Annotated in this window: 43 protein-coding genes and 2 tRNA genes (2 of these 45 only partly in view); 19 read left to right on the top strand and 26 right to left on the bottom strand. The window is 42.8% G+C overall.

Features of this window, described 5'->3' with window-relative positions; translation table 11 throughout:
* The 6 genes from ACQY73_RS32830 to ACQY73_RS32805 form a co-directional block, all read right to left on the bottom strand.
* Nucleotides 1-1,069 carry the 5' portion of a glycoside hydrolase family 95 protein gene (locus ACQY73_RS32830; RefSeq protein ID WP_428658633.1) on the bottom strand. 1,391 nt of this gene lie to the left of the window's left edge, so 1,069 of the gene's 2,460 nt are visible here — the first part of the coding sequence; the start codon lies at nt 1,067-1,069; its stop codon lies beyond the left edge, outside the window.
* 68 nt (nt 1,070-1,137) lie between these two features.
* Complete coding sequence (locus ACQY73_RS32825) at nt 1,138-2,166, bottom strand: zinc-binding alcohol dehydrogenase family protein (protein WP_428658630.1); 1,029 nt, start codon at nt 2,164-2,166, stop codon at nt 1,138-1,140.
* A 412-nt stretch (nt 2,167-2,578) separates the two neighbouring features.
* Nucleotides 2,579-4,390, bottom strand: coding sequence for a RagB/SusD family nutrient uptake outer membrane protein (locus ACQY73_RS32820; protein WP_428658627.1), 1,812 nt, complete (start codon nt 4,388-4,390; stop codon nt 2,579-2,581).
* A gap of 6 nt (nt 4,391-4,396) precedes the next feature.
* Nucleotides 4,397-7,870 carry a TonB-dependent receptor gene (locus ACQY73_RS32815; protein ID WP_428658624.1) on the bottom strand — a complete coding sequence of 1,158 codons (3,474 nt, stop codon included), beginning with the start codon at nt 7,868-7,870 and terminating at the stop codon, nt 4,397-4,399.
* 198 nt (nt 7,871-8,068) lie between these two features.
* On the bottom strand, nt 8,069-9,151 hold the full coding sequence (locus tag ACQY73_RS32810) for a FecR family protein (protein WP_428658622.1): 1,083 nt from the start codon (nt 9,149-9,151) through the stop codon (nt 8,069-8,071).
* Between the two features lie 73 nt (nt 9,152-9,224).
* Nucleotides 9,225-9,809 (bottom strand): RNA polymerase sigma factor, encoded by a 585-nt coding sequence (locus ACQY73_RS32805; protein WP_428658619.1) that lies wholly within the window; start codon nt 9,807-9,809, stop codon nt 9,225-9,227.
* Nucleotides 9,810-10,156: 347 nt separating this feature from the next.
* Between ACQY73_RS32805 and ACQY73_RS32800 the strand changes: the two genes are divergently transcribed.
* The 6 genes from ACQY73_RS32800 to ACQY73_RS32775 all read left to right on the top strand — a co-directional run bounded on the left by ACQY73_RS32800 (nt 10,157) and on the right by ACQY73_RS32775 (nt 16,587).
* Nucleotides 10,157-11,620, top strand: coding sequence for an MFS transporter (locus ACQY73_RS32800; protein ID WP_428658616.1), 1,464 nt, complete (start codon nt 10,157-10,159; stop codon nt 11,618-11,620).
* A gap of 25 nt (nt 11,621-11,645) precedes the next feature.
* The gene (locus ACQY73_RS32795) at nt 11,646-12,662 is read left to right on the top strand and encodes a glycoside hydrolase family 43 protein (protein ID WP_428658613.1); all 1,017 of its coding nucleotides are present in this window, start codon (nt 11,646-11,648) and stop codon (nt 12,660-12,662) included.
* Nucleotides 12,663-12,718: 56 nt separating this feature from the next.
* A complete protein-coding gene (gene fsa, locus ACQY73_RS32790; RefSeq protein ID WP_428658610.1) occupies nt 12,719-13,375 on the top strand; it encodes a fructose-6-phosphate aldolase in 657 nt (218 codons plus the stop codon).
* 48 nt (nt 13,376-13,423) lie between these two features.
* Entirely contained in the window at nt 13,424-14,512 is a 1,089-nt protein-coding gene (locus ACQY73_RS32785; RefSeq protein WP_428658607.1) for a Gfo/Idh/MocA family protein, read from the top strand.
* 47 nt (nt 14,513-14,559) lie between these two features.
* Nucleotides 14,560-15,711, top strand: coding sequence for an endo-1,4-beta-xylanase (locus ACQY73_RS32780; protein WP_428658604.1), 1,152 nt, complete (start codon nt 14,560-14,562; stop codon nt 15,709-15,711).
* A 189-nt stretch (nt 15,712-15,900) separates the two neighbouring features.
* Nucleotides 15,901-16,587, top strand: coding sequence for an NUDIX hydrolase (locus ACQY73_RS32775; RefSeq protein WP_428658601.1), 687 nt, complete (start codon nt 15,901-15,903; stop codon nt 16,585-16,587).
* 519 nt (nt 16,588-17,106) lie between these two features.
* Here ACQY73_RS32775 and ACQY73_RS32770 read toward each other — a convergent pair.
* The 7 genes from ACQY73_RS32770 to ACQY73_RS32740 form a co-directional block, all read right to left on the bottom strand.
* Nucleotides 17,107-17,182, bottom strand: a tRNA-Gly gene (locus ACQY73_RS32770).
* Nucleotides 17,183-17,326: 144 nt separating this feature from the next.
* On the bottom strand, nt 17,327-18,175 hold the full coding sequence (locus ACQY73_RS32765) for a UbiA family prenyltransferase (RefSeq protein ID WP_428658598.1): 849 nt from the start codon (nt 18,173-18,175) through the stop codon (nt 17,327-17,329).
* A gap of 31 nt (nt 18,176-18,206) precedes the next feature.
* The gene (locus tag ACQY73_RS32760; protein ID WP_428658595.1) at nt 18,207-18,956 is read right to left on the bottom strand and encodes a DUF6089 family protein; all 750 of its coding nucleotides are present in this window, start codon (nt 18,954-18,956) and stop codon (nt 18,207-18,209) included.
* Nucleotides 18,957-19,050: 94 nt separating this feature from the next.
* Entirely contained in the window at nt 19,051-20,868 is a 1,818-nt protein-coding gene (locus ACQY73_RS32755; protein ID WP_428658592.1) for a DUF6089 family protein, read from the bottom strand.
* Between the two features lie 171 nt (nt 20,869-21,039).
* Nucleotides 21,040-22,485, bottom strand: coding sequence for a leucyl aminopeptidase (locus tag ACQY73_RS32750; protein WP_428658589.1), 1,446 nt, complete (start codon nt 22,483-22,485; stop codon nt 21,040-21,042).
* A gap of 117 nt (nt 22,486-22,602) precedes the next feature.
* A complete protein-coding gene (locus tag ACQY73_RS32745; RefSeq protein ID WP_428658586.1) occupies nt 22,603-23,295 on the bottom strand; it encodes a sulfite oxidase-like oxidoreductase in 693 nt (230 codons plus the stop codon).
* 105 nt (nt 23,296-23,400) lie between these two features.
* The gene (locus tag ACQY73_RS32740; protein WP_428658583.1) at nt 23,401-24,510 is read right to left on the bottom strand and encodes an o-succinylbenzoate synthase; all 1,110 of its coding nucleotides are present in this window, start codon (nt 24,508-24,510) and stop codon (nt 23,401-23,403) included.
* Nucleotides 24,511-24,588: 78 nt separating this feature from the next.
* On the opposite strand from ACQY73_RS32740, the gene lpxK reads away from it, so the two are divergent.
* The gene (lpxK, locus tag ACQY73_RS32735; protein ID WP_428658580.1) at nt 24,589-25,644 is read left to right on the top strand and encodes a tetraacyldisaccharide 4'-kinase; all 1,056 of its coding nucleotides are present in this window, start codon (nt 24,589-24,591) and stop codon (nt 25,642-25,644) included.
* Here lpxK and ACQY73_RS32730 read toward each other — a convergent pair.
* From ACQY73_RS32730 to ACQY73_RS32720, 3 genes are all read right to left on the bottom strand, one after another.
* Complete coding sequence (locus ACQY73_RS32730; protein WP_428658577.1) at nt 25,613-27,085, bottom strand: gliding motility-associated C-terminal domain-containing protein; 1,473 nt, start codon at nt 27,083-27,085, stop codon at nt 25,613-25,615. The two genes, lpxK and ACQY73_RS32730, sit on opposite strands and share 32 nt — an antisense overlap.
* An 86-nt stretch (nt 27,086-27,171) precedes the next feature.
* Nucleotides 27,172-27,798, bottom strand: coding sequence for a gluconate 2-dehydrogenase subunit 3 family protein (locus ACQY73_RS32725; RefSeq protein WP_428658574.1), 627 nt, complete (start codon nt 27,796-27,798; stop codon nt 27,172-27,174).
* A 5-nt stretch (nt 27,799-27,803) separates the two neighbouring features.
* Nucleotides 27,804-29,543 carry a GMC family oxidoreductase gene (locus ACQY73_RS32720; RefSeq protein WP_428658571.1) on the bottom strand — a complete coding sequence of 580 codons (1,740 nt, stop codon included), beginning with the start codon at nt 29,541-29,543 and terminating at the stop codon, nt 27,804-27,806.
* Nucleotides 29,544-29,950: 407 nt separating this feature from the next.
* On the opposite strand from ACQY73_RS32720, the gene ACQY73_RS32715 reads away from it, so the two are divergent.
* The 10 genes from ACQY73_RS32715 (at nt 29,951) to ACQY73_RS32670 (ending at nt 43,489) form a co-directional block, all read left to right on the top strand.
* Nucleotides 29,951-31,717: a glycosyltransferase family 39 protein gene (locus ACQY73_RS32715; RefSeq protein WP_428658568.1), complete on the top strand. Its 1,767-nt coding sequence runs from the start codon at nt 29,951-29,953 to the stop codon at nt 31,715-31,717.
* Nucleotides 31,717-32,532, top strand: a complete 816-nt coding sequence (locus tag ACQY73_RS32710; protein ID WP_428658565.1) for a transketolase — start codon at nt 31,717-31,719, stop codon at nt 32,530-32,532. The genes ACQY73_RS32715 and ACQY73_RS32710 overlap by 1 nt, the downstream gene beginning before the upstream one ends.
* Nucleotides 32,533-32,576: 44 nt before the next feature.
* On the top strand, nt 32,577-32,990 hold the full coding sequence (locus ACQY73_RS32705; RefSeq protein ID WP_428658562.1) for a coiled-coil domain-containing protein: 414 nt from the start codon (nt 32,577-32,579) through the stop codon (nt 32,988-32,990).
* Nucleotides 32,991-33,034: 44 nt separating this feature from the next.
* Nucleotides 33,035-35,014 (top strand): NAD-dependent epimerase/dehydratase family protein, encoded by a 1,980-nt coding sequence (locus tag ACQY73_RS32700; RefSeq protein ID WP_428658559.1) that lies wholly within the window; start codon nt 33,035-33,037, stop codon nt 35,012-35,014.
* Between the two features lie 5 nt (nt 35,015-35,019).
* Nucleotides 35,020-35,964, top strand: a complete 945-nt coding sequence (locus tag ACQY73_RS32695) for a transketolase family protein (protein WP_428658556.1) — start codon at nt 35,020-35,022, stop codon at nt 35,962-35,964.
* Entirely contained in the window at nt 35,964-37,580 is a 1,617-nt protein-coding gene (locus tag ACQY73_RS32690) for a hypothetical protein (protein WP_428658553.1), read from the top strand. Before ACQY73_RS32695 ends, ACQY73_RS32690 begins: the two co-directional genes overlap by 1 nt.
* Nucleotides 37,581-37,637: 57 nt before the next feature.
* Nucleotides 37,638-38,762: an acyltransferase family protein gene (locus ACQY73_RS32685; RefSeq protein WP_428658550.1), complete on the top strand. Its 1,125-nt coding sequence runs from the start codon at nt 37,638-37,640 to the stop codon at nt 38,760-38,762.
* Nucleotides 38,763-38,906: 144 nt separating this feature from the next.
* The gene (locus ACQY73_RS32680; protein ID WP_428658547.1) at nt 38,907-39,653 is read left to right on the top strand and encodes a glycosyltransferase family 2 protein; all 747 of its coding nucleotides are present in this window, start codon (nt 38,907-38,909) and stop codon (nt 39,651-39,653) included.
* Between the two features lie 64 nt (nt 39,654-39,717).
* On the top strand, nt 39,718-42,444 hold the full coding sequence (locus ACQY73_RS32675; RefSeq protein ID WP_428658544.1) for a hypothetical protein: 2,727 nt from the start codon (nt 39,718-39,720) through the stop codon (nt 42,442-42,444).
* Between the two features lie 46 nt (nt 42,445-42,490).
* On the top strand, nt 42,491-43,489 hold the full coding sequence (locus ACQY73_RS32670; RefSeq protein ID WP_428658541.1) for a hypothetical protein: 999 nt from the start codon (nt 42,491-42,493) through the stop codon (nt 43,487-43,489).
* 62 nt (nt 43,490-43,551) lie between these two features.
* Here ACQY73_RS32670 and ACQY73_RS32665 read toward each other — a convergent pair whose 3' ends face one another.
* The 4 genes from ACQY73_RS32665 to ACQY73_RS32650 form a co-directional block, all read right to left on the bottom strand.
* The gene (locus tag ACQY73_RS32665) at nt 43,552-44,397 is read right to left on the bottom strand and encodes an alpha/beta fold hydrolase (protein ID WP_428658538.1); all 846 of its coding nucleotides are present in this window, start codon (nt 44,395-44,397) and stop codon (nt 43,552-43,554) included.
* A gap of 25 nt (nt 44,398-44,422) precedes the next feature.
* Nucleotides 44,423-46,240, bottom strand: a complete 1,818-nt coding sequence (locus ACQY73_RS32660) for a PQQ-binding-like beta-propeller repeat protein (RefSeq protein ID WP_428658535.1) — start codon at nt 46,238-46,240, stop codon at nt 44,423-44,425.
* Nucleotides 46,241-46,294: 54 nt separating this feature from the next.
* A complete protein-coding gene (locus ACQY73_RS32655) occupies nt 46,295-47,998 on the bottom strand; it encodes a serine hydrolase (RefSeq protein WP_428658532.1) in 1,704 nt (567 codons plus the stop codon).
* A 163-nt stretch (nt 47,999-48,161) separates the two neighbouring features.
* Nucleotides 48,162-48,677 carry a putative immunity protein gene (locus ACQY73_RS32650; protein ID WP_428658529.1) on the bottom strand — a complete coding sequence of 172 codons (516 nt, stop codon included), beginning with the start codon at nt 48,675-48,677 and terminating at the stop codon, nt 48,162-48,164.
* A gap of 186 nt (nt 48,678-48,863) precedes the next feature.
* Here ACQY73_RS32650 and ACQY73_RS32645 point away from each other — a divergent pair, with 186 nt between their 5' ends.
* Nucleotides 48,864-49,307 (top strand): hypothetical protein, encoded by a 444-nt coding sequence (locus ACQY73_RS32645; RefSeq protein WP_428658526.1) that lies wholly within the window; start codon nt 48,864-48,866, stop codon nt 49,305-49,307.
* Nucleotides 49,308-49,545: 238 nt separating this feature from the next.
* On the opposite strand, the gene ACQY73_RS32640 is transcribed toward ACQY73_RS32645, so the two are convergent.
* The 6 genes from ACQY73_RS32640 to ACQY73_RS32615 form a co-directional block, all read right to left on the bottom strand.
* Entirely contained in the window at nt 49,546-50,502 is a 957-nt protein-coding gene (locus ACQY73_RS32640) for an AlbA family DNA-binding domain-containing protein (RefSeq protein WP_428658523.1), read from the bottom strand.
* Between the two features lie 21 nt (nt 50,503-50,523).
* Complete coding sequence (locus ACQY73_RS32635) at nt 50,524-51,495, bottom strand: hypothetical protein (protein ID WP_428658520.1); 972 nt, start codon at nt 51,493-51,495, stop codon at nt 50,524-50,526.
* A gap of 40 nt (nt 51,496-51,535) precedes the next feature.
* Nucleotides 51,536-52,564, bottom strand: a complete 1,029-nt coding sequence (locus ACQY73_RS32630; RefSeq protein ID WP_428658517.1) for a hypothetical protein — start codon at nt 52,562-52,564, stop codon at nt 51,536-51,538.
* 159 nt (nt 52,565-52,723) lie between these two features.
* Nucleotides 52,724-52,798, bottom strand: a tRNA-Val gene (locus tag ACQY73_RS32625).
* A 58-nt stretch (nt 52,799-52,856) separates the two neighbouring features.
* A complete protein-coding gene (locus ACQY73_RS32620; RefSeq protein ID WP_428658514.1) occupies nt 52,857-54,164 on the bottom strand; it encodes an MFS transporter in 1,308 nt (435 codons plus the stop codon).
* 111 nt (nt 54,165-54,275) lie between these two features.
* Entirely contained in the window at nt 54,276-55,754 is a 1,479-nt protein-coding gene (locus ACQY73_RS32615; RefSeq protein ID WP_428658511.1) for an APC family permease, read from the bottom strand.
* A gap of 284 nt (nt 55,755-56,038) precedes the next feature.
* Here ACQY73_RS32615 and ACQY73_RS32610 point away from each other — a divergent pair, with 284 nt between their 5' ends.
* Nucleotides 56,039-57,671: the 5' portion of an SLBB domain-containing protein gene (locus ACQY73_RS32610; RefSeq protein ID WP_428658508.1), read on the top strand. 614 nt of this gene lie beyond the right edge of the window; 1,633 of the gene's 2,247 nt are visible here — the first part of the coding sequence; the start codon lies at nt 56,039-56,041; its stop codon lies beyond the right edge, outside the window.

Raw genomic sequence — 57,671 nt, 5'->3', positions numbered from 1 at the left:
GTTGACTTTCGGGCTGAGACGAAGAAATCAGCAAATAGCGCCCAAATTGGTAATAAAGCGTCACCATGTGCGGGTCGTTGGCAGTACGGAAGTTTTTCAGGCGCTCATCAGTGGGAAGTTTCGCCGCTTCGGTGGTTCCGAGGTCAAATTGAACGCGGTTGAAGTATTTCTTATAAGCAGTTATATGTGAGGGTAAAATGGCAGCAAAAGATTTCGGATACGCTTTGTTCAGGTACGCGGTTGCTCGTGCGTTTTCATCACCGCTGATATCTTTGTAATTATTGAAATTGGTGGCAATGGAAATATAAAGGGTTGCGGTTGTAGCTCCTTTTACCGTAATGGAAGTGTCGTTGGCAGCCACGGTTCCGCCTTCGATTTTAATACGGGCAATGCTCCTGAAATTGACCATTCCCTTTACCCCTTCGTGGTCAGAAGTAGTACCCGAAAGGGCGAGTTCGTTAGAAGCCGTTGTGTTGATGTTTCTTTTTTTATGCTGTGTGGCGTATGAAGCCACAAACGAAAGACTGTTGGGTTTGTCGGCCGTCAGATGCATCACAATCACCCGGTCGGGAAAAGACGCTAAAATCTCCCGCGTGTATTTTACTCCGTTGACGGTATAAGCGGTTTTGGCAACCGCCCGTTCAATATCCAATTCCCGGTAATACTCGCTGTATTTTTCGTGACCTTCAAAAGTAAGGTTCAGATTACCAACGGGTTGAAACATTTGCCCGTGTGATTTTTTGGTAATGATCGCTTTGTTGGCCAACCGCTCGGCGTCTTTTTGTTTTCCGTCAAAGATCAATTGGCGAATTTCGGGCAAGGCGGCCAACGCTTCCGGATTATCGTTGCGGTTAGGACTGCCGCTCCAAACAGTGTGTTCATTCAATTGAATCGTTTCTTTTTCTACATTCCCATACACCATGGCCCCCAGTCTTCCATTGCCAATGGGCAGGGCATTTTCCCAAGTATTGCCCGCAGGTTTAGTGTACCAAAGTTTCAGGTTTTTACTATCCTGAGAAAAGCTCAGGAATGAGGTAATCAATAAGCAGAATGTAAAAAACGATTTCATTAATGACAGGTTTAGCATCTATTGGATTAATGTTGACTACTTCTTTGTCAACGATAGGAATTTATTTTCTAAAAGCTTGAATAGGGAACTTCTACGATGGCTTTAATTACTCCATTTTCAGGGTTCAGCCAGTTTTCAAATTCATTTTTTACATCATCAAAATCTACCCTGTGCGTTATGTAGGCAGTCGGACGTATCTCTTTTCTTTTTATACAATTCACTACATGTTCAAAATCCTGCTTTGTGGCATTCCGACTGCTCATTAAGGTGCCTTCCCGTTTATGAAACTCAGGGTGATTAAACGAAATATCTCCTTTTTGCAGCCCGATCAATACATACCTCCCGCCGTGCGACATATAGCGAAACGCATTGTTGATCGCTTTCAAGCTACCGGTGGCATCTATTACCACCGAAGGCATATCTCCATTGGTCACTTCGCTGAGTTGTTCGACAACATTTGCCGAAAGTGCATTGATGGTATGTGGAATCCGTAGCTTCTCTCGGCAAAATCGGAGGCGTTGCTCATTGATATCCAAGGCAATGACAGCTCCACCGGCGATTCGGGCTAATTCCATCGTTCCTAAGCCAATTGGCCCGGCTCCGATGACCAGTACATATTCGCCCTTCATAATTGCCGCCCGACGAACTCCGTGCGCACCGATGGCTAATGGTTCTACCAAGGCCAATTCATCAAAACTTAACCCCATCCCGTGGATCAGGGAAGAAGAAGGTACCGATAAAAATTCAACCATTCCTCCATCCACATGGACACCGCACACTTGTAATTGGGTACAGCAATTGGTTTTCCCCATACGACACGCTACACAATTTCCGCAATGGAAATAAGGGATAAAGGTCACGGCCTCTCCTTCTACAAATCCCGGCGCAGCATCAAACTCGACTAATATCCCTGAAAGCTCGTGCCCTAAAATCCGTGGATAATTGAAAAAAGGCTGAGTTCCTTCATATGCGTGTAAATCCGTTCCGCAAATACCGATACGCTTAATTTTTATAATGGCCTGCCCTTCTCTCAGTTGAGGTTTTTCGCCCGTTGCATATTCAAACTTTCCGGGTTCAGTACACACCAATGTTCTCATCTTATTTATGTGCTTTTTTATATGCTTATATGCTTCAAAAAATGCAGAATCGGCCTAATAAGGCAGTCAGGAATGTGTACATATGACACATTTATTTACATTAAAAAAGACAGTGCTGACAACACTATCGCGTTTGTTGGTCTGGAAAAGAATAAATTCAAAAACAGATTTTTATTCGACAACGAGTGCAAAATACATTCACTCTGACCAAAGATAACAGTAAATGCTTCAATGGAAGCAAATAAATTATATTTATTTTATAAATTATACAAAAAAAAGAGTTGACACCAAAAATCATTAAAACACACAATATAGGAGAGTCGATTATTTTAGGGTATTGATACATTAAAAGATGTAAGAGGAAAAATACCTCTTACATCTCTGACAATCTATCTCACTATTATTTACCTTATCAATAACCGGGATTTTGCGGGAATTTAGGTCCTTCCACCGTACGGTCTATTTGTGTCTGAGGAATTGGTCTCAACATATGAAAATCTTTGATATAGGGAGCGGCCTCGTTATTCCAGGCTTTTATCCGTCTTACTAATGTTTTGGTACGAACTAAGTCGTGGTATCTCATCCACTCACCAAACAATTCTCTGCTTCGCTCATCCAGAATAAAATCAACGGTAACATCGTCGGCGCTGATCGTCATCGCAGTAGCGGCCGCCGCATTTTGTGCCGCGGTATTGGTCTTACGATAAGCAGCTCTTTGGCGAATGACGTTGAGAAGTTCGGCTGCTTTTGCCTTGTTTCCCGCCATCAGGTATGCTTCTGCCCCTACTAAGTACACTTCAGAAAAACGGGTGATCACTACAGGGCGAGTGGAAGGATCATTGAAATTGCTGCCACGACTCGGATCCATGTGTTTCTTAATGGCAGGATATAAGTTGGCATTCCACGTGCTTGGAGGCGCAACGATTCCTTTGAAAGGTCTCGTTCCAACGAACTGCGGAGCACCTACCACTTCATAATCGGTTATCCATACAGCAGTATCAACCCCAACCTGCGTCGTATATCCAATACCGCGTTTGTTATTGGCCGCCGTTGGCGTATTCGTTACGGCAGTATTGGAGATATATACTGTGTAGAACGTATTGGCAAATCGTGAATCTACATCTCTTTTCACAAAAGCCTGATCCAGAAAATAATTTTTGCCGGTACTTTCTCCGGATGTTTGTTTTACACTGTTGGGGCGAATACGGGCGTATGGGCGGCCATAGTATGAATCACGAATCATCCCTGACGTTCCGGAATTTACCAAAACACCCGAGGCGTTTACAAATGAGTTAATCCCGCTGTTGTTTGGGTAGTTCCAATTGGTAAACCAAGGCGTCAGGTTTTGAGCGTCACCGCCACTGGCTCCACCTCCTACGCTATAATACCCAAACTTAGCATCGTTTGAGTGATCGCTCACAAACATTGTTTCTTTTCCATTGTCGTTTGCAGGTACGAAAGCATCGCCAAAGTCCTGCCAGAGGTCTAAACCATATGTTCCTTTAGCTGCAATAAGATCACTCGAAATTTTAGCGGCTTCGGCAAAATCTGCCTGCGAATTTGTCAGCCAACCACGGGTCAGATAGGCTTTTGCCAAGAAAAATAAAGCTACAGGTTTGGTCGCAGCCTTTCCTAAGAATGGAGCGGTCGGTTTATCGGGTAAAGCGGCGGCTGCTTCGGTTAGGTCTTGAATAATCAACTTATATACCTCTGTTGCCGGATCTCTTTTGGCACTTTGTGATGGAACCGTAATAAATTCAGTGCTTAATGGAACATCGCCCCAGGTTTGTACCAAATAGAAATACCAGAAAGCCCTCAAAAACTTAGCTTGTGCTAAGTACTGGTTTTTTGTTGCTACGGGCAGGTCAATACTCTGACCGTACTGCAATACACCGTTGAGGGTATTTATTGCCACAAACGATGTTCCCCAAGCAGAGCCGAAATTGCTGCTATTCAACCCATTAAACGTATGTACGGGACCGCCGCCGCTACTGGCCCCCTGAATAAACTCGTCAGTGCCGGCCTGCATTTCAGAAGAAAACCCTTCGGTTCCCCATTGGTTTCGGATTAAATTATATACCCCGGCAATACCGCCCAATACACCTGAGGGGCTATTAAAATACGACGGTACAATCTGCGATTGCGGATGCTCTTCCAGTATTTTTCCGCATCCTACACAGAAAAATAAAGTGAAGGCAATGATTGAAATATGTATCTTTTTCATCTTGAATTAAAATTTAAGATTTAAACCTAATGTAAATTGACGAACCGGAGGGTTGTTTAAGTTTACCGTCACGAAACGGTTAAAGTTTCCTCCCTGAATGGTGTTACCATAGCCATTTCCTTCCGGATCAACCGCCAACTTGGCTTTTACCAATGGTGAATAAATAATAAAAGGGTTGGTCGCATTCAGGTAAATACGCGCCGAGGAAACACCAATTTTGTTAAGTATTTTACCACTGACTGTATAACCTACGTTGATACTTCTCATTTTAATGAAAGAACCATCCTGATAAGAAGTAGTAGAAGTAAAGTTTCGTACGCCGCCGCCTGCATCAGGTCTTGGGAAAGCATTGGTCGGGTTTTCCGGGGTCCAATAATCCATTACCAATTGGTTTGAACGTCCTTGGTTTAGGAAACCAAAACCGGAACCGCCCCCTGAAGTACCCGACAAGTACGGAACCACCACTTTCATTCCCATCCGGGCGAATGTCACGATGGATATGTCGAATCCTTTGTAACTGATTCTATTGGTTAAACCACCTTCCCACTTGGGTTGGAAATTGCCGATGATCTTACGGTCGTTTGCATCAATGACCCCGTTATTGTCAACATCTTCCACTCTGATCTCACCGGGAAGTTGCACCGGCGATGTTTGTTTTTTCAACGCACCGTTATCCGCGTCCGACTGCTGCCAGATACCGATCTTATTATAGTCATAAATGACAGTAAGCGGTTGGCCTACAAACCAGAAGTTTCCTTTGTTATCTAACTCAGTCGGCGTTGTAAGCTGCGTAATTTTTTCACGGTTAAAGAAATAGGTTACGTCAGCACTCCAGTTAAAGCCTCCTTTATTTCTGAAAATATCAAAGGTCAACGATGATTCAAACCCTTTTCCTTCGGTTCTTCCTAAGTTTTTCAAGGTAGAGTTGGCACCGTTACTTTCCGGAAGGTTTACCGAAAGCAAAATGTCTTTCGTTTTCTGGAAATACACATCAAATGTGCCGGTGATACGGTTGTTAAACAAACCTATTTCTAACCCAACATCTGTCTGAGACGTAGATTGCCAACCCAAATTACTTGCCGGAAGGCTGGTAACGGTATAGGCAAGTGCCTGCCCGGCAGTCGTAGTACCGAAATTATAATACCCTGTTGAGAGCGCTCCCAATGTGGCATAAGCCCCTACGTTGCGGTTACCCGAAATTCCCCAACCGCCTCTTAGTTTCAAATTTGACAAAAAGGTCAGGTTTTTCATAAACGGCTCGTCAATGAGGTTCCAGCTTAACCCGATGGCAGGATAGTTGAAGTATTGATTAGCAGGCGATAAGGTAGACGAACCATCTCTACGGAATGTTGCCGTCAGGATGTATTTATCATTGAACGTATAGTTCAATCGAGCCATGTAGGAAAGCAGACCGGTTTCTGAAAAGGAATTACCGAAGTCTGTAGGGGCAACCGGCGTCCCGGAAGCCAGCGCAAAATTGGCTGTTTTAATGTAATCAGCCGGAACCCCCTTTACCGTAAATCGGCTGCCCAGTGAGTGATTTTTTGTATATTCATAGAGCGCGGTGAAGCCCAGTCTATGTTTTCCAATGGTTTTATCATAATACAACAAGTGCTGCATGTTTATATCCCAATATTCAGTATTTCTGATTTCAGCGCTGGATACACTTTGGTCAACCCCTGTATTGACAAATGTATTTGGAGGGCCGTAGCCATTGAAACCGGTCTGGCTATAGTTCAGACCCGCATTGAAACGGTATCTGAGGCCGTCCAGAATAGAAACTTCTGCGTACAAACTGTTGAATGTTCTGATCGAACGCTCATTGGAAAGAATATCTTTTCCACGAGTGATGAGTGTGAGTGGGCTCACGGCCTGCGCTTCAATGGTTCCTCGCTTAGGGTTCAGGAGTACCGTGCCATCATCATTGTATGGCTTGATGAGCGGAGACAAGCGAATCAACTCAGTCGGAACACCGCCACCTGCAGGGTCATTTTTGCGAGTAAGCGTATTGATTGTATTCAAACCGACTTTAACACGTTTCCCGATTTTTTGGTCTATGGTGGCACGGATGGTAAAGCGGTCAAAGTTTTGGTTTGGCATAATACCCGTTTCATTAAAATAGCCAAGACCCAAACCGTACTGCGTATTTTCCACTCCACCCTGTAATCCGAGCTGATGGCTTGTGTTAAAGCCCTGTCTGTACAATAGATCCTGCCAATCGGTAGAAACTCCCGCGGCAAGATTTGCCTTTTCTTCATCGGTCAGCGGGTATGCCGTTGTACCGGCCCCCTGGGTGTTCAATGCTGCCGATTGCTCTTTGAATTTTGCATACTGCGCTCCATTCATGACATTATATTTACCCATGATGCTCGTTACACCGTGGTAGCCATCATATGTCAATACGGGTTTACCAACTTTACCTCTTTTGGTTGTAATCAGGATGACACCACCCGCACCTCTTGAACCATAAATGGCCGTTGCCGATGCGTCTTTCAAAATTTCAAGGTTCGCAATGTCGTCCGGGTTTATATCATTCAGCCCACCAAACGGAATTCCATCTACTACCACAAGCGGGCCATCCAGACCATCGCCATTACCCGTCGTAAGGGAGCGGTTGCCACGGATACGAATGGTTGCCTGACTACCCGGCGTTGAGCCGTTACTTACGATGGATACCCCTGCGGCACGTCCTTTGAGTTGGTTAAGAAGGTTGGGTGCCGGCACTTCTTTCAACGTAGCCTCGTTAACTGATACAACGGCACCGGTCACATCTCTTTTGCGCTGTGTTCCGTAACCTACTACCACTACTTCGTTGAGCGTTTTGTTATCTGCTTCCAAGCGAATATCTATGACCTTTTGAGCACCAACAGCTACTTCTTTGGTAACATACCCAACGTACGAGAACACAAGCACAACTCCGTTGGCATCCGTGAGCGTTAGTTTGTAATTACCGTTGGCATCCGAACTCGTTCCACGAACCGTACCTTTCACCTGAACATTTACTCCGGGCAGCCCTTGTCCGTCTTCGCTCGTTACTTTTCCGGTAATATCAATTTCTTTTATCTCGGATATGCTTGCTTTTTCGGAGGAGTTCTGCTGAGGAGCTTGCGCCGGGGGGAGGCTTCTTTTAATTAAAATTTGTTGCCCTACTACTTCGTAGGTTAAGTTAAGTGGTGTCAAAATGTGATCTAACACACCAAAAAGCTCTTCATTGTTAGCCTGATAGGTGATTTTTCGCTTTGATTGAACAATTTCCCGACTGAACATAAATTGGACGTTCGCCAGTTTTTCAAGGCGCTTGATAATTACTTCAGCATCCTGATTGTTAGCCGAAAAACTGACTCGGCGATTAAGAATTTCTTGGGCTCTGCTGTCAATAGCAAAGCTTATGTTGGCTAGGGTTAGTGCAAGCAAAATTTGCAGGCCTGATATTCTCATAATCCTGATCCAAACAGTGTGATTAATAAAGAAGTAATGCATACATTTGTTCGTTTTGTTGTTTTTGTGGAAAAAATGACAAAAAATCTCCTTTCCCTTGCTAAAAGGGGCAAATGTGTATTAGTGACACATTTAGGAATGTAACAAGCGATAGTGTTGGGAGCACTATCGCTTTTCCTTTTTAAAAAGCGATAGATTCTACATCATAAGGACTGAATTGGTTAAAGGTTGAATAAACAATTAATGGCAACCGCGACTGTGGACAATCACTTGATTGTCAATGATTTCAAAATCAGATTCAATGGTAAGACAAATAAGTCGGATTTTTTCCGGCAAAGGCATATCATTCAATTGCCCGGTAAAGGTGCAGGATTGCAACAGTTCCCGGTCGTACTGAATCGGTAAATGATAAACAGATGCCAGCTGATCAAATATGTCAGCAACAGGGACATAGTCGTACGTAAACTCTCTGTTGGCAACTGTTGCTACACTTTCGTCCGCTATTTTATTTTCCTCTTTAAGAAATGTATCGGTTTTAGTTTCAAGACTCAATTGTTGTTTATGAATAAGCAGTACCGATTTTTCCGGTGACGAAACAGAGGTAACTACTACCTTACCCGTTTTTACATTCACAAAAACAGTTTCTTCATCAGTGAATGAGCGTACTTGAAAACTGGTTCCTAACACCTTGGCTGTAAGAGCGTTTGTATATACAAAAAATGGCTTGGCAGCATCTTTGGCCACCTCAAAAAACGCCTCTCCCTCAAGAAAGACCTCTCTTAATTCGGCAGTTGTTTCTTTACGAAAACGTAAGCGGCTCCCGGCCGACAGTACTACTGACGAGTTATCCGGCAATAGCACAACCTTTGGCTCATTCATTGTATTATTAACTACTTCCCATTGGTCCGCTTCCAGTTGTTTTTCTTCTTTTCGGTTCGTCAGCCTATTAGGTTTATTGACGGAGAATACCTCAAATTGCCAACAGATAAAAAGACCTATAATCACTACAGCCGCCGCTACCGCCCCACTCCACCAATTCCTGCTCCATAAAGGTTTTACTTCCGCCGCCGGAACATCCGGCATCAGTTCAAGCATTTTTCGGGCTTTTTCCGCAATTTCCCAATCAGGGAGTTCCTGCTTATTTCCCTCAATAACCAAAAAGGCTGCTACCGCTTGCTCATAAATATTTTCTTTCTCAGGATGCTGTATCAGCCATTGCTGCCAGTACAACCGATCTGCCGGACGCCTCTCTCTCATCCAAATTTGAAAAGATTCGTCTTCCAGAAAATCATTGATTGAAAGGTTATCAAGTGGCAGACTCATTGGTACTTTCCTAATGTTTTATAGATAATATGAAAATACTGCTTCAGGATACCCTAGTTGAAGCCAATTTTTTTTAAGAAAAATACCAATTATCGACAATTGATGCATTATCCCACATACGAGTCCGAAGTTTTACAAGGGCTTTCTGCAGGAAATTAGATACCGATTGCCGGTTAACATGCATTGTTTCAGCAATTTCAGTGACCGACAGGTTTTCGTAGTACCGCAAATAAAGCGCTTCCCGTTCGCGGGCGGGCAGTGTCAATAATTGACGGTTAAGTTCATTGATTTGTAAAATGGTTGTCTCCCGGCGAATCATTAGTGTCTCGGCATCTATGTCTTCGGGAAAAGAGCTGTCCCAATCAATTTCCGAAGAAACAAAGTGTTTTTCGTTGCGCCGAAATTGAAAGATAAGGTGTCTTAATGATTTTAATAAATAGTGCTTTACAGAGCACGTATCGTTTATTTGGAGTCGATTCTGCCAAAGCTGTAGGAAGATTTCCTGAATACAGTCCTCTACGGTTGCCTCGTCAACCATAAATTTTAGGCCATAATGTCTTAGTGAACGATAGTAACGTTCGGCCAAAAAGCCTAATGCCTGCTTATCACCCGAGCGATATGCTTTCCATAATACTTCATCCTGGACTTGTAAAGCCATAAAATCCGACAGTAATATAATCAAATAAAGAATTATTGTGATTGCTCTAACAAAAGTAATAAAGTTTAGGTATCTTATGGTATTTTTAACAATAAGTTCAAAAAAAATTTTTTTACACCTGCATCATGCCAAATAAAAGAGGTACACAGAACGAATTATGCCGGCCGGCCATGTCTCTCTTCTTTGTAAAGTGCGTAAACTCAGCAAAGTTTTGCTTCATCTTGAGTAATGAAAATTAGTTACCAAAGTTTTGATAAAATATTATCAGGATTATAGTAAAAAATACCATAAGGGTTCTTTTGATAAAAACTACTTCCTGAAATCTAACATTTCTAACCTTTACACGAATGTATTCCCCTAATCAAAAGTTATCCGTTGCCGAGAAAATCGGATACAGTTTGGGTGATCTGGCCGCCAACCTGATCTTTCAAACCCTTATGACTTTTTTGGCGTATTTCTACACTGACGTTTACAGGATACCTGCCGGAACAGCGGGTATCATTATTTTTGTGGGAGGCTTATCGGGGGCATTCTTCAACATCCTGATGGGCATTATTGCCGACCGAACGCATACCCGATGGGGAAAATTTCGTCCCTGGCTGCTTTGGACCTCCCTCCCTTTTGGGGTTATTTCCCTCTTAGCCTTTTCTACGCCTGATTTCAGCGATAGTGGGAAAGTTGTGTATGCATTTGTCACTTACTTCTTATTGGTCATTGTCTATTCGGCCAACAACTTACCCTATTCAGCCTTGAGCGGGGTAATTACGGGCGACATGAAAGAGCGAAACAGTCTTTCCTCCTATCGGTTTGTAGCAGTGATGATTGCTCAGTTTATTATTCAATCATTGCTCCTGCCCCTGGCGCTGTCGTTGGGCCACGGCAACAAAGCCGTCGGGTTTGAGAAAGTAATGCTCTTTTTCGCCATCGTGGGTGTTATTTGTTTCTGCATCACCTTCCTTACCACCAAAGAGCGTATAGTGCCTCCCGTTGAAGAAAAAAATACGATCAGGCAGGACCTGACAGATCTGAGCAAAAATAAACCGTGGGTGATCATGCTGATTGTCACGATACTGGTGTTTGTCACGTTAGCCCTAAAGGGCGGAATGTATATTTTTTATTTTAAGTATTACCTTGATCCCTCCGCACAAAGCGATTATTTAGAAAGTATCGGTTTTAATCGCTTCATCCTGGGACTCAATGAAACCGTCACCAGCTTAGGTTTAGGCAAATTTGAATGGCCGGAAGATGCTCCCACCTCCGCCAACAGTCTTTTTAACGCAGGGGGTATCCTCTTCATGATTGTGGGGATTCTGTTTTCAAAACCGCTGGCCGACCGCTTCGGTAAACGAAACATCTTCGGGATTTTCCTTGCACTCTCGGCGGTATGTTTGGTGATGTTTCATTTTTATCCGAAAGACAACATAGGCATTGTATTCATCACCCAAATCGTGCATGGATTTACCTATGGCATAACAATCCCCCTGCTTTGGGCCATGATCGCTGACGTGGCCGATTACTCCGAATGGAAAAATAATCGACGTGCTACCGCCATCATTTTTTCGGCTATGATCTTTGGGTTAAAAGCAGGACTAAGCATCGGCGGTTCATTGGGGGCCTCAATCCTGTCAATGTATGGCTATGTTGCCGAACAGGCAGAACAATCAGCGGAAGCCGTAGAAGGAATTAAAATGTCCGTGAGTATCTACCCGGGATTCATTTTTTTAGCGGGTGCGGCCTTACTGTTTTGGTATAAAATTGATAAAGCAATGGAAGTTCGGCTCGAAACCGAATTAAAAGAGAAACGTAACTGATTTTTTTAATCAAAATTTTCTGAATATGCCTGAAGAAAGCACAGTACATATTGACTTCAAACAACTTAATGAAAGGGCTGTTTCTCAGCCGCTGGTCAATCATTTGTTTACGGCCGATCCCTCGGCGCACGTTTTTGAAGACAGAATTTATATTTACCCTTCGCACGATATTGATGCGGGAATCCCGTTCAATGACAACGGAGATCATTTCGGAATGGAAGACTACCATGTGTTTTCGATGGACCGCATTGGCGGCGAAGTGATCGACCACGGAACAGCCTTACATGTCAAGGATGTTTTTTGGGCCGAACGGCAACTGTGGGCTCCCGATGCCGCGTGTAAAGCAGGTAATTATTATCTTTATTTTCCCGCCAAAAATGCCGAAGGAATATTCCAAATAGGAGTAGCGGTGGCAACTGCTCCCACCGGGCCATTTACAGCAGAGGTACTGCCTATACAAGGCAGCTACAGCATTGATCCCGCTGTATTTGAAGACATTGACGGGAATTTTTATCTGTATTTCGGGGGAATATGGGGCGGCCAACTGCAAAAATATCGCCATAATGTCTACGATGAACAATTCAAAGAACCTGAAGTTTATGAAACCGCACTTTGTCCCAAAGTGGCTAAACTGACGGAAGACATGCTCCAATTTGCGGAAAGCCCACGCGACGTCCACATTCTGGACGAGAACGGTGAATTGCTCTTGGCCGGTGATAATGAACGGCGTTTTTTTGAGGCATCCTGGTTGCACCGGTACAACGGCAAATACTATTTTTCTTATTCGACGGGCGACACGCATTTTATTTGCTATGCCGTCGGCGACCATCCCTATGGGCCGTTCCTCTATCAGGGGCGTATTCTGAATCCTGTGGTAGGATGGACAACGCATCACTCCATCTGTGAAGTCAGTGGAAAATGGTATCTTTTTTATCATGACTCCAGTCTTTCAGAAGGGATTACGCATTTGCGAAGTATCAAAGTCACCGAGCTGATCCATAATGCCGACGGAACGATTCAAACCATTGACCCTTATTTGTAACCGGCAAATCAGGGTTTGTTTTAAGTTGATTTTCAAACATCATAAACATAATACGAATGAAATTTTTTATTGATACTGCCAATCTGAGTGAAATTAAAGAAGCAAATGATTTAGGGATATTGGACGGCGTTACCACCAATCCTTCCTTAATGGCCAAAGAGGGAATTACCGGAAAACAAAATATTCTTGATCATTACAAAGCGATCTGCGAAATTGTAGACGGACCCATATCGGCGGAAGTCATTGCCACGACCTTTAACGAAATGGTCACCGAAGGAGAAGAACTTGCGGCATTGCACGAAAATATCGTGGTGAAAGTGCCGATCATTAAAGACGGGGTGAAGGCTATAAAATACTTTACCCAAAAAGGAATCAGGACCAACTGCACCTTGATATTTTCGGCCGGGCAGGCATTACTGGCGGCCAAAGCAGGAGCTACCTATGTATCGCCCTTTATCGGCCGCCTTGATGACATTTCAGTAGACGGAATGGACTTGATTCGGCAAATTCGACTCATTTACGATAACTACGATTTTACGACTCAAATACTCGCAGCATCCATCAGACACCCTATTCACATTTTGAAATGTGCAGAAATCGGTTCAGATGTAATGACCGGGCCGTTGAGTGCCATTACTGCGCTCTTGAAACACCCCTTGACCGATTCAGGGCTCGCTAAATTTTTAAGTGATTTCAATAAGGGAAATCTATAAAATTTCAGAAATTGATACAATTTCTAAAGATAAAACTCAAAATAAGCTATGATCATTGAAAGACGCGAATTTTTGACCAAATTAACACTGGCCGGCGCGGCTGCCTTTGTTTCCAACAGCCCCCTTTTGGCTTCTGTCACCCCTAAAAAAGATAAGTTGGGGATTGCACTTGTCGGCTTAGGCTATTACAGTACGGATCTGTTGGCTCCGGCATTGCAACTGACCGAGAAATGTTATCTGGCCGGAATCGTTACAGGTACGCCAACGAAAGCCGAAACATGGAAAAAGAAGTACAATATTCCGGAGAAGAATATCTATAATTATCAAAATTTCGACAGTATAAAAGACAATCCCGACATTGATATTGTCTATGTCGTACTGCCTCCTTCGATGCATCGTGAATTTGTAGTTCGGGCAGCTAAAGCGGGCAAGCACGTATTTTGTGAAAAGCCGATGGCGCCTACTGTTGCAGATTGCGAAGCGATGATTAGCGCATGTAAAAGCAATAATGTGAAACTGGCCATTGGGTACCGTTGCCAACACGATCCGAACATCCAGGCAGTCATACAGGTGGCAAAGGATCAAAAATTCGGTAAAGTAAAAATGATTACCAGTGCCGCCGGTTATGTTGACGGTCGGACCAACCATTGGAAACAGAATAAAAAATTGGGAGGCGGTGTCATGGGTGACATGGGGGTTTATGCGCTGCAGGGAGCAAGGCTGGCGACGGGCGAGGAACCGATCAGTGTCATTGCCCAGGCATCCACCACACGCCCGGAGATTTACAAAGAAGTAGAAGAAACAATGATGTTTATGCTTGAATTCCCGAGCGGAGCGCGTGCGGCATGTCATACCAGTTTCGGGATCAATATGAACCATCTGCAGGTTAACTACGAAAAAGGATGGCTGAAATTAGAGCCCCAGTCCGGTTACTCCGGCAATAAAGGCAGCATGTCTGACGGTACTGTCATCAATTTCCCGATCAAAAGTCAGCAGGCGAAGCAGATGGATGAAGATTGTACGGCTCTCATGAACAATACAGCTTTGATTGCTCCCGGCGAGGAAGGACTTCGTGACATCCGAGTGGTGGAGGCCATTTATAAATCGGTGGCGACCGGTAAAAGTGTTAAAATTTAACCTTATTCTTAAATTCTGAAGAAAGTCATCCAAAAACCAATGACATCATGACATGTACAACCTTAAAAAAAGGGAATCAACGGCTCACTTTTCTCCTCTTTATGCTGATATCTACCGTATCAGTGGCTCAACTTACGCTTAAAGAAGCTTACAAGGATGCTTTTAAGATGGGCGTGTCGGTCAATGATGCCATTGTTTCGGGAAACGACAACGCATCTCAACAAATTGTTGTCAAACAATTTAATACCATCACCCTTGAAAATTCTATGAAAGCGGGGCTTATTAATCCCAAGCCCGGAGAGTTCCGCTTTGAAGCGGCAGACGCCTTTGTTGAATTCGGAAAAAAAAATAATATGTTCATTGTAGGGCACACGCTCGTTTGGCACAATCAAACCCCGGCTTGGTTTTTTCAAGATGAAAATGGCAAACCCAAATCGAAAGAGGCTGTAGCAGAGCGCTTGCATGAGCATATCAAAACGGTAGCAGGGAGATATGCAGGTAAAGTACAGGCATGGGATGTGGTCAATGAAGTCATTGACGATGACGGCAGTTACCGACCGACGACGTGGGTCAAAGGCATTGGCAGCGGCGAAGAATTGGTAAAGTTGGCGTTCAGGTATGCTGCCCAATACGCTCCCAATACCGAATTGTATTATAACGATTTCAACGCTTGGCGGCCATCGAAACGGGATGGCATTGTCAGGATGATCAAAATGCTGCAAAAGGAAGGTATTCGCATTGACGGGGTCGGTATCCAAGGGCATTGGGGGTTGAACTATCCCAAAACCGAGTACATCGAAGCAGCCATTGATGCGTTTGCAGCATTGGGAGTAAAGGTGATGATCACGGAATTGGACGTAGACGTATTACCGCTTACCAAAGAAGGGCAGATCATCGGTCAGGGGATGAGTGAGAAACAGTTCCAAAACGAAGAGTTTAAAACTTTTTTGGACCCTTACCCTAACGGATTACCCGATGCGATGCAAAAAGTACTCGCTGACAGATATGCACATTTCTTTGAGATCTTTTACCGTAAAAGAGATAAAATTGACCGAGTAACCATGTGGGGTGTTCATGACGGGATGTCATGGAAAAACGACTACCCAATTCCGAATCGCACCAATTATCCGTTGCTTTGGAATCGAAGCAAACAATCGAAACCGGCATTCGATGCTGTTTTGAAAGTTCCCCGAAAATGAAAATATATTGCAAAAGAACTTGATAAAGAGTAAATAGACTTATACAATAAGCGGAAAATTTAATTCCCTATTTTATCTTTACCCGATATTTCCAACGGATGATAACGGAGTGCAATTTCATTCCTGACGTATTGGAAAACAGTGAGCGTAAGCCGGGGTTCTATTTTCAACGCATTAAATTTACTATTCTTGAACTTTTCTGACGAGATAATTGAAGATCTCTCCATAGACTGCGTTATTTTCGGATTCAAAGACGCTCAACTTCATGTGCTTTTGGTAAAACACGGTATCGGTCCTACGCTCGGGCAATGGGCACTGCCCGGAAGTTGGATTAAGTACAATGAAAGTATTGACGAGGCCGCCGAACGGATTTTGTCTTCCCAAACCTCAGTCGGCAATATTTATTTGGAGCAGTTTAAGGCGTTTGGAGATTTAAAACGTTTTCCGGCTCGAAGAGTTATTACCATTGCCTATTATGCATTGGTCAATATTGAAAAATTCGAACTGCACCCGGGCCCTACCGAAGCGGATGTTACATGGTTCAAAATCCAGGATACTCCTCAAATGGCTTTTGACCATACCGTTATTTTTGAAAAATGTCTTGCTTTCTTAAAACATAAGATTCAGCACGAACCTATCGGTTTCAATCTGTTGCCCCCTAAATTTACGCTTTTGCAACTGTTGGAGTTATATGAAGCTATTTTGGGTCAGAAACTGGACAAATCAAACTTTAGAAAGAAGTTTCTTAAAATGAACCTTTTAATTGACACAAAAGAACGTCAGCAGGAAGTGTCTCATCGTGCAGCGACTCTCTATCGTTTCGACGAAAGCGTATATAATAAATTATTGGAAAGCGGATTTACGTTTGAAATTTAACTCCTTATTGCTGCAAAAAAATGTTGTAGCTATGTTGTACCAATGAAAAACGGGCTGCACAATTACTTGTACAACCCGTTGATAATCAGTACCGGGGACGGGAATCGAACCCGTACGAGCGTTTCGGCTCACAGGATTTTCGTACCTGCTACGACTTTCGCCGCTTCCAAAATCCGATTTAAATCGGATTAGAATTTGTGGTCTGGACTTTCTCTTAATCTTATCCCGAACTTGTTTCGGGACTTAGATTTCGCCTGTTAAGTCTCTACACCTTTCCCGCTGTTTCCGGGACTTGGCTCGGGATTATCATACATTGCTGTGAAGACTTCCCCGATTTTAAGCGATTCTACATCAAACGTTTCCGTCTGTGCACTCAAATTTTTGATGTTTTTTTCACGATAATTTTTCAGAAGATCGTCAAAAAATCAATGAACTAAGTCCTGCGTGTCTACCAGTTCCACCACCCCGGCGGGCGGTGATTTACTTACGGATAAAAAAAGCACCGTTTTCGGCGGTGCTTGGAGCGAAAGACGGGGTTCGAACCCGCGACCTCGACCTTGGCAAGGTCGCGCTCTACCAGCTGAGCTACTTTCGCGTATGTGTTTACCGTGATTTGGTGGTGCAAAAGTAGAATTTTTGAGTATATGATGCAAGTGTTTATAAGAAAAAAATCAGGCTAATTTATATAGAGAATCGCTCTTTTAGCCTTGTTTATATGATTATCAGAATGTTACGAATCTCATAAAAAACATAATATTCCAAAAAAAACATTTAGACATACACTTGCCAATAGGTTTAGCCACATGGTATTTTTAAAATTCGCATTACGTTCGTCCTGCCATACTTTCCAAGTCCACCATCCAAAAAATGCCAGCAATGGAAACAGCAGGATCACCAAAAGCAATAACGGCAATGTAAAACCGAAATAACCCAAGTACCCGCCTCCAGACAACAGCAACCAAAAGCAGGCATTGATAAACGTTCCTTTAATTCCCAACAATCGACTCATGGTCATATCGCCTCGTTTGGCATCTTCTTCGTGCTGATATACTTGTGTGAGTGGGTATATCGCCAGTAAATTTGATGTACACACCAACGCAGGCATCCATTGAGAAACAAGCGGCTCAAAGCTCGTCAATTGATTAATAGCCTGATATACGGCCATATATGTAAGAGCGCCTTGGAAGATCGTAACAATGCCCCAACTCAAAATCGGGTATTTTTTCAATCGAATCAACGGATGGCTGTAGGCTTTTGAGATCAATCCATAAATGAGTAAATAGAGAGCAAATAATTTTCCCACAAATAACCATCCCAACACCAACGCAATACTATCAAGTGCCCAAGCTACATAGAACAACTCTTTGCTTACGGGTGGAGGTGTCTCCAATAACCCAATGCTTCCTTCGTCTTTATCATAATAGCTGTTGTAAGCATTGCTTGCCGGAAACAGCAAAAAATGCAGGATCAGAAAAACCCACCACGCCTTTGCTGTATCCGGATGCAGCGACTGGCTCAATGCAAATAAGAAAATCGGTAATAAGAAAAAGGAAAAAGGAATTCGAAGATGAAGGAGAATGTTTTTCATGCAGTGTTGGAAAAATAGACACTAAAAGTACTCATTCCGGCACAAAATCACACTTAGTTGGATTGCGTATTTTAAAACCAAAGGGACGCTTTTTAAATCGATATACAATACTGACGCCCGAAAATGTATATCTGTCTGTTTTGTCGGGGTTTCCTGCAAAACTGATCCCATCCAAATAATCTGAAAAAGTAATCCGAAAACCTGCTTCGACCGCAAGCGTCCATTGCGGATGAAATCGATATTTAACCCCTACCCCAAATGGAACTACCGCTTGAATTGGCTTGTATACAGCGCTTCGGTCGATGGCGGCACCCTGCACAAATTGCGGCTTCTCAATAATCATATTTTCCAGATCAGGCTTAGGCTTGGTAAGGGCAAATCCAAACCCTGCAAATAAAAACGGTGAGAACGATGGCGTAAAATGATGCCGCAAGCGTGGTTGTGACAGCGGCCAAAGATGCCATTCCACTTGAGTGGACAGTTCTGTAAGCGGTGTTGTAGTGGTAAAATTTCGGAAGGCACGGTCGGGGTAATGACTGTCTCGCCCCGACAATCTGCCGTTTAGTAAAGTAGCTTTGATGGCAAAATAATCAGAAAAATTATAGCGACCTACCAGTCCAAACGAAGGCTTAGGTTCTTTGGAAAGGATATCTGATTTATTTAAATCGCCCAAATAGCCGGCACTCCCCACGAATAATCCGGCTTCAAAACGTTCCTGTGCTGTGGCAATGAACGAGTTAATCAACAATAGTAATACATAACGAGAGTACAAATATCGCATTGGCAAATCTTTATGAGATATTTTATGGCTATAAAAAAAGCCGAGTAGGTTAAAAATCTCCTACTCGGCTTAGAAAACGTTATAGTGTTTTTAGTTATTGCCGAAACGCTTCCACTTCTACCCGGCGATTGATTTTACGGCCTGCTTCATTGGTATTGTCAGCCGCAGGTACACTTTCGCCCAAACCTTGGATAACAATACGGGTAGCAGTAACACCTTTCAGTAACAAATACTCTAAACATGCCTTCGCTCTGGCTTCTGAAAGTTTCTCGTTGTAAGCTTGTGAGCCTCTGCTATCGGCATGGCCCGACAAACGAAGCATGTAGGTTGGATTCTTGGCAAGTACCTCTACCAAGCCGTCAAGCACAACTTTGTATTTGTCCTGAATCACTGAACTGTTGGTGGCAAACAAAATAGATTCCACTTTAAAGTCAACGACCAATTTGGCCGGGTCAATGGCCACTTTTTGTTTCTTAGCCAATTCCGCTTCCAAACGTGCTTTCTTCTCGGCAGCTTTAACAACTACCTGCAACGCTTTGGCATCTACGCAACCTTCAAACTCAGGTTTACCTGCTATCTCAGGGCAACGGTCTTTAGAATCTTCTACGCCATCGCCATCCGTATCAGGACAACCATTGAATTGGGAAACTCCCGCTACCGTTGGACAAGCATCGTCTTTATCGGCAATGCCGTCATTATCTCCATCAGGGCATCCTTTTAATTCAGTTTTACCGGCTACGCTCGGGCACTCATCGTCCTTATCCGGGATACCGTCGCCATCTGTATCGGGGCAACCACCGAATTGGGCCAATCCTGCAACATCCGGACACGCATCATCTTTATCGGCAATGCCGTCTTTGTCTTTATCCGGACATCCTTTCAGGTTTGCCAAGCCTGCAGCGTCGGGACAGGCATCATCCTTATCAGCAATACCGTCTTTATCGCGGTCAGGGCAGCCCTGCAGTGATGCAAGACCTGCTTCATTCGGACAGGCATCGTCTTTATCGCGAATTCCATCGCCGTCCGTATCGGGGCAACCTTTCATTGATGCCAATCCTGCCACATCCGGACATTCGTCATCTTTATCAGCTACGCCATCGTTATCCTTATCAGGACACCCATTCATTTTAACCGAACCCGGTTCATTCGGACAAGCATCTTTTTCGTCAGGAATTCCATCACGGTCTTTATCTTTCTTATCAAAACGATACGTAATGGAAAGCGTGGACAGTTTATATCGGTCATCGCGGCTGGGATTAGCACCTTGACTGATTCCGTCCAAATAATCAGAAAAAGCCAAGCGAAAGCCGGCTTCTGCTCCCAATACCCAATTTTCCGTTAAGTCATAACGTATTCCAATTCCAAAAGGAATGACCAAATTTGATTTGGAATAGCTGGCTGCCTGATCCGCAATAGCTCCCTGTCGGAAGTTGGCCGGAGTAGAAGCGGTGCCGGTAAAATCAGGTTTGGGATTAGTAAATCCAACGCCCGCCCCGGTAAACAGGTAAGGGGAAAGCTTACGTTTAAATTTAACCTGAAATGTAGTGGAATCGTATTTGAAGCGATTTTTGCCTAAAAAATCATATTCTACAATGGCAGATAAATCCGTTAGAGGCGAACGCGTTTTGAACCCTCGAACTTTACGATCTTCAAAATTGGCATCATTTCCCGACAATGTACCAAATGTTAAAGCACCGCGTAAAGCCCAGTTACGGCTAATGTGATAACGCCCCAATAAGCCTCCGCTCAATGTAGGTTCCTGCGAAAAAAAGTCAGATTTATTTAGGTCACCAAGATACCCGGACCAGCCTACTCCTCCCCCTAACTCCCATCGTTTGTAAACTTGTTGACTATAAGCCGAGCTGACAGCCAATAACATGACCATAAGCGCAAATCGTACAGTTAGCTTCATAGAAATATGTCGAATTAAATAAAAAAAGTAGCTTAATGGCTTTGTATTATGGGTAGAATTCAGGCTTAAAGCTAATAGAACGAGGCTGAATTACCAAACGTCGCCGGGATAAATACTCAAGCAATGACTTCCCGAAAGTTTTGAACCACCGGGCGGCCCCGCTTCCGGAAGTTACCCACGCTGCAACCAACGCAGCAGTAATCTGACCCCATAAGCAGTAGCCGATTTCATGGTACCAAATTCAGAATCACCAAAAGCAGTTCCGGCAATATCCAAATGAGCCCAGTGCGGATGCTCTTCTACGAATACCTCTAAGAATTTTGCAGCAACAATTGCGCCGGCCACGGGTTTACCATGAAAATTTTTAACATCTGCTATATCCGATGTAACGTCGTCCTTGTAATCATCCCACAAGGGCAAACGCCATAGTTTCTCGCCTGTTTTTTGACCGCAATCGTATAACTCCTGTGCAAGTTGCTCATTATTTGTAAACAATCCTGCGGCGGAATAGCCCAATGTAGCAACACAACTACCCGTTAAAGTAGCCAAATCGACAATGACATCCGGTGTATAATTTCGTACCATATAACTAAGCGCATCGGCCAGAATAACCCGGCCTTCAGCATCTGTATCAATCACTTCAATGGTCTTACCTGAATAACTCCCAATGACATCGCCGGGCTTGGTGGCCAGTCCATCAATGCTGTTTTCGGTAGCAGGAATGATCCCGATCAGGTGAACGGGCAATTTTAATTTAGCCGCGACCTCAATCGTTCCCAATACTGCCGCCGCGCCGCCCATATCTGACTTCATGTAATGCATGTTAGTCGACTGTTTCAGGGAGATTCCTCCGGTATCGAACGTAACACCTTTGCCAACCAATCCGATCTTCTCAGTAGCAACCGGATGTTTGTATTCTAACTGTATAAATCTCGGAGGGTTTTTACTGCCGAAACTAACGGCTAAAAGCGCTTGCAAACCTTCTTTTTCGCATTGCTTTTCGTCCCAAACTGTGACCGAATATCCATATTTTTCGCCTGACTCAATGGCCCACTCTGCCAAACTTTGAGGGGATTTCTTATTGGAAGGCGCATTCATCAAATCCATGATCCGGATTTGAGTCCATGCCGTTGCTTCTCCTTTTTGTACTTGTTGCTCAGCCGATGCTATCGCTTCTTCTGCAACGACAATCTGCAATTTCGCATCTCTTTCAAAAACAGTAGCGCCTTCTTTCTTTTTGGTTTTGTACAGATCCAAATCATAATCCCCTAAATAACACCCGTTTACAATTACTTCGATCCATTCATTTTCAATACCACCGGTGGTTAATTCCAAAGCAATATTATCGGGCAAATTTCTTTTTTGTTTGAAAAAAAATGAACGAAGTATTTTAATAAAATCTGCTTCTTTGGGTGCTTTACCTAATCCAATCAGATATATTTTCCGTCCATTTTCATAGTGCGTTACTACTTGTTTAGCTTCTCCCTTAAAATCCTGCTTAAGGAAGGGAGCATTTGCAAAAATATCCAGCTGATCGCTAAGATTCTCACTTTGACGAAATAAGTAAATAATCGCTTCCGGTTCGGATTGAAGCGTACTGACAATTTGGATTTTCATATAACTAACTGTAAATCATTTTTAATTAATGGCGAGCACCGTAACGTCGGCGAGGTTTTGAACGGCAGGCGCCGAGCCCTCGCCGACGTTTGTTTATACCGATGTTTGTTTTCATTTCTAACTATAACGGTCATTCCGCCACGGATAAGCGGTATTTGAATACCCGCGTTCTTCCCAAAAACCACGTTTATTTTTAGAAAGGAACTCAATTCGTTTGATCCATTTGGAGCCTTTCCATGCATACAACTGAGGGGTAATCATTCGTACCGGCCCGCCATGCTCTTTGGGCAACGGTTCACCATAAACCGTATGAGCCAAGAGTACATCCGGCTTCAGAGCTTCTTCCAGCGATACGTTGGTAGTATACGTATCATAGCCATAACACATGAGGTGCGTGGCCGTTTCTTTTGGTTGAACCAGTGCCGCTATATCTAACAACCGAACCCCAACCCACGACATATCCAGTTTAGACCAAGTCGTAACACAATGAAAATCAGAGGTATCTTCCGTTTGGGGCAACGCCATGAAATCATCCCATTTTAAAATCACCGGATTTTCCACTTCACCATCAACATATAATCGCCAACGATCTAAAGTTACATTGGGCTGATACCCCAAATCCAATACCGGCCATTTGATCGTTTGAGTTTGTCCCACAGGTATTTGCGGCATACCGTGGCGGTTTATTTCTCCGTGTCCCTGTGGCCGCTCATCGGCCATAGAGGGAGTATTTTGCATTTTATTTTCGAACCGAGCTTTCAGCTTCATTCGAGCTTCAATGATTTTGTCAAGTTTACTGCTTTCTTCCATGATTTTATACTATTTGTTAGTAGAAAACATCCCGAAAAGAATCCCTATTGGAAATAGTTTCCCTCCTTTCAGATAACGCTTCAAACCAATAAAAGTTCTAAAATACTAGGCAGTTGAAGAAATACGGCTGGAGTTCAGAACCCCAAAATCCCAGGCATGGAGAGGATCGTAGAGAAGGTGGCCCTGATTTATTTTTAAAGGACTCGGGATGTTATTATGGTATAATTGGCCGGTTCCCAATCCCTGCGGCAGTGGGTTATCGAATTCAGCCGTAAATTGTGCAATGGCATTAAGCCCAACATTTGACTCCAGTGCGGATGTGATCCACCAATCAATATCAAGCCGTTGAGCGGTTTCTATCCATTCTCTTGTTAGCTCAAATCCTCCGAGCAATGTAGGTTTAAGGATAATGTATTTGGGTTTTAACTGCTTCAACAGGCGCCTTTTTTCTGCATAATCAAAGGCTCCGATCAGTTCTTCATCCAAGGCAATAGGCACCGGCGATACCTCGCACAATTCAGCCATTAATTCCAACTGTTTTGGTTGAATGGGCTGCTCTATCGAATGAAGTTCGTATTCCGCTAATCTATTCAACTTAGTATGAACCGTTTCAGCATTAAATGCCCCGTTGGCATCAACACGTAAGGTAATTTCCTGAGCTGAGAAATGTCGACGAATATACGCTAAAATAGCGCATTCTTCTTCAAAATTAATGGCACCGATCTTCAGTTTTATGGTCTTAAATCCATCGGCGATCTTCTCTTCCACCTGATGAAGCATTGCTTCATGGCTGCCCATCCACACAAGCCCGTTGATCGGGATATTTTTATGTTGGTTTACAAAATCGTTATCAAAAAGTATTCTTTTGCCACCATTGAGATAATCAAGCATGGCTGACTCAAATCCAAAACGAATTGAAGGCCACTGATTACCAATCAATTGCTCAAGTATAATGGATATATTCCAGCTATAAATTTCAAGATCAAGTTTGTTAAATTCCCGGCAAATGGCCTGTAAATTATCTTCAAAATCAGGACGATCATCAATACTTAACCCACTAAGCGGCCCGCATTCTCCTATTCCGATGAGTGTAGGATTTTCGTCATCATAAATTTTGATCAACCAAGACGTTTTTTCAGTCAAGATACCCCTTGAAGTACCGGCGGCAAACCGAAAATTCAGTTTATAAGGCTGATAGTGAACTTGTAAGGGCATTCGAAAGACATTGTTTGGGGTAAGCAGGTTCACAAAATAGAGAAAAATACCTTACTTTGCCAAAGTCATTTTACGAAAATGTTAAGAAAATTATCAAACGTACTGAGATGGTCACTTTGGCCGCTCAGTATACTCTATGGCATCGTTACTTATATACGTAATTATTTGTATAACAATGGTTTAAAAAAAATATACCAATCCGATATTTATATCATAAATATCGGCAATTTGACTGTTGGTGGCACGGGCAAAACGCCTCATATTGAATATTTACAACAATTGCTGAGCCTGAATTGGAAAATAGCCATTTTGAGCAGAGGGTATGGCAGAAAAACCAAGGGTTATCGAGAAGTCGGTCCACATTCGATTGCCGAAGAAGTTGGCGATGAGCCTTTACAGTTTTACAAAAAATTTGGACACCAAACGCCGGTCATTGTTTGTGAAAAAAGAGTGGAAGGGGTTCGGCGAATTGAAAAGGAGAAGCCAAACACGCAACTCATTCTACTTGATGATGCCTTTCAACACCGCGCGGTAGGTCCTCATTTAAATCTTTTGCTGACTGACTTTGGGCGCTTATTTTACAACGATTATGTTCTTCCTATGGGCTTGCTTCGAGAATTCAGAAACGGAGCCAAACGAGCGAATGCTGTTATTGTCAGTAAATGCCCGGGAAGGCTTTCCGAGGCTGAAAAAATAGAAATAATAAGTCAGATCCGGTGCTATACGCTTCCGCATACTCCGGTTTTTTTTTCGACCTTTACGTATGGCACATCACTGCCGTATTTTGAAAATATCCCATTATTAACCGTAGGTCAGGAAGTTTACTTGGTTTCGGGCATCGCCCAACCTAAGCTGTTTGAAGGCGCAGCATCGACAGTTTTTAAAGTAATGGGACATTCTGCCTTGGGAGATCACCACAATTTTGATGAAGAACAGGTACGCTCCTTTGTCAGGCTCTCAAATCAATATCCTGTTTTAACGACGGAGAAAGATTGGGTGAAGCTTCGACCGCTGTTGGAAAAGCTATCTTTTACCGAGGCTCGTTTTTTCTATTGGCCCATTCAGGTCGCATTTGACGTTCCAACTTTTGATCAATTTATCCTTAACGAAGTAAAGAAACAGTTCCGCGTTTGACAAACGTTCTGCCCACTTTGTCAGTCACGTTGATGCGGTAAAGATAAGCACCGGGAGGTGCCGGACTTCCATTGATGGCTCCGTTCCAATTACGCACATTTATACTGTTATGAAAAATGACTGAACCCCAACGATCATAGATCAGTATTTGAGGGTCACCGTCCACCTCTCCTTTCACTTCAAACAGGTCATTTACTCCATCACCGTTTGGGGTAAAAACATCCGGAACAAACAAGTGCCCCAACGGATTGCATAAGCTTGGCGGAGGTTCTGCACAAATACGATTGGAAATAATCAAGGCATCCTGGGTATTTATTTCCAAACGGTAGCATGTTTCCTTACCGCATTGCCCTTCATTATCAGGCCTGAACCATTGAGTAACGGTAGGGTTCCACCACACCGTATCGTTACGTTTTACCGTCATCGTTTTTACTTCGGAAGGATGCAGATAAGGCTGTATACTAACCACATTTGCGTCCGATTCCCGAGTTATCCTGATAAAACTGCTGCAAACCACATTTGATTCCAGCGTAGCTGCGCAACTGTCACGGGGTTTGATCTTATAACAGAATATTTTATTGGTGTCAACCAACACTCTTACTTTCTCATCGGCATTCTTTACAATTGTCCCGAGGGTTTTAAAGACGCCTGCGCCTTCCTGGCGATATACTTCCAATTCAAGCAGATTCGGATTTGAAATGGTTAACTCTCCCGTGGTGGCATCAAGGATCTCCAGTTTTGAGATCGTAGCAGGCTTACTATTTGATTCAAGTGAAATTGTTTTGCTGCTTTTTTTAACACAGTTACTGACTCGGTGGCGGCCCTGTACCGTAATTGTTTTAGAAGAATTATCCTGATAACGGTATTGCGCAAACAAATTAAACTTGTTTATAATGGTAACATTACCATCTCCCCATTCTATCACGTATTCTTCGTATTCCGTTATTGCATGATTAGTAATGCTCAAAGCAGCGGTACCGTTTGAACATATCAACACCCTAAACTCGGGAGGCGTCGGGTTCTGAACAGTTACTACTTTGCACGCCCGTTGGAGTTGTCCTGTAGAACTTTCCGAAAGTTTCATTACGACATATAACCCCGATTTGGTATATGTAAAGCTAGAATCTGTTGTAGTCTTGTAAGTGTCCGGGCTCCCTCCTTTGTAGTCAAATATGTACCTATTTTTAACGGATACGATCTGTTTATTAGAAATTCCTACCTGTAGCGGGGCACAACCTACTTCATTGACCAAGCCAAATTCTCCGCTGAGTGTACCTGGAGGAAGACTATTGCACTGATTATCATTTATTTGCTGACCAAAAGAAGAAGAGACAATGAACCACCCTCCCAAAAACAGCAAAATACGTTTTATTGGTGAAGTGAGTTGCTGTTGCTGAAAAAGTAAAAGTATGATACGATATAAACTATACCAAAACTGCATTTATACGCCTTTTATGTAAACATAATGAAATAGCGGGACAAAAATTGTACCCGCTATCCAAAAATAAAAATAAAGGCCCGAATTAATTACGAATCATAACTTAATCCATACTGCTTTAAAACATCGGCGGGAACGCCATCCCAAGCATTTGGTCGGTTTCCAACGTATCCCAGATACTTAAATCCAACCTCCGTTGTGAAATAACCGGTAGCGGTAAGATTGCGCATTAAATTAAAAAAAGCCACTCCCTGACTCATGCCCGGTTTTGCTTTTTCAGGGTATGCGATCTGGTCCAACATTTCAATTTGTTGGGGCTTGGCGCAAGTCACAAATGTTTTACCGAATTGTTTAGTACAGGTAGTATCCAACCATTTTAACCCTCCGCGCATAGGTGTTTGGTGTTGAGGCATATCTTTTACGATAAACTCAATGAATTCGGCTACTTTCGCTTCCGTTGCGCCGCCAAATTGACCGTCGGCCGGAATAATATAATCAGCCAATACGCGAATTGTCTGAAGTTCATGAGGTGTAAAAAAAACATCCGCCGCCGTTTTGGCATCTCTGGCCAATTCAGCCGCGCTTTTTCCATTCTTAAAATCAGATAATGAAGGCGGTACCGCTTTTTTAGGAACATCTGCGTGAGCTTCCGCTCCCACGATCGTCGCTGTAATTGTTCCCAGCGACAGGGCTTTTAAGGTGTCTCTGCGTTTCATATTGATTATAAATTCGCTTTTTTACGTTGGTCAATAATGTACTCGGAAGCACGCATTGAAAGCGCCAAAATTGTCCATGTTGGGTTCTTATCAGCCTGCGACACAAACGTACCTGCATCCACCACGAACACATTATCAGCATCGTGCAATTGGCTGTTACGGTTGGTCACCGATTTGGATGGATCGTCGCCCATCCGCGTTGTGCCCACTTCGTGGATGATTCGGCCGGGAGCCGCCAATCCGTAGTTTGTTTCGGGACCGGGCTTAGTACCGTTGGCAATTCCGCCCATCGCCGTGATTATTTCTTCAAACGTATCCTGCATGTGTTTGGCCTGCTTGATCTCGTGCTCCGACCAAGTGTATTGAAAACGCAGAACAGGAATACCGTATTTATCCACCACATTCGGGTCAATTTCACAGAAGTTATCCTCGCGCGCAATGGCCTCTCCACGGCCCGCCATGCCAAAGTTTGTACCGTAGAAATGGCGATAATCTTCTTTCAATGAAAGTCCGTATCCACCCGCCGGTTTGATCACGCCGTCTTTATTAGGATACTTTCCGTTCATATTTTCCATGCCAAAACCAAAACCGTAGCCCGGCATGCCCATACCGCCGCCGTATTCAATGTGATAACCGCGCGGGAAATCCAATTTTTTACCGTTCAGCCACCAAGGAGTATACACGTGCATTCCCCCTACTCCATCTTCGTTGTAACGCTTGCGGTCTACCAAGTGCGGCAGGAAAGCACTGCGGCTTGCGCCCGTCGAATCGTGCAGGTATTTACCCAATACACCACTCGAATTTCCCAACCCTTTGGTATGGCGTGACGACTTTGAATTCATCAACAAACGCGCTGATTCACAAGCACTTGCTGCCAACACAACTATTTTGGCTTTAACGGTATATTCCTGAAGATTGTTTTTATCAACGTACGAAACTCCCGTAGCTTTACCGTCCTGATTGGTAATTACTTCCCGCGCCATGGCGTTGGTAAACACTTTCACATTACCTGTTTTTACGGCAGGTTTTACCAATACCGAAGAAGACGAGAAATCGGCATACGCCTGACAGCCACGGCTGCATTGTGAACAATAAAAGCAAGATCCGCGCTCATTATTGATGGGTTTTGTCAAGATCGAAAGGCGTGAAGGAATAACGGGAATGCCCGTTTTTTTACCCGCCTTCTTCAACATCAACTCATGTAAACGCGGTTTTGGCGGCGGCAAAAAGAGTCCGTCGGGTTCGTTCTCAATATTTTCAATACTTCCGAAAACGCCGACCAATTTGTCAACTTTATCATAATAAGGCTTAACATCTTCGTAGCCGATAGGCCAGTTGTCGCCAAGACCGTCCACATTTTTACGTTTAAAGTCTAACGGCCCAAACCGCAGCGAAATCCGTCCCCAGTGGTTTGTACGGCCTCCCAACATACGCGAACGAAACCAGTCAAACTGCGTACCGCTTTTACGGGTATAAGGTTCTCCATCAATCTCCCAACCACCCCAGGCAGCATCAAAATCACCAAAAGGACGGTGATTTCCGGCACCGCGACGAGGAGATTCCCAAGGATTTTTAAGTTGAGTGATGTACTTAGGGTCTGCGGGGTCGTACCAAGGTCCCGCCTCAATCAGTGCGACCTTAGCGCCTGCTTCTGCCAATACTTTGGCAGCCATCCCGCCTCCCGCACCCGAGCCTACGATGCAAACATCATAAACGATAGGTTGTTCTTTGATTTGAAAACTCATAAGTATATTAGTGAAATTGATAACCGGGAAAAGGTTTTTAAAATTTTTGCTAAAGTATTATAAAGAATCAGTTTTCTAACAAATACTGTATAATCGTTTGCCTTTACTACCATTCCACCATTTTTTTTCTACGCCAATTACCATCCGATGCTCCTTATTGCTAATCCTGTCGGTTGCATCACGGAAAAAACGGGCACAATCATTGCAACAAAGACTGAACCGATAAATAAAAAGTTTAGGCGAGTTTTAATAAAGAAAAATCAATCCAAAAGACCGGATTTACTCAATTGTCCAGAAAATAAAAGCCCATTTTTTATAGCAAACGCACTTTGTATAGCAAAGCGAACAAATCGTAAGAGTATTATCCAAGCATTTTTTCAATAAATTTGCGGCAACAAAATTGAATTATGCCTTTGCCACAAACTGCACCTACTTACCAAACCAAGCACGTATATTATTGGCTGATCGCCATTTTGATAGTTGCTGCGAGTCTGCGTCTCTACAATTTGGATGCTCATGGAATCTTTTTTGACGAAAAAGCGACGATGATGGTAAGTCAGGGCATGGTGCAAAACGGTGGCAACCAACACGATGTATTTAATCCGCAGAAATACGTTTTTACCAATCAGGAATTTTGGCAACCGCAGACGCTGCCTGAGTATTTGGAAGCGATGCGCCGCAGCGATATTGGCAACAGCCCTGTTTACTATCTCATGCTGCACCCTTGGCTCAACCTCATGGGCGTATCTGATTTTACCGCTCGTCTATTTTCTGTCCTTTTCAGTATTTTGACGGTGTGGTTGATCTTTATCTTCGTCAATCATTTTTTTAAATCATCGAGATTAGCACTTACTGCGGCAGCATTGGCCGCGATAGAGCCTTTTTTCGTTGCGTATTCGCAACAGGCACGCAATTATTCCCTCACTTTTTTCCTGACATTGTTAGCCACTTATTGTTTTCTGCGCGCCCTCGAAGCCGAAGATAAACGTCGGCCTTCCCTGCGTTGGTTTTTCTTTTACGGTTTGGTAGCCGGGCTGAGTTTTCTTTCTCATTTTCTGGCCGCAACGGTTTGTTTAGCGCATGGAATTTATGCCGTTGTTACGGTTCGGCGTCTGCGTACATGGGTGGCTTTGATCGGGGCCGGCGCATTGGCAATTTCAGGGTTGGCGGCCTGGATCATTTGGGGAGGCGGAGACTGGACGCTGCGATCACTCAACCATCAGCAGGCAGTCTATTTGGAATGTGCATTCAAACGGCCTTATAATAATCCGTATGGTGTTATTTTGCCCGCTACCTTCAAAAATGTATTTGAAAAAAGCCTTCCTATCTTTACCGACCTATGGATATATTCGAATGGTCTGGTAGGAACGTTGGAAGGAAAAAAAAATACCATCGTTGCACTTGTCATTGGTCTCGGACTTATTTTTGCTTTTCGTTATTCTCAAAAAAACCGAGAAAAATCAACGATCATCAGCATTGGAGCGGCCGTTATGCTGGGAGGCAGCGCGCTTTTTTACAGCAATCATAAGATAGGTTTTGTGGTGGTTTCGGTAGCTATTCTGATGCTTTTTCTTGCGTTCAATAAGACAACCTTCAAAAACAAAAATCTGATATGGTTTTTAATTATCATTGCCATTGTTCCCTCGGCTTTTCTGATTTTCAACGCCGCTCGCAGCGGGCATACGTATGGTTTGACGCAACGTTATTCAGGCTTTTCATTTCCGTTCGTGATCATTTTAGCAAGTATTGCGTTTTGGCAATTGTTCGAAAGTAAGGGTTGGATCAAATACTTGATAATAACCGTATTACTGCTTCAATCAACACTTATAGCTCGTACTGTCAAAAGTGTTTATGACGATGTTTCCTTAAAATACAATTACCGAATTACACCACGCTTGCCGAATCCGCATTATACCGCTGCCCAAAAAGCCCTGAAAAGCTACGAAAAGGGGGATACTGTGCTGATTGGCGCTCCGCGCAACGTCTATGACAACCCTATGGATCGTGCCTTTATGGACCATTCCGTGACCGATGCGCAATATTTTAACTTGTATTTACCAAAAGACGGTATCTTTGTGCAACGGTTAGACACGGTAAATGTGGATAAGATTTCCCTGAAAAAAGCCTCCGGGCAGTTAGTTGAATTAACAGACTTGAAAGGAAAACGATACTAATGGTTGAAACACAAACGATCAGCACCGACTATAAAAAACTAAGCGGCGAACTCCGACTGAAGGTTTTAAGTCTCTATAAAAAAGCCAACGCAGGACATATTGGATGCTCTTTGAGTTGCATTGATCTATTGATCGCGGCATTGATCCAACAAAAACGTCCGCAGGATTCTTTTTTGCTTTCCAAAGGCCACGCCGCTGCGGCGTTGTATGTAGCACTCAATCATTTGGGCGAAATTTCTGACGAAGTCCTGGACACTTTTTATCAGGATGGAACCACCCTCCCTGCCCACCCTGCGCCTAACCAACATGCCGGAATTCCGTTTGCCACGGGTTCATTAGGACACGGATTGCCGATTGCTACGGGTATTGCGCATGCCGGAAAACTTTCGGAGGAAGATTCCATTTCGTTCGTTTTAATGTCGGATGGAGAAACCAACGAAGGAACTACATGGGAAGCAGCGCATTACGCCATTCAGAATAGGTTGGACAACCTTATCGTATTGATCGACAAAAATGGTCTTCAGGGTTTTGGCAATACAACAGACGTACTGGGCGATACTGCTACCGCTGCCAAATGGCGCGCTATCGGTTTTGATGTTTTTGAGGCCGAAGGCCACAATCCATCTGAATTGGTTGAACTTATTGAAACACTCAAAAGTCGCACTAACGGGCTACCCAAAGTTATCATTGCTCATACCGTAAAAGGAAAAGGTGTTTCATACATGGAAAACCGTATGGAATGGCACTACCTTCCCATGAGCGATGACCAGTACGAAACGGCAAAAGCCGATGTAATAAATATCTACTTTTCTTAGCTTTTGTTTAATTTTGGCCAAAACCCGATTTTATTGATATTATAATGACGGATCGACAACGAATCGAACAATTAGAGCTTTTGATCGCTGAATTTGCAATCAAGCAAGATGAGCATACGGCTATTTTGGAAGAACACTCGGCCAAACTGGAACGTATATCTCTACAAATCAAGCGTTTAGAAGAAGCAATAAAGATTTGTTTAAAAGGTATTCAACAGAATAGTGATGATATTCAGTTTCTGCTTCGGAAACAGGCAGAATTTGAGGCAAAACTTAATGATCTCAATAGTAAAATAGATGGTTTGGGCTTGCGCATGGACAATTTGGAAGTAAAAATGGATAAAATTGAACAGCGCATGGATAAAATTGAACAGCGCATGGATAAAATTGAGCAGCGTATAGATAATGTTGAAACCAAATTAGATGTAATTATCAACATCCTTCAAAATAGAAATTAACAACCTTGGGTGTTCATTTTACAAACCCCAAAATCTCATCCGTTTTGATTTATCAGGAAAAAATACTTCAGCTCAAAGGGCCTATATTTGTGTTTGGGGCCAGCGGTTTTATCGGAGCCAATCTTTTTAAAGATATTTTTAAAGTTCGTCAGGATGTGTATGCCCTTACGCACGACGCCACCAAAGCCTGGCGCTTAAAACTGCTGGATATTCCTTTTGAGAATATTGTCCACTGCGATATTTTGTCAAATAACTCGGTCGAACAGATATTTGAAAAATACAAGCCGCGCACCATTTTCAATTTGGCCGCTTACGGCGCTTACAGCAAGCAGAAGAATATCAATCTTACGTACGAGACCAACGTCATCGGTACAGTCAACCTTTTAGAGAATTGCACTGAAGAAACGGTTTATATTCATGCCGGCAGCAGTTCTGAATATGGCTTTAATTGTTCGGCTCCTAAAGAAACTGATCCTGTTAAGCCTAACAGTCATTATGCTGTTTCAAAAGTATCGGCAGCCTATCTGATCGAGTTTTACGCTAAAGTTCACCAACGCAAAGCGCTCAATCTTCGCCTTTATTCTATCTATGGCGCTTGGGAAGAGCCTGATCGTTTGATTCCCCGCCTGATCGAGGAGGCCCGAAAAGGCAAATACCCTCCGCTCGTTTCGCCCGACATCAGCCGCGATTTTGTCTATGCCGATGATTGCGTAGAAGCATTTTTGGATGCGGCCTTAAAAGTAAATATGGCTATTTCCGGAAAGTCATACAACATCGCAACGGGTGAAAAAACCACCATGCGCGAATTGGTCGAAACATCGCGTCAGACCTTTGGTCAGACGGATACACCCGTTTGGGGTAGTATGGCTAATCGCGGGTGGGATCTGTCCGACTGGTACGGCGATCCTTCCGAAGCGCAGAAAGACTTGGGTTGGAAAGCCCGCACAACACTCAGCGACGGACTTCGACTGACCAAAGAATGGCAGGAAACCAATCGCTATGAAGACCGGCTTTTACCGGCATTTGCCAATCCGAAACTGAATCCTGTCATTACGGCCATCATTGCGTGTTATAAAGATGCTCAGGCGATTCCTTTTATGTACGAGCGTCTGGTCAAAACCTTCAATGAACTTAAAGTCAGGTACGAAATTATCTTTGTCAACGATGCTTCTCCCGATAATCAGGACGAAGTGATCAATGCCATTTGCCAACGAGATTCCAACGTGATCGGCATTACGCACTCGCGCAATTTCGGTTCACAATCGGCCTTTTTGAGTGGGATGGAAATTTCAACGGGCGACGCCGTCGTGCTGATGGACGGTGACTTGCAGGACCCGCCGGAGGTGATTCCAAACTTTTACGAAAAATGGTCGAATGGCTTTGATGTCGTGTACGGTGTTCGCGTGCAGCGTGAAATGAAGCCCCATATTCACTTCTTTTACAAGGCTTTCTACAAAGTTTTTCAAAACTTAAGCTATATCCCCATTCCCCGCGACGCCGGCGATTTTTCCATGATCGACCGCAAAGTGGTGAAGGAATTGGTGGCATTGCCTGAAACCGAGCAATTCCTGCGCGGCCTTCGGGCGTGGGTTGGTTTTAAACAAACAGGCGTAGATTACGTTCGTCCGGAACGGATGTTCGGCGTATCTACCAACAATTGGCGGAAAAATATCTGGTGGGCAAAGAAGGCTATTTTCTCCTTCAGCTTTGCTCCGCTCGAACTGATGAGTTATGCCGGATTTATTCTTACGGCCTGTTCAATTCTGGGTATTTTCTACCAAATTTTGGCGAAATACATTTTCGCGCCCGATACCCCTCAGGGTTTTACGACCGTTATTATTCTGATCACTCTTTTTGGAGGACTGACATTGCTGGGTATCTCATTTTTAGGCGAATACATTAGCAAAATCTTTGAGGAAACGAAAAAAAGGCCTAAGTTTATCCGTACAAAAATTCAAAAAGGCGAAAAGGTTTTTCGTACCTCCGATGAGATCATGACTTTGGTAAAACAAAGAAAGAAATAAAAATTATGCGCAAAGAATTTTCAGCCGCTATTGAAAAATTAGCACTCGCCGATGAGTCTATTGTATTCATTACCGGCGATCTTGGATATAATGCCCTCGAAAATTTACAGGACAAACTGGGAAAACGCTTCATCAATGCCGGCGTAGCTGAGCAAAACATGGTAGGCGTTGCCGCCGGTATGGCTTATAAAGGCTATAAAGTTTTCTGTTACAGCATCGCTCCTTTTGTGGTATACCGGTGTTTAGAGCAATTTCGCAACGATGCTTGCCTCCACAATCTGCCCGTATTTTTGGTAGGCAACGGCGGCGGCTATGGCTACGGTATCATGGGCAGTACTCACCACGCCATCGAAGATTTGGCCTGTTTGAGCAGTTTGCAGAATGTAAAAACGTGGATTCCTGCATTCAGCGACGAAGTCGAACCCGTGTTAACGCAAATTGTCAAGGAAAAACGCCCGGCTTATATGCGACTTGGCGTAGGTCCTCTCACGCCCGAAGGGGCAACGCTTTCCGGTTCCCTGAAAAAAGTAATCAGCGCTCCCAATCCTTCAACCGCAATTGTAGCTTTGGGGCCTATTGCGGCCAATGTTTTAAAAGCACTTCACGAAGATGATCTAAAGAATGAGTGCAGCTTGTATACCGCACTTACCCTTCCCCTTCAACTTACCAACGAAACCATTGAAGAGTTACGGCAGGTCGAGAATATTTTGGTGGTGGAAGAACACGTAAGCATTGGTGGGCTGGGTCAACAACTTTCGCTGAAATTACTGGAGGCGGGTATTCACCCTCAACGTTTTCAATCACTTGCCGCGCTGGGTTATCCTAATGGACGATATGGAAGCCAAACGTATCACCAAACACAATCGGGATTGGATGTAAAGAACATTGTTAACGTCCTTCGCTCCTTTTCTTTGGCAGCGCTGCCGCACTCTAATCATCCTGTTTCTTGATGAACAAACGATCATTGGCATCCTTACTGGTTACGTTTGCCCTGATATTTGTGTATTATCAGCTTTGGAATCGCTATGCCATCAATATTCCAAAATGGGATGACCATGCGTTCAAAGCAACAATTCTGGATTTCGAAAAAGCGGACAGCTTCGGCGGGAAAGTCTATGAGATATATCGTCAGCACAATGAGCATCGCGTTGGATTGACGCGATTAATTGCCATTATTGATTATAAAATTTTCGGCCAAATCAATTACGAACACCTGATGTTTTTCGGAAATTTGGCCCTGCTCGTGATCTGGTGGCTGTTGACACGCTTCTTCAAACCTTTGCCCGGAGCCGTTTGGTATGCTTTACCGATTGCCACATTCTGGTTTTCGCTGGCTTTTTGGGAAAATACGTTTTGGGGAATGGCCGCCGTTCAAAATATGTGGGTAGTTGCTTGGGCAGTACTGACTTTCTGGCGATTGAGTCGAAGGGACGGATATTGGTGGTCGGCGTTACCAATGGCATTTATGGGCGTATTTACCAGCGGCAACGGCCTATTTATCCTTCCGCTTGCCTTGGGCGTCCTCTTGCTTCAAAAACGGTGGAAAACCGCCGGTATTTGGGCCGCATTCAGCCTTTTCAGCATTGCACTCTACTTTTGGGATTACAAGAGCCCGCCTACCGACCTAAGCGCTTCGGGCAGTATAACGTCGTTTATTCGGGGGTTTCTACTTTTTTGCGGTTCTCTGTTTGAAGGTCTGCCCTTTGGGAATTTTCCTTTTCAAATGCCGCTTTGGTTTGGTGCTTTATCCATCTTTGTGAGTTTAAGTATGCTCCTGTACATTTTGCGGAGTTATTGGAAGCATCATTTTGTCCTGAACGAATTTGACTATTTTTACTTAGGCGGTGTAGCATTTGCATTGGCGACGGCTTTCATGGTTACTTATTCACGAACGGGTTTAGGCTCCGATATCATGCTCATGAGTCGTTATAAGCTCTATTCCGCTTTGTTGATAAGCTTTAATATCGCTTACCTAACCCGCCTTGTCAGTCCACGGTTTCGTGAAGTTTTGACGGTTACGTTTGTAGTGGGAGCCGCTTTTTTATACGCCTGCAACCAGCATTACCATTTGTATGATGCCATTCAATTGCGTAAATATTTGGTAACCGGCAGTTTTAACTGGCGCAATGACGCCACTCCTGCCAATACTATTTATCATCCTCCAAAATTGTTTTTAGCGAATATCGCCCTTCTGAAAGACAGTGTCATGGTTGGTGGCAAACCTTGTTCAGACAATGACACGCTGTTGGAATTAAAACAACCCGAATATCGACTATACGATCTCCGCGATGGAGGTCTGTACGTGCTGTTATCAAATGAAAAGCATCAATACATCTTTCCAACCTGGCAGGCGCGTAAGCATTCGCTCCGAAATTTTGTAAACTACAACCGCTTTTTTATCAAAGGTTCAACAGCCCGCATTGAGGCCGCAGAGGTAATCCCGGGCACATATCACGTGCGCTGGCTGCATTATGATCGGAAAGGAAAATTGTATTTGGAAAACGCCGCCTGTGATGTCATGACATTTAGGGACGTTAAAAAAGAAGTCATAAAAACAAACTGGTAATACGTTAAAGAGTGATTGGCTAAAGGGAGATTTCCTTTACCGGGAGCAAGATAGATTATGTCGGCAAAAAATCAGAACAGTTATTTAATACAGCTTGATGGGTTACGATTTATTGCCGTAGCCTTAGTTCTTTGGGATCACTGGATGCCCGAACCGCACCGGTTACCCTTCGGAAAATTAGGCGTAAATCTATTTTTTGTATTGAGTGGATTTTTAATTACACGCATTTTGCTCACAAGCAAAGACAAAAATTATACTAAAACGGGCGGACTGGGTGACTATTTGAAGAAATTTTACATTCGCCGTACTCTCCGTATTTTCCCTATTTATTACCTTTCACTGATCGTGCTGTGGTTATTGCACGACCCATCTGTCCGTGGCAAAGTGTGGTGGCAGTTTTTGTACGCTTCCAATATTTATATTGTTGTCAAACAAACGTGGTTGGGCGTTACCGATCATTTCTGGTCATTGGCCGTTGAAGAACAGTTCTATATTTTCTTCCCTGTCCTGATTTTCTTTATTCCGCGCCGCTTTGTCATTCCGTTTTTTGTAGTGCTCATCGGACTCAGTGTACTGTTGCGTGCTTATTTTTTGTGGTCGGGGCAGCCTTGGTATGTATCGTACGTAACCATGCCTGCCGCGTTGGATGCTTTTGGTTTTGGGGCTTTAATGGCTTATGCTCAACTTTATAAACCGGCCGTTTTTCAAAAACTGTTTACCAATCGCCTTTATTTGTGGCTGAGTTTGGCCGCATTAGCAGTCGTCTTTGTATTAACCGGTCAGGCAACGAAAGCCGGCATTTCGCAGGACAACAATGTATATGTCAATGTTTGGGAACGCTTTTTTGCGTCCATTTTCTTTATGTTTTTGATCGGGGGCGCCATCATCGGTTACCGTGGGTGGTTCAAATGGTTTTTAGAAAACCCTGTCAGTAACTACCTGGGCAAAATCAGTTACGGCCTATATGTTTATCATAACTTCGTTTATAATCATTACCACTCCCCCGCTACGCATCCCGTAGTACGATTATTCAATAAGTTAGGGCGGAATATTGAAGGTTTTCAGGACATGCACCAATTGCGCGTTTTGATATTATTCGCGCTGACCGTTGTGGTAGCTACTGCATCGTGGTACCTGATCGAGAAGCCCATCAATAACCTGAAAGACAAATATGCGCCCTAGAATTACGATAAAATGATTGCCATTAAATAAACCTTACGGGTTCAAAGTAGGCTAAACGCCAATTTTTGAGTAGTTTTGCCGAGTTTTTAACAACTGGAATTGAAGACTTCCATAAACAGATAACAACAATTAACAATTCTCCTAATGAGTTTATATTTTTCGATTGTAATGCCTGCATATAATGAAGAAGAATGTATTGAGCAGGTAGTAACTATGTGGACGTCCTTCCTAAAAAATACTTTCCCCGGCAAAGAAACCAAACTTATTGTTATCAACGATGGCTCTAAAGACGGTACTAAAGCAATATTAGACCGCATTTCTCCCGGCATTGACAATTTACTGGTAGTACATCAACCCAACGGCGGGCACGGTAATGCCGCTGTAAACGGCTATAAAAAAGCCGCCGAACTTAATGCTGAATGGGTATTCCAAACCGATAGTGACGACCAATTTGTGACCGAAGATGTGATGAAATTGTGGGAGAAACGCAATGAGTCCAATTTCATCATGGGGTATCGCCAAATACGTTACGATGCGCCTGCCCGATTGGTCATTACGCGAATTCTGAAGTATACTATTTTCTTTGCTTACGGTACGTTCATCAACGACGCAAACATTCCGTTCCGCCTTATTAAGGGAAGTTACCTAAAGAAACTATTAGCTCAACTTCCTAATCCTGAGCCTTTTGCTCCCAATATTTTTCTGGCAGTAATGGCTAAAAAGGCAGGGCAAAACACATTTGATATTCCTATCACGCACAAAGAACGCCTGACCGGAACCGTTTCTATTTTGCGTTGGAAACTGCTGAAAGTGTGTATTCAAAGTTTTAAAGAATTGCTTCGTTTTCGCTTGGAATTAAACGGAAAAGTAAAAGCAATCAAGGCAGCTTAAAGGCGTCAGTAATTCATAGTCAACGATTTACACAATCTATGAATTACTGACTATGATCTAACCTATGAAAAGAAGAGGGCTAATTGTTGGTATTGCTCTGATCATGTTGCTGGCCGGATGGTGGGGCTTTCAGCGTTGGCAAATGTATTCGGCATCCGTTTGGAAGTTACTACCCGAAAACGCCTTTTTCCTGATTCAAAGTCAGCGCCTACAGGACAGCACCTACAAAGTTCAGAAGGGAGGCATCGAAATGCGTGAAGTGCCGCTCTTAAACCTTGCATCTCGACAGGCAGATTTGTTTCGGCTTTTGAGCGATGATAAGGCTCGGGTCGATAAAGTTCTGAAAGGTCAGACCATGACCTATGTACTCCAAAAAGCCTCGGGCGGGCGATTCACCTACCTTGTTTTTTTGCCGTTGGAAGCCTTCCAAAGTTATGCATGGTTGGAAGCACCTACCTCTAAGAACGTTCGGGTTACGTCCCATATTCACAGCGGCCAAAAAATATACGACGTCACAAATTCTCATTCAGAGCCTTTGTTTGCTTACACGTTCTTCAATAATTTTTTGGTTTCCTGCGTTTCAGGTGATGTTTTGGAAGATTGGGTCCGATTTGCCCAAAGTCCGCTCAGAACAACCAATACCAGCCGCTTTGAAAGCATCAAACAGGAAGGAAGCGAACTAAGTATTTATCTGGACAATTTAGTGCTTTCGGAGGCCATTCGGCGGGAAGCTTCTGCCAGTCCTGACGCGGGTTTGTTGTATTTTCTATCCTTTTTGCCAAGTACTGAAGGATTGCATTTGGATAAATTTTTCTCAACAAAAAATTCTACCCTTACTTCAAAAGGCAAAAAAATAAAATTGGAAGGGTATGTTGAGGCATTAAATGACCAAAAAGCAAGTCCTCTCAAAAATACTTTTTTTATCCCAAATACCACCGCGATAATGTATCGGTTGGGTTTTGATAATTCAGACAATTTTGTCAAAAAATTACGCCCTCAGTTAGAACAGCTTTCAACCGATTCCGTAAATCAATCCCGTAAGCAACTTCTTAGCTTACTTGGTAATGCTCGACTGGATACTTTCTACAAAAGTTTCAATAAGGAACTGATGCTATGCCAGTTGGAGCCTAACAATTCGCTCACCAAAGGGCAGATCATCTTGCAGCAGGTCCAACCTAAGAATGGTTTGGAGTCTTTTTTCAGACGTTTATCGGTTCTTTTTAATAAAAATACAGGTCTACCATTTGAGCCTTTTCAGGGAGGCTATGTGTATACCATCAATTGGCACGAATTGCCGGCGGTTCTTTTCGGCGGGCTTTTTAAGGGCTTTCCCAAATGTTATGTGGCATTCCACAAAAATTTTGTAGTGTATGCCAATGATTCACAGGTACTTAAAGATTATCTTATTGATCTGGAATACCAACGGACGTGGGCCAATTCAGCACTGTATAATACATTTTTAGAAAAAACCCTCGGCGCTTCCAATTTCACCTTTATCATCAATCCGCGCAAAAGCAAAGATTACATGGGCACGGGATTCATGAATTATTTATTCAATAATCTCAATTATGATATTACCGAAAAATTGCCTTTTGACCAATTGGTTTTTCAATCTGCCTACAAAAACGGAAAGGCGTATTCGTCACTCACGCTTGGCCGGTTAAACAAAGCCTCGAGCGCCAAAACCCTCAATAAAGTATTTCTTCAACAGGAAAAACCCTTTGAACCTGCCCCGGTGGGAGGAATTTATCTCGTGCGCAATTACCCAAGCAGCCTTGACAAGATCATCGTTGTTACACCTTCCCGCGAATTGTTAAATCCTTTCGTTGAAGAAAATAAACGAAAGATCACTCAATTGGATGCCCCGATCGTCGGCGATATTTACTCCGTCGATTTTTTGAGTATCGGACGTTTGCAATACGTATTTGCTACGCAGAAAAGCCTCTATGTCATTGATGAAGATGACCGACAACGCTATTTGGTTTTGCCACCGATCCACCTTCCTGCCGGCCGTACCATTCGCAGTTTTCAGCGCCTGGAAAGTGGCATTGAAGGTAGTTTCCGCTTTTTAGTGATTGATACAGAAGGGTTTTTGTATCTGTGGAACAGCCCCAATCAGTCGCCGGTCGTGCTGAATCGTTCACGCCCGTTTGTAGATCTCTTGCTCCCGATCAATGAAGTGGAATATTTAGGAAAACGCCATTTCTTATTTACCCAGGCAACAGGCGAGATAGGTTTGATCAGCGAGTCGGGCGTGATTCCATCACCGTACAAATTGGAATTAAAGACCAATTTTATGGGACCGTTCTTTGGAATATTTACTCCCGAAAACGCAACGACCAATTTGATCGGCGTCAGCAAGTACGGCGAACTTTTTGAAGTAACCTTGGGTGGAAAAATCATGCGGAAAGTTCAGTTGTTCCGCTCAGATCCTACTTCCTTCTTCCGCGCTCGTGCCGCCACCAATAACCGCGATTGGATATTGTTCAGAGAATCTGAAACACAATTTGCCATCTTGGATAAAAAAGGCAAAGAACTGTTTTCCGCGCAAGGGCTCATTCCTTACCGAAACGATGTGCAATATCATTTCTTAGGCTCGGAAGTTAAGTTCTTAAGCGTAAAATCGGGTAACTTTACAACCCTCTATGATCTAAACGGTAATCAGATCGGCGACAAGCCCATTCCAAGCGATATTCCGATTCGAATAAATTTGGTTGAAGGGTATAATAAGCTGCTGATCCACAGTTATGCCAACAAAAAATTACAAACCTGGTCGTTGAAAATCAGGTAAAAGTGGAAGGGTTAAAGTGCAAGGATAGCTTTCCTTTTTCAGATAGATGAAAAAAATCATTAAATACTTCTGTCTCGCTTTGTTTTCGCTTCTTTGGGTCATTGGCTGCAATCCGACTCTGAGCCGCGAGGCATTGGAGTTGGGCCTAACCAAAGACTCTTATCGCTACGGTGACCTGTACCGACTTTCCAATTTAGCGCAGTTTAAACAACTGACCCAAGCCTGTCCTAAAAAATTCGCCGGCAACACCCCAAAAAACAACATCGCTCTTTACATCATCGGTGACAGTTTCAGCGAAAAACAGCGGATTGATAAGAATGATTTTGGCGTTGAAAGTTACCTCCGTACGCATTGGGCCGATTCATTGGAGACGCCATTGGACACCGCCAAACGAAATATATTGATCCTCGAAACGGTAGAAAGGCATTTCCGCGAGCATTTTGCAGAACCTGTAAGAACGTTAAAAATACGTTCGTCTTCTGTCCAAAATCAGCAAACAGCTTCGGGCGATGAATCCAAGAGCTGGGAAAAAATACTTAAAGACAGCGAACAGGCACTTACTGATTTTCTATTCTCCGATAATTTTTTCCTGCAATTAAAAGAATGGAAAGCGGCGCTTAATTTGTATTGGTTTGGCCGCCATAATGATCAGGTTGCCCTTTCGCCTGATGGTAAAAACATTCTTTTTTGTTGGGATACTGACTCTACCCGCATTACTTCCTGCTTTAATCCTCTGCCTGATAACGAGCTTTCCAAACTCATAAAAGGCGTTAATGAGGCAAAAGACCATTATCGTTCTCTGGGTTTTGATGAAGTGTATTTGGCCATTATTCCCAACAAAACAACCGTCGTAGCCCGCGAAATGGGCACCTATAACCATTTGGTAGAACGTGTGCAAAATCATTCGGCGCTTCAGGTTCCTATTATCAATGTTTGGTCGCTTTTCAACCAACATGCCGACGAAGTATACGCTCGCAGCGATACGCACTGGAGTTGCTACGGGCAGGGAATTTGGGTAGAAAAAGTGAATGAGATACTGAAATAAGTAAAATAGACTTTCCAAGTTTTCAACCTAGTTAATTAAACTCAAACTTGGCAAGTCTAAGCTTAATTAAGTCTTTCTTTTCCTTCAATCTTTCGGTAGGGTTTTCTGAAAAACGAACGAACTGTTTCGTTAAATTCATCTTTATAATACACAAGGGTAGAATGGCCTGAGTTGGGTAAAATCCACAGATAAGATTTTGGAATGGCTTTCGCGATCAACAGCGTATGTTCGGGTAAAATTACGTCATGATCTCCGCCAATGACCAACGTTGGGCATTGAACAGCGCGCAATTGTTTGAGCGTGATATGAGGTTGAAAGATCATCAAACCCAACAACTTGGATTGATTTTTCACTTCGGCGGTGACCGGTTTTTTCTTTGAATCGTTGTACCCATCCACGATCCATTGGTAGGTAAAAGGATCCAAAGCGGTCGTGTCCGGCCAAAGATTTGTTCCTGTGATTGCCAATTTTCTCACTTTCTTCGGATGCCGCATCGCCAATAAAACGCCGTTTATTCCTCCGTCGCTCCATCCGATCACATCACAGGAATCAAGTTTCAACGCAGTAAGCAACGCATTCATATCATCAGCCATCATTTCATAACTTAACGAATCACCGGCATCAATGGATTTACCCTGCGCCCGGCTGTCAGGTACGATGACTTTGTATGATTTGGAAAAATAATCAATTTGGTTGGCAAAATCGCGGATAGACCCGCCATTGCCGTGGATCATCAGTAAAGGTTTCCCTTTTCCATACACTTCATAATACATTTTAAATCCTCTGATGTCGGCATAACGCCCGACGGATTTATTATTGCCAAAAGCAGGTGTTTTGCCAACCTGTCCTTTAGCATACATTGAGAAACAACACAAAACCACAATGAAACAGTACGCAAATATCTTCATAGAAACATCTATTATAAGTTACCTTTTAAGGCGGGGTTAGTTCAAAAGCGATCAGCACATTACCCGCCATTTCTCCAAACATGCCATAGCCGGAATTGACAAACAACATATTCCCGGCGGCCACGGGCGAAGGCCCGTCGATCGCCCCTCCCACTCCTTTGATTCCGTTGCTGCTCTCATACTCCTTTGCTGTATCGTATTGCCACACAATCGTTCCTTTTTGAGTATCATACGCACGAATGGTTCCCTCCAACGAACCGGCAAAAACCAACCCCGGAACAACCAACGGTGCCGCCGAATTGGACACAATACACCCTTTTTTGCCGGCACAGGAGGGGGTGGGTTGATACCAAGCCACTTTACCGTCTGCCAAATCAAGCGCATATATTCCGGGCGTAGCTTTAAGCGATTTATCTCGCGGGTCAATGGCGTAGATGTTGTCGGAGTTGGCCGCGTATACGTATTTTCCGTCTGTGGCCATTCCCCAATGAATACCGCCGAGAAAACCTCCTTTCCCGATGCGGGTTTGCCATAAAATTTTACCGGTCGCCGGATCGAGTGCATGTACTACTCCTGATTTCTGACCGGCAACCAGCATATCTTTTCCTCCGTAGTTAACCAACAAAGGAGCCATTCCGAAATCAAAGTCAGGCCCTGACTTTTCGGGACAGTTGGGTTCTCCCGGACACGCCAGGTTCCATGCATCGTTAGGCGTCGCCTGAAAACTCCATGCTAATTTTCCCGTTTTTAACTCAATGGCCTGAATGGCATCGCTTGTGGTGGAAGGCGGATCTGTATAATTTTCTCCCGTTCCGATGTAAACGAATCCGCGTTTTTCGTCAATGGTGGGACTGCACCAAACGGGCGCACCCGAGGGGCCGTAAAATGGCTCACCGTTTTTCTTTTTCCCCTGAACAGTAGCCGCTTGGGAAACAACCCGGTGCCGCCAAAGAAAATCTCCGGTATTCACATTCAAAGCTACCACTTCGCCCGAAGAGGTACAACAGGCATAATTGGGGTCTTTCGTAGAATTGATCTCTCCTGAAGTCAGCGGAATAATTATTCTATCCTGATGCACCACCACCGAACCCGTAACCGCCGACAGCGGATGCTCACCGGCGCGTTTTTTCCACATCAATTTACCCGTTTTGGCATCAAGCGCATATACATTCGTGGCAAAATCAGCAAAATAGATACCAAGTCCTTTCCGCGAGTTATACACATAGATCGCTCCCCGAATGGCGGCATCTCCCTTAAACTGCCAACCGATCTTACCCGTTTTTTGATGAATGGCATATACCTCTCCAAATTGACTGCCTACGATCAGCCATTCTCCCACAACGGCAGGCTTACTTCTGACAATAGTAGCTTCAGGAAAGGCAAATGTCCATTTTACTTTAAGATTAGCCACATTGTCGGGCGTGATTTGAGTAGTGGCTGTAAAGCCAGTTCCGGCCGGATTTCCTCCCCAACCCGAAAAATAAGCAACATTTTTGGGCAATGAGAAAGTCGTAAATGCCTCTTTCGGCAAATTCGTTTCCTGAAAGGTTCGGTCGGTCAGCCATTGAGCAATGGCCTTGCATTGGTCGTCCGAAAGTGTTTCAGCCTGCTGCCGCATTTTACCCGTTTTGAGGGCCGAATAAATGGCGCGGGGTGTCATACCGGATAAAAGCAATTTACTTGGTGCTTTGGAACCAACCACATCCGTATGACAACCTTGACACGTAGCCAAATAAGTTTTCTCACCCAACTGCTTGGTTAAATCGTTGGGTTTTTGGGTTATTCCGTAACTTACTTTGAGCAAAAACAAAGTTACAAAAGAGAAACGAACTGCTTTTTTCATTGACCGGGTATCGGGTTAAGGTATTTCTTGAAACAACAACTGCGTCTTGGTAAGTTATTCTCCAAAATCTGCCGGTAATCGTTTGAATCTAAGATTACGAACACGTCCGTTGGAAACTTTTAACCCGATAATGGTATTGCTTGCATCCCGCACCATTTCGATGGATTGAAAAAACCACCACGGTACCTGCAGCTTATTTTTTGATAACGGTTTCAATGTAGTTTCGCCATGATGAATATGTACCAACTTCAATTGATCACTGTCAATTTTGATCGTATAAAATGTCTCCAATTCAGGACTGTAATACTTTCCTGCATATTCTTTTAGTTCTTCAGCAGTAAGAGAAAAAGGAGCAACTCGATGTGCGGTTTTATTCCCGTTTTGATGCAGGGTGAGTTTGTCTACTTTCCCATCTTTTGAGCGGTGAAACGTTACCTGCGCGTCTACTATCTTCAGAAAAAAGGTAGAATCGGAGTACGGGAAAACTTCCGCAGGCCCCTGTCCGGTAGCCTGTGTTATAAAACGATTCCCTTCGCGTTTGAACGACAGTACAAATCCCGGAACCAATTCATAATCACCCACATAGGCATCCAAAAGCGCAGGGTCTATTTTTTGCTCCTTAAATCGACTTGCCGCTTCCGGCGCTTTTACCGGCGATGCTTCTTTGATAAGACCTCCCATATACACCTGAGCCACATCAAACGCTTTACCCACCGGATTGAATTCTGCCGCATTACTGAACACAATGAATCCATAGTCTTCTTTTGGAAAATAGCACACATACGACCGAAAGCCTGCATCTCCACCGCTATGTCCGTAATACGCAAGTCCTTTGTATTTGCCGTGATCCAACGCAAAAGCATACGAAATGGTATCGCCTTTATTCAACCGCCCGCGCTCCAACATTTGCTTCATAGTAGCCTGATCTCCTACCGTTTGCGTCCGGAAGTTACCGATCCAATGCGCCATATCCTCCACCGTGGTAAACAAACTGGTCGCTCCGGCATTGGCATAACTCAATACATCCTTTTTGTAGGGTTGAGCACTCAGATCGGATGTTTTATAGAAAGAGTACGCACGCCCTTTCACTATGCGTTGATGGTCATCATAAAACAACGTGCTTTCCATTTTCAATGGCTCGAAAATATTCTTTTTCATCCAATCAGGAAAAGGTTGCTTACTTACCCGCGCCACAATCTCCGCAAGCAGCGTATAACCTGTATTACTATACGTGTATTCCGCACCCGGCAAAAAATTCAATTCGCGCTGACGTTTCACCACGTTCAGAATATTCTCTTTGGTAATAACATCTTCCATTTGCCAACCCGCCATTACCAGTAAATTCCATTGATCACGCAGTCCGCTCGTGTGGTGCAGGAGGTGCCGAATAGTGATTTTATGGCCAAAATCGGCCAACTCAGGAATGTATTTCCGGACTTCATCGTCCAACGACAATTTGCCCTGCTGTGCCAACAGCGTAATAGCATAAGCCGTAAACTGCTTAGAAACAGAGGCTACGTGAAAAATCGTTTTAGGCGTAATGGGCGCGCCCGTCTCCACATCGGCTTCGCCAAATCCTTTCGCATAGATAAGTTTCCCCTGATATACCACTCCTACTGCCGCTCCGGGCGTACCCGGCTTATTCCAAGCCGCAAAAATGGAATCAATTTTAGCCGCAGTTTTTGCTGACTGTGACTGTGCTGACAAAAAGAAGGTGCAATGGCACAAAAGCAATAACAAAACGATAAAGTTTTTCATGGCGTATGGAAGGAAAAGGGTTAAATAGAAAAGCACATTTGCAATTTATTGAAAATTTCGGAGAAAGTTTTCAATGGCTTTTTTGCCTGTTAAAAGTCATTAATAAGACAATGTAAGTATTCCTTTTTTATACAAGCCTTAATTAGTTATTGGAAGTATCCTGTCAACAATCGAATACAAACCAACAGAGGTGATTTCTTAATCTTTGATCGTCAAGTACAAGTTCACGAATAGCGTCCGGAAGTTGGCTCCGTTGCCGGTGGCATTCTTTTCGCCCCATTGTATCCTTCTCATTTTCTTCAACGGATTCCATTACAGCTCTGATTGCGTAGGCCGCTGCCCCAAGTTCATGTGCTGCAACGTGCGCCACCGCCACTGCCTGTCCGGCAGCCAATGCAGCAAACCCGGCAGCATCAGGCATTCCTTTTGCCGCAGCATTAGCCGCAAAAGCAGCCTTGTGGGCTTCTTTCATTGTTATCTCTCCTTTTACCCATGCCCGTGTCAATGCTATTGCCTGCCTTGGTCGCTTGTCGCCGGAATTGACTTGCTCAAACAGGTGCAGTACGTGCTCTGCACAATCAGCAGCCCATAATGCAAGTAAATGATGAGTCGAATCGGTTAACGTTCCACCACGTCTTATAGTTATAAATCTTGGGTCTCTTTCTTTCGGTAATATCATTGTCCGGTCAGTTATTTTATTGCCTTGAATCAGCCTGTAAAGAAAGCTACTTTCGTTATCAGCTATCAAAGTTGAACAATAAAAGCAAAGCAAGAAGGAGTATATACTATTTTCAAGCAACTTGCCCCATAATATTCAGTGTGTCGTTTTTGATTGTATTAACCGTTTCGGTAAAAATAGCGCTATATGAAACATTTATTATTGATCGCAACTATACTCTTTTTGCTGTGTTGCAAGGGAGAGCAACCAATTACTCCTGCTACGATTACGTCCCTTGAATATGGAATGGAATTCGGTTTTTCAGGCGCCAGGGTCAAAATTATAGTGTATCCTGAAAAACAAATAGCTGTGCCTGATATGCGTCCCGGCCAAACATGTGAAATTGCCGTTTCCCCCACAGAATGGAATGAATTAACTTCACTTTTTGACGAAGCAGCGTTCAAAAAAGTGAAGGTTGGCGAAGAGCGTATCTGTCCGGATGCAGGTTCTGAATGGATCATTGCCCGTTCATCACAGCGTGAAATTCAGGCGGTTTGGGGTGGCTGTACGGGTGGAGACTCCAAGCCTATCCAACCTCTGGTCAATGCTTTACAAAAACGCAGGCAGCTTATGCTATCGACTTGTATGTAATGTATCTCTTTTTAATTAATTGTTGAATTTTAGGGATACTTACATACGCGCACGCGCATTATACACGTACGCGTATGGAGAGCAGAAACAGCCGCAAAAAAGAGGGCAGAAAAAGGGGCAGAAATGCCCTTTTTTCGTTGTTTTGGTACTTGTGCTTTGGAGTCAATCAGCAAAATAATGGGCAGAAATTAAGGTTGATTGCTTTTATAAAATCAATTCATACTACTTCCGTTTCATACTACTTCCGTTCATCAAGCCTTTTATTAAATATTTCCTTAATTCCATTTAAAACCTCTTTCAATTCATATTCCGCACTTGATTCTCCCTTCGTATATAGCAACCGGAGTTCTAATTTCGTAGTTGTTAATATATCCACTAATTTATCAACGGGTACTAAAAGTATAAAACGAAGCACAGTCAACACCTCATCAGGGAAAATAGGTGAAGTACCTGTAGCTGATATTTTTGCTACATTTTCATCCATTCTCGTATAATCATAGTTTGTTTTACGATGGTCCCATTCAACACTTAAATCTTTACCAAAAGGTTTCAAGTACGCATTAACTTTATACATTGATTCTAAAGCATCACCGTCATTACATATTTTTACTTCAATTCTGATTCTTGCTACTTTGTCTCTAACTATATCTTCTACCCTATTATGGTCCAACAAAGTATCCCAACTATGAATAGATAACTTAGGCCGAACCGTTCTTCCATAAAGCTGCCTGATTTCGTATTCTTCCATTGGTAAAGATTCAAAATTAAATCGCTTATAGAATTTATTTGTTCTACTAATATGAGGGGCTTCGAAACTACTAGGAATTTTCACAATATAAATAGTATGCTCAATACTCCCGTTTTGACGTAAAGGATGTATTTCTACATTAGGGATGCGGCGTTGTATTGATGAGTTTATAACATGCTCAAGCCATTCTTTTGAATATTCATTCCCATCTACAAAGTTAATATCAGCAGCTTTATGGTTAAATTCTTTAATACCATAAATAATTATTCCTCCATCCGAGTTGGCAAAAGCAGATACATCTTTTGAGATTTCATTTTTACATGAATCAGTTTTTCCTAATGATGCTGCACTTTTAAACTCTAGATAAATTGATTCTTCTACCTCATTATCTATTATTATTTTAATATCTTCAAAAGTGTAACTCTCTTTTTCATAAAAACTTCTCATAATATCATCTTTTAAAAATAATTAATCTATATAATTTATTGCCTTGAAATATTCATTACTTGAATATACCTGCGCTCTTCTATTGGACTTCTCGTAAGCGCCAATAATTCCAATTTCATTAGTTACAAGTATTGCATTTGCTAAAACAGTGTCAAATATTATTTCATTATCAATCATTGAGTTCCATCTTTTACTTTTATCATTCGTCAATATTTTTTGATTATCTTGAGTTAATCCACTTGCAATACCTAAGTAAAATTTTCTAATAAACTCAATTGAAGGTTTTATTGTCTCCTTAAAAATATCAAAAGCATTTACTGGCAATTGACAATCAATCGAGGTCTTATCAATAACTTCATCTAAAGCCTGAAAATAGGCTCTAGTAATAAAGTCATCAAATTCTACACCATTTAATAACTTAAAATATTTCTCCCTAAGTAGTATATCATTTCTTAAACTATTTATTAAGTCTGGGATTGATTCAATATTGAAGTTATCAAGCAATTCTACTCCCATTTCACTAATAATAATTTTTCTATAACTTTCAAACAGCTCTTGTATTTCATCAAAACACCCAGAAAGTGAATCCAAGATGCTTTTTTGTTTTAATTCGTGTAATGCTTTAATAAGTAATATTATATCCTTCTGAAAATTAGTATCAGCTATTCCATAACCTTGACCCCAAAATTGATAAATAGCATCTAATTTAAAAGGAATAGTAAAAATCTGAACTTTAAACTGATGATTCTGACTCTTCAAACTACAATGCAAATATTGTGCTCTTATAGCTTTCTTACAAGAATAAAAGTCTCTTCCTTTTTCGTCTTTTAGGTGCTTCAATAACTCGCAAGACACATGTACACTCAAATAAGGCAAAAAGCCATGTTCGAATTCTAATTTTTTTAATTTTAAAATCGCCAATTCTACCTCATTATAATTTTTATTCCTTACAAATTCTCTATAAAAATTTGTATCAAATACTACCTTTATCATACATTATTCTAAAATAAATATTAATAACTTTGAAGTGAAACTAAAAATTCAAGTCAAGTTTAAAGTTGGTATTTATAAAAACACCGTCTTCTATTTCTGCATCTATTCCTAATATATCCTTTGTTTCTTGGTCAAAGAAATCAGCTCTAGGGATAATTTTTACTTTTTCAATTAAATTTCGGGTACACCAATCAGTAGCCTTTAAATCAGTCATCAAAAAATAAAAAGTTGTAGTTACTGGGTATCCATCGAATTCGCCATCTACTTGATTAAGCAAGATAAGTTCGCTAAATTCACCCTTTGTATTATTAAATACCTCTCTAAAGCTATCTTCTTTGCTAAGTTCTTCAATTTTGTTTTTTTTAAAAAAACAAATTTTGCAACTTCCATAGCCAATCTCTTTTAAATCATACTTTGTATTATGCAATAAATAAAGAATACTAAGCATAATCTTATTTGATTGACTCTTAAACTTAGCTTCAGAAAATACCAAAGCGTTTCTTCTCATTGTGTCCGTTATAGCGTCTAAAATTTCAGACTGTTTATAGATTGGCGGATAATTAAGAAATTTTATTAAGTATAAAATTCCATTTATAAAACCTGCTTTATTTTTTGTAGAATCTAGTGCTATTAAATCAATTAAGTATTCATCACTATTTATAGAGTTTTTAATATATACTTTTATATACTTTCGAAACTCTTCTTTACTAAATTTAAATGTGTCTTTAAAATATTGGTTATCAACTTTTTTTAACTGATATTCAATCAATTTTACTATATAAATTGGAAATGGGTTGTTAACAGAAAATTTAGGATTATCTTTCTTATAAGTAAAATGGTATTTAAATAAAAAATAAGACAGCTCTAAAGCTTCATGAGTCAATCCTCTGTCTCTTACATCATTATGCGCTACAAAATGTGATATTTCAATAAAAATACTGTTGTCTCCCGCAAATGCGCGTAGTTTCATCAATAAATTATCAATATCATTTTCATCAAAATCTCCAAGTTCGATTTTTGATATAACTTTTTGCAATTTAATTCTTTCACCTTCTTCTATTTTTTTCATGTCTATCTACTTTAAATTTCTCCAAGTTTAAGTAATCTGCTATATAGAATAGTATCAAATAAAGAAGTTTAGGGCAGAAAATATAGTTACTTTTTTAGGTACAAAATCAGCAAAATGCCAACAAAAAACCCTCAAATTAGCCTAATTTGAGGGTTTTTGTAGGACCTAACGGGCTCGAACCGATGACCTCTGCCCTGTCAAGGCAGCGCTCTGAACCAACTGAGCTAAGATCCTGTTTTTGCGCTGCTAAAGTGAGGATACCTCCTTTAACAGGAGCGCAAATATACTAACTTTAGGAAGTAGTCAAAGGAGTACGGTAAATTTTTTGCGAAGGAATTCGGCGTAAAATCAACAGCCCGATCACAAAAATCACCGCTAAAAACAAAATACTGTTTCGCATTCCGGAAAACTGAGTGATCACCCCAAAAATGGTCGTCCCTAAAAACGTCGAGAATTTATCACACACGTCATAAAAGCTGAAATAAGATGCTGTATCAGGGGTATTTTCGGGTAAAAATTTTGCATACGTTGAGCGTGAAAGCGACTGAACACCTCCCATTACAAACCCGATCCCGGCCGCCAAGCCATAAAATTGAGCTTCGGTATTGACAAAATAGGCCGCGACACATACCCCGATCCAAATCACTAAAATAGCGGAAATAGTGCTCGTATTTCCCCATTTCCCGGAAAGCAGTGCCGCACAATACGCTCCTACAATCGCCAAGATCTGCAACAATAAAATGGTCACGATCAGGGCATTGTCGGGTAAATGCAACTCGTTGCTTCCAAAGATCGTTCCGATGTACATAACGGTTTGTACACCCATATTGTAAAAAAAGAACGCCACCAAAAAACGCTTGGTAATGGGCAGATGATTCAGTTCTCCCAATACTTTTCTGAGTTCGCGAAAGCCGTTCCATATCCACCCGCCCTCTCTTTTTGCGCCCGAAGCAGTGCCATTCGGCAAGTAATAAAAGGGAATTTGGGCAAAACCGATCCACCATATAGCCACGGTTACAAAAGAAATTCGGCAGGCAGTTCCTGAGTCAATGCCTCCGTACCATTCCGGCTTGATCAACATGGTAAGGTTGAAAACCAACAGCAATACGCTCCCCAAATATCCCATCGTAAATCCACGGGCTGATAATTTATCGTAGCGATCTTCCGTGGCAATCTCTGGTAAGTAAGCATTATAAAACACAATACTTCCGGACCATCCGATCAGCGAAATGGAAAAGGCAAGTACACCTAATACAAGATTTTCGCGGTCAAAGAAATAAAGCAGCAAACACGACAATGACCCCAGATAAACGAAAAACTGCATAAAGCGTTTTTTGCTTCCGCTAAAGTCCGCGATGGCCCCTAAAATGGGATTCACCAGAGCAATAAACAGGAAAGCAAAAGAAACCGCAAATGAAAACAAGGCTGAGTTGTTGACGGTCATTCCTAAGAAATCCACATCGGGTCCGCCCTGCGCATTGACTGCGGTATTGCTGAAATAAATGGGAAAAATGGCCGAAACAATGACAAGTGAATGTACAGAATTGGCCCAATCGTACATACACCAGGCGTTGAGAATGGAGGGTTTATTCTTTTGCATGATTTCAAACGTTGGTTTTTAGTTAACAAGGCAAAAGGTTGCCCTATCTGACTCAACATTGCTTAAACTGAGCATCCGTTAAGCGTTTTGAATGTATAAAATTGCCGGTTCTTACGCCTTATCAGCCGTTCCCGATTTTTTTGTAAAATAATAAACAGGAACACCCACTGCCACGATCAATAGTCCCATGCCGGTATCGAATCGGGTATTGGCGTCGCTTAATAAGATCAAACAAATCCCTAAGGTAACTACAATATAAAAAATAGGGACAAAGGGATAGCCAACGGCTTTATACGGCCGCTCAGTATTGGGTTCACGACGGCGTAATACAAAAATCCCGGCAATGGTAACCATGTAAAAAATCAATGAGCCAAAGGTACAGTAATTAAGCAATTGGTTATAACTCCCTGACAAACAAAGCAATGAAGCCCATATACACTGTACCCAAAGCGCCTTGCCGGGGACCGATTTTTCATTCAATGTAGAAGCTTGCTTCAGAAACAGTCCATCCTGAGCCATGGCATAATACAAACGTGCTCCCGCCAGAATAAGCCCATTGATACACCCAAACGTTGAGATCATGATCAATACCGCCATAATTCCCACCGAAGAACTTCCGAAAATGACCGACATGGCGGCGGTAGCAACACGGTCTGTAGGATATTCGGCAAACTGTATACCCTGCGCCATTACGTCGGCACCTGTACTTGAACCCTTTAAGGGTAAGATGGCTAAATAAGCGATATTGGCTAAAATATAAAGTATTGTCACAATGAGCGTCCCTAAAAAAAGGCTAAGTGGAATATTTTTCTTAGGATTTTTGATCTCAGCAGCAATAAACGTCACATTGTTCCAGGCATCGGAAGAGAAAAGTGACCCGATCATCGCGACCCCTAATGCAGTGATAAGCGCCATTCCCGAAAGCACAGTTATCTCTCCAGTTTCCTTGGAAACGCGGCTCGCATCCCATGCGTTCTCAAAATTTTGCCCTAAAACCCCACTTTGAAGTCCATAACCTATGCCGATTAAGATCAACCCAAACAACGCCACTAATTTTGTGGAAGTAAAGATATTCTGAATGAGCTTTCCGGCGTTCACTCCTCTTGTATTAATATAGGTAAGAAGAATAATACAGGCAATTGCGTAGAAAGTACCTCCATACACATTGATCGGTCCCAGATTAAACAGGACATTCTCGGCATTTTGAAAATTGAGTTTGGGAAAGAAAACCGCCGAATACTTGGTAAATGCAACGGCAACGGCGGCAATGGTGCCGGTCTGAATTACGGTAAATACGGTCCAACCATAAACAAAACTGGTAAGCGGCCCGAAAGCGCGCTGAATATAAATGTATTGGCCGCCTGCTTTGGGCATCATCCCGGCAAGCTCGCCATAGCTTAATGCCGCCGCCACCGTGACGACCCCGGTCAGTACCCAAGCTACCAACAGCCAACCGGTAGAACCTAAAATACGCGCCATATCGGCACTGACAATAAAAATCCCCGAGCCTATCATTGCCCCGGAAACGAGCATTGTGGCATCAAGTAAGCCAAGTGATTGTTTAAAATGTGTAGTCGAAGGATTGGACATAGGGTGCGAAAAGGTTAGGTTAAATGACAAATATAAATGAACCGTTAAGTAAAATAAAGCAATATTTTTTCGATACTATTAATATGTTCACTATTTTTGACCACGATTTTAATGGATTCAGACTTTCTCAGAAATAATATGCCTTTTTATTTGGCAGTATTTCATCATTAATACCTACTTTAAATCTAGACTCCGCACAAGTGACTTTACGCATCCGTTTTTTTTATCTTTGCATTTTTTGTTTTTCTTTTATAGAGGGAATTTATGCCCAAACACCATCTAAGGTGGATCAATTAAGTGATTCTCAAGTCAAAGCATTTTACGAAAGAGCCAAAGCCAGCGGTATGTCTGAAATGCAAATTGAGCAGGCGGCGTTGGCACAGGGATTTACGCTCTCCGATATTTCTTTGATGAGAAAGCGTATTTCAGATATGCAAACCAACGGGAATAAGCAGGATTCAGACACTAGTGACAGTATAAAAGTGGGCCGGCAGCAAATCGGCAAATTAAGTAAACGTGCGATTGAAAAAGATTCCATCAAACCTCCCAAAAAAGAGCCACTCAAAATATTTGGCAGTGATCTGTTCAATACTGAAGGGCTTACATTTGAGCCAAGTCTTAGAATTGCCACTCCCAAAAATTATCAATTAGGTCCCGATGACGAACTGCTGGTCGAAATATACGGCGATGCCAAAGGTTCTTATCGCCTGAAAGTGAGTCCTGAAGGCACAGTTAAAGTCCTGAACCTTGCTCCTATCTATGTGAGCGGTCTATCAATCGAAGACGCTCGTGACAAAATTGTCAGTCGTTTGAAACAATCCTACTCCGGCCTGAACTCAAGTGGTTCATTTGCCTCTATCAATTTGGGGAGCATACGGAGTATAAAAGTAATGGTTACCGGGGAAGTGGTAAAGCCGGGGGTTTATACCGTTTCTTCACTCGCTACGGCTTTTAATGCCCTTTATCTGTGTGGTGGGCCCAATAAAAACGGTTCATTCAGAACCATCAACGTTATTAGGAATAATAAAATCGTGCGTACCATTGATATCTACGATTTTCTGCTTCGGGCCAATCAGGCCGACAATATCATTTTACAGGATCAGGACATTATTCAAGTCCCCTTTTATATTACGCGCGTTGAGCTGGATGGAGAGATCAAACGTCCTGCCATTTATGAGCTTAAAAAAGGCGAAACGCTTCAACAGTTGGTAGAATTAGGCGGTGGATTCAATGAGCAGGCCTATCAGTCTTCCATTACGCTGCGTCGTAATACCGAGAAAGCCCGTAAAGTTGTAACAGTAAGGAAGAATGAGTTCTTAACTTTTTTACCACAAAGCGGAGATGCCATTGTAGTAGGCAAGATATTAAGTCGGTTTGATAATCGGGTTCAAATCAACGGAGCTGTTTTTCGACCCGGTGAATATGCATTGGGTGATAATCTTAAGACGCTGAAAGATCTTGTAAATCAATCAGAAGGAGTGCGCGAAGATGCTTTTCTGAACAGAGTGCTCATTCACCGCGAAAAACCCAATCGTGAACCTGAAGTAATTGCCGTTGCATTGGGTAAAGTATTAAATAATGAATTACCCGATATTGAATTGAAAGCGCAGGACAGTGTAATTGTTGCCTCCATTAAAGAGCTGCGGCAGGAATATTTTGTAACCATTGTGGGGGAAATCAATAATCCGTCAGATTTTGCTTATGCAGACGGGATGACCGTCTCCGATTTAATTACACAGGCAGGTGGTCTAACCGAAGGTGCCATTGATAGCCGAATTGAGATTGCACGCCGTATCAAAGACAGCAACCTTGCTGATGTTTCTGACAATGTAACCATTCAGATCCTTACCTTAAAAATAAACAGGGATTTATCCTTATCTGCCGGGGATCAGCAACTTCAGCTTCAACCGTTTGATA

This window comes from Runella sp. (assembly GCF_965279615.1).
Taxonomy (GTDB): domain Bacteria; phylum Bacteroidota; class Bacteroidia; order Cytophagales; family Spirosomataceae; genus Runella.
This window is presented reverse-complemented; position numbering and strand designations above follow the sequence as displayed.

Coding starts and splice junctions, on each gene's coding strand:
- ACQY73_RS32825 (WP_428658630.1), bottom strand. CDS start 2,166: ATGAGAACATTGGTGTGTACTGAACCCGGAAAGTTTGAATATGCAACG.
- ACQY73_RS32820 (WP_428658627.1), bottom strand. CDS start 4,390: ATGAAAAAGATACATATTTCAATCATTGCCTTCACTTTATTTTTCTGT.
- ACQY73_RS32815 (WP_428658624.1), bottom strand. CDS start 7,870: ATGCATTACTTCTTTATTAATCACACTGTTTGGATCAGGATTATGAGA.
- ACQY73_RS32810 (WP_428658622.1), bottom strand. CDS start 9,151: ATGAGTCTGCCACTTGATAACCTTTCAATCAATGATTTTCTGGAAGAC.
- ACQY73_RS32805 (WP_428658619.1), bottom strand. CDS start 9,809: ATGGCTTTACAAGTCCAGGATGAAGTATTATGGAAAGCATATCGCTCG.
- ACQY73_RS32800 (WP_428658616.1), top strand. CDS start 10,157: ATGTATTCCCCTAATCAAAAGTTATCCGTTGCCGAGAAAATCGGATAC.
- ACQY73_RS32795 (WP_428658613.1), top strand. CDS start 11,646: ATGCCTGAAGAAAGCACAGTACATATTGACTTCAAACAACTTAATGAA.
- fsa (WP_428658610.1), top strand. CDS start 12,719: ATGAAATTTTTTATTGATACTGCCAATCTGAGTGAAATTAAAGAAGCA.
- ACQY73_RS32785 (WP_428658607.1), top strand. CDS start 13,424: ATGATCATTGAAAGACGCGAATTTTTGACCAAATTAACACTGGCCGGC.
- ACQY73_RS32780 (WP_428658604.1), top strand. CDS start 14,560: ATGACATGTACAACCTTAAAAAAAGGGAATCAACGGCTCACTTTTCTC.
- ACQY73_RS32765 (WP_428658598.1), bottom strand. CDS start 18,175: ATGAAAAACATTCTCCTTCATCTTCGAATTCCTTTTTCCTTTTTCTTA.
- ACQY73_RS32760 (WP_428658595.1), bottom strand. CDS start 18,956: ATGCGATATTTGTACTCTCGTTATGTATTACTATTGTTGATTAACTCG.
- ACQY73_RS32755 (WP_428658592.1), bottom strand. CDS start 20,868: ATGAAGCTAACTGTACGATTTGCGCTTATGGTCATGTTATTGGCTGTC.
- ACQY73_RS32750 (WP_428658589.1), bottom strand. CDS start 22,485: ATGAAAATCCAAATTGTCAGTACGCTTCAATCCGAACCGGAAGCGATT.
- ACQY73_RS32745 (WP_428658586.1), bottom strand. CDS start 23,295: ATGGAAGAAAGCAGTAAACTTGACAAAATCATTGAAGCTCGAATGAAG.
- ACQY73_RS32740 (WP_428658583.1), bottom strand. CDS start 24,510: ATGCCCTTACAAGTTCACTATCAGCCTTATAAACTGAATTTTCGGTTT.
- lpxK (WP_428658580.1), top strand. CDS start 24,589: ATGTTAAGAAAATTATCAAACGTACTGAGATGGTCACTTTGGCCGCTC.
- ACQY73_RS32730 (WP_428658577.1), bottom strand. CDS start 27,085: ATGCAGTTTTGGTATAGTTTATATCGTATCATACTTTTACTTTTTCAG.
- ACQY73_RS32725 (WP_428658574.1), bottom strand. CDS start 27,798: ATGAAACGCAGAGACACCTTAAAAGCCCTGTCGCTGGGAACAATTACA.
- ACQY73_RS32720 (WP_428658571.1), bottom strand. CDS start 29,543: ATGAGTTTTCAAATCAAAGAACAACCTATCGTTTATGATGTTTGCATC.
- ACQY73_RS32715 (WP_428658568.1), top strand. CDS start 29,951: ATGCCTTTGCCACAAACTGCACCTACTTACCAAACCAAGCACGTATAT.
- ACQY73_RS32710 (WP_428658565.1), top strand. CDS start 31,717: ATGGTTGAAACACAAACGATCAGCACCGACTATAAAAAACTAAGCGGC.
- ACQY73_RS32705 (WP_428658562.1), top strand. CDS start 32,577: ATGACGGATCGACAACGAATCGAACAATTAGAGCTTTTGATCGCTGAA.
- ACQY73_RS32695 (WP_428658556.1), top strand. CDS start 35,020: ATGCGCAAAGAATTTTCAGCCGCTATTGAAAAATTAGCACTCGCCGAT.
- ACQY73_RS32690 (WP_428658553.1), top strand. CDS start 35,964: ATGAACAAACGATCATTGGCATCCTTACTGGTTACGTTTGCCCTGATA.
- ACQY73_RS32685 (WP_428658550.1), top strand. CDS start 37,638: ATGTCGGCAAAAAATCAGAACAGTTATTTAATACAGCTTGATGGGTTA.
- ACQY73_RS32680 (WP_428658547.1), top strand. CDS start 38,907: ATGAGTTTATATTTTTCGATTGTAATGCCTGCATATAATGAAGAAGAA.
- ACQY73_RS32675 (WP_428658544.1), top strand. CDS start 39,718: ATGAAAAGAAGAGGGCTAATTGTTGGTATTGCTCTGATCATGTTGCTG.
- ACQY73_RS32670 (WP_428658541.1), top strand. CDS start 42,491: ATGAAAAAAATCATTAAATACTTCTGTCTCGCTTTGTTTTCGCTTCTT.
- ACQY73_RS32665 (WP_428658538.1), bottom strand. CDS start 44,397: ATGAAGATATTTGCGTACTGTTTCATTGTGGTTTTGTGTTGTTTCTCA.
- ACQY73_RS32660 (WP_428658535.1), bottom strand. CDS start 46,240: ATGAAAAAAGCAGTTCGTTTCTCTTTTGTAACTTTGTTTTTGCTCAAA.
- ACQY73_RS32655 (WP_428658532.1), bottom strand. CDS start 47,998: ATGAAAAACTTTATCGTTTTGTTATTGCTTTTGTGCCATTGCACCTTC.
- ACQY73_RS32650 (WP_428658529.1), bottom strand. CDS start 48,677: ATGATATTACCGAAAGAAAGAGACCCAAGATTTATAACTATAAGACGT.
- ACQY73_RS32645 (WP_428658526.1), top strand. CDS start 48,864: ATGAAACATTTATTATTGATCGCAACTATACTCTTTTTGCTGTGTTGC.
- ACQY73_RS32640 (WP_428658523.1), bottom strand. CDS start 50,502: ATGAGAAGTTTTTATGAAAAAGAGAGTTACACTTTTGAAGATATTAAA.
- ACQY73_RS32635 (WP_428658520.1), bottom strand. CDS start 51,495: ATGATAAAGGTAGTATTTGATACAAATTTTTATAGAGAATTTGTAAGG.
- ACQY73_RS32630 (WP_428658517.1), bottom strand. CDS start 52,564: ATGAAAAAAATAGAAGAAGGTGAAAGAATTAAATTGCAAAAAGTTATA.
- ACQY73_RS32620 (WP_428658514.1), bottom strand. CDS start 54,164: ATGCAAAAGAATAAACCCTCCATTCTCAACGCCTGGTGTATGTACGAT.
- ACQY73_RS32615 (WP_428658511.1), bottom strand. CDS start 55,754: ATGTCCAATCCTTCGACTACACATTTTAAACAATCACTTGGCTTACTT.